The sequence below is a fragment of the Massilia sp. Masssp93 genome (genome assembly GCF_059491295.1).
Genome location: NZ_CP168502.1, coordinates 454,900 through 512,570 on the forward strand (window position 1 = coordinate 454,900; position 57,671 = coordinate 512,570).

The following is a 57,671-nucleotide window of genomic DNA, read 5'->3' on the forward strand; positions in this document are numbered from 1 at the left end:
GCGTCCTCGGCGGCAACCTGCACCTGCAGGACCTGCACACGCGCTACGACGCCGTGTTCCTCGGCCTGGGACTCGGTGCGAGCCGCCGGCTCGGTCTCACGGGCGAGGATGCGCCGGGCCTCGCGGCCGCCGTCGACTACATCGCCACGCTGCGCCAGGCGGCCGACCTCGCGGCGCTGCCGGTGCCGAAGCGCGCCATCGTGATCGGCGCCGGCAACACGGCCGTCGACATGGCGGTGCAGATCGGACGGCTCGGCGCGGAGGAGGTCACGCTCGTCTACCGCCGCGGCTTCGAAGCGATGAGCGCGACCGGCCACGAGATCGAGATCGCGAAGACGAACGGCGTGCGCATCCGCACGTGGGCGGCGCCGCTCGAGGTGCTGCTGGACGACGCGGGACGCGTGCGCGGCATGCGTTTCGAGGAGACGCGGATGATCGACGGCCGCCTGGCCGGCACGGGCGCCTTCGTCGACATCGCGGCCGACGCCGTGTTCAAGGCCATCGGCCAGCACATGGACGCGGACGCGTTGTCCGATCCGCTCGCGAGCGAACTTGAACGCAATGGCGACAAGATCCACGTCGACGCGCGATTCAGGACCAAGCTGCCGGGCGTGTACGCGGGCGGCGACTGCGTGGCGCCGGGGCAGGACCTGACGGTGCAGGCCGTCCAGCACGGCAAGCTGGCCGCGCTGGCGATCCATGACGACATCCTTTCCAAAGCGGAGGCATGATGGCCGACCTGAGCATCGATTTCTGCGGCATCAAGTCGCCGAACCCTTTCTGGCTGGCGTCCGCGCCGCCGACCGACAAGGCCTATAACGTCGTGCGCGCCTTCGAGGCCGGCTGGGGCGGCGTCGTGTGGAAGACGCTGGGCGAGGACCCGCCAGCCGTCAACGTGTCGTCGCGCTACTCGGCGCTGCACGGCAAGAACCGCGAGGTCATCGGCTTCAACAACATCGAGCTGATCACCGACCGCAGCCTGGAGATCAACCTGCGCGAGATCACGGCGGTCAAGAAGGCGTGGCCGGACCGCGCGCTGGTCGTGTCGATGATGCTGCCGTGCGAGGAAGCGCCGTGGCGCGAGATCCTGCCGCTCGTCGAGGCGACGGGCGCCGACGGCATCGAACTGAACTTCGGCTGCCCGCACGGCATGCCCGAGCGCGGCATGGGCGCGGCCGTGGGCCAGCAGCCCGACCTGATCGAGCAGGTCACGCGCTGGTGCAAGATGTACACGCGGCTGCCGGTGATCGTCAAGCTGACGCCCAACATCACCGACGTGCGCGCACCCGCCCGCGCGGCGCTGGCGGGCGGCGCGGATGCCGTCTCGCTGATCAACACGATCAATTCGATCACGCACCTGGACCTCGACCGCATGGTCGCGTTCCCGGCCGTCGGCAACGCCAGCACGCACGGCGGCTATTGCGGCGCGGCCGTCAAACCGATCGCGCTGAACATGGTGGCCGAGATCGCGCGCGACCCTGTCACGCGCGGCCTGCCGATCTCCGGCATCGGCGGCATCGGCAACTGGCGCGACGCGGCCGAATTCATCGCGCTGGGCGCCGGCTCGGTGCAGGTGTGCACCGCCGCGATGCTGCATGGCTTTCGCATCGTCGAGGAGATGAAGGACGGTTTATCCCGCTGGATGGACGGCAAGGGGTACGAGAACATCGCGGCGTTCTCGCGCAAGGCCGTGCCCAATACGACGGACTGGAAATACCTGGACATGAATTACCAGGTGATCGCGCGCATCGACCAGGACAAATGCATCCAGTGCGGCCGCTGCCACGTCGCGTGCGAGGACACGTCGCACCAGGCCGTCGCGCGCATCGTCGACGGGAATGCGCGGCGCTACGAGGTCATCGACCAGGAATGCGTGGGGTGCAACCTGTGCGAGATCACCTGTCCGGTCGAAGGGTGCATCACCATGGTGCCGCAAGAGACGGGCAAGCCCTACATGAACTGGACGCAGGACCCACGGAATCCGCGGGCGGAGGTAACATTGGACGACGCGTAGTTAATATTGCACCGCAACCGATGGAGACCGCCCCGATGAGCATCGACCCCGCAACGAACCAGGACCTGTGGAACGAAGACCTGGCGCCGACGAGCGCGGCGCAGCGCACGTGGCGCTGGTATCACTTCGCCGCCCTGTGGGTCGGCATGGTGATGTGCATCCCGGCCTACACGCTGTCGGCCAGCCTGATCGAGGCCGGCATGTCCGCCTACCAGGCCGTGTTCACCGTGTTCCTCGCGAACGCCATCGTGCTGCTGCCGATGCTGCTGATCGGCCACGCCGGCACCAAGTACGGCATCCCGTACGCCGTGCTGGCGCGCGCCGCGTTCGGCACGCGCGGGGCGCGGCTGCCGGCGCTGATGCGCGCCATCGTCGCCTGCGGCTGGTACGGCATCCAGACGTGGTTCGGCGGCAGCATGATCTACACGCTGCTGGGCGTGCTGGCCGGGCATGCGATCGGCGGCGACAAGCTCGCCGGCCTGGGCATCAACGGCGCGCAGCTGCTGTGCTTCATCGTGTTCTGGGCCATCCAGTTCTGGTTCATCGTGCACGGCATGGATTCGATCCGCAAGCTGGAGACGTACACTGCGCCGCTCAAGATCCTGATCTGCTTCGTGCTGCTCGGCTGGGTGTACCAGAAGGCCGGCGGCTTCGGCCCGCTGCTGGCCGCGCCCTCGCAATTCGTCGACGGCGGCAAGAAGGCGGGCCAGTTCTGGCCCACGTTCTGGCCGTCGCTGACGGCGATGGTCGGCTTCTGGGCCACGCTCGCGCTGAACATCCCCGACTTCACCCGCTTCGCGCGCACGCAGCGCGACCAGGTGCTGGGCCAGTCCATCGGCCTGCCGGTGCCGATGGGCCTGCTGGCCGCGCTCGCGGTCATCGTCACGTCGGCCACCGTCGTCCTGTACGGCAAGGCGCTGTGGGACCCGGTCGACCTGGCCAGCCGCATGACCGGGGCCGCCGTGCTGATCGCGCTGATCGTGCTGCTCGTGGACACCGTCAGCGTCAACCTGGCCGCGAACCTCGTCGGCCCGGCCTACGACTTTTCCGCGCTGGCGCCGCGCCACATCTCGTACCGCACGGGCGGCTACCTCACGGCCGGCATCGCGCTCGTGATGATGCCGTGGAAGATCCTCGAATCGACGCAGGGCTACATCTTCACGTGGCTGATCGGCTATTCCGCGCTGCTGGGGCCCATCGCCGGCGTGCTGATCGTCGACTACTACCTGATCCGCCGCACGGAACTCGCCGTCGACCAACTGTACAAGGACGACGGCATCTACGGTTATCGCAACGGCTGGAACCCGGCGGCCATCGTGGCGTTCGCCGCCGGCGTGCTGCCGAATATCCCGGGCTTCCTGAACGCGGCGTTTCCGGAATCGTTCCCGGACGTGGACGCCGGTTTCAAAACCCTGTACACCTATGCCTGGTTCGTCGGGATCGCGATTTCCGCGCTCGTGTACCGCCTCATGATGAAGGGCAGGGCGGCGCCGGCGCTGCATCCGGCCCGTTCGCTCGACTGAAGCATCCTTTTGCACAAGGGGACACCATGACCATCCTGATCCGTGGCGGCACCGTCGTCAACGCCGACCGCGCCTTCCGCGCCGATGTCCTCACCGAGGGCGGCAAGATCATCGCCGTCGGCGCGAACCTGGAAGCGCCCGCGCACGCGACCGTCGTCGACGCCGGCGGCCAGTACGTGATGCCGGGCGGGATCGACCCGCACACGCACATGCAGCTGCCGTTCATGGGCACCGTCACCGCCGACGATTTCTATACCGGCACGGCGGCGGGCCTCGCCGGCGGCACGACGACGATCATCGACTTCGTCATCCCCGATCCGAAGCAGCGGTTGATGGACGCGTTCCACACGTGGCGCAGCTGGGCCGAAAAGGCGGCGGCCGACTACACGTTCCACGTGGCCGTCACGTGGTGGGACGACTCGGTGCACGAAGACATGGGCACGCTCGTCAAGGAGCACGGCGTGAACAGCTTCAAGCACTTCATGGCGTACAAGAACGCCATCATGGCCGACGACGAGACGCTGGTGAACAGCTTCCGCCGCGCGCTCGAACTGGGCGCGATCCCGACCGTGCACGCGGAGAACGGTGAGCTCGTGTACCAGTTGCAGCGCGAACTGCTGGCGAAGGGCATCCGCGGGCCGGAAGCGCATCCGCTGTCGCGCCCGCCCGCGGTGGAAGCCGAGGCGGCGAACCGCGCGATCGCCATCGCCGGCGTCCTCGGCACGCCGGTGTACATCGTGCACGTGTCCTGCGCCGAATCGCTGGACGCCATCGCCCGCGCCCGCGCGCGCGGCCAGCGCGTGTACGGCGAGGCCCTGGCGGGCCACCTCGTCATCGACGACAGCGTCTACCGCCATGCCGACCCCGAAGTCGCGCGCGCCTACGTGATGAGCCCTCCGTTCCGTTCCAGCCACCACCAGGCCGCGCTGTGGCAGGGCCTGCAGGGCGGGAACCTGCACACGACGGCGACCGACCACTGCACCTTCTGCGCCGGCCAGAAGGGGATGGGTGCGGACGATTTCACGCGCATCCCGAACGGCTGCGGCGGCGTGGAAGAACGCATGGCCGTCGTGTGGGACGCCGGCGTGAACACGGGGCGCTTGAGCCCATCCGAATTCGTGAAGATCACGTCGACGAACGCGGCGCAGATCTTCAACATCTACCCGCGCAAGGGCTCCGTGTCCGTGGGCGCGGATGCGGACCTCGTCGTGTGGGACCCGCAAGGCACGCGCACGCTGTCGGCGAAGACGCAGCATTCGAAGGGCGACTTCAACGTGTTCGAAGGCCGCACGGTGCGCGGCATCCCGACGCACACGGTGGCGGCGGGGAAGCTCGTGTATGCGGATGGGGATCTGCGTGCGGAGCGGGGCGCAGGGCGATATGTTGAACGGCCCGCATTCACCAGCAGCATATGAACGTCGTCCCCGGACTGGCCGTCCGCCTTGGCGGGGACCCAAGTTTTGCATGCGTTCACGCGATGCGAACAAAATTGGGTTCCCGCCTTCGCGGGAACGACGTGGCTTATTCAACCGGAGAGCAAACCATGAACGACCTGCGCATCAACGGCACCCGCCTGTGGGCCTCCCTGATGGAACTCGCGCAAATCGGCGCCACCGACAAGGGCGGCGTCAAGCGCCTCGCGCTGACTGACCTCGACCGCCAGGGCCGCGACCTCGTCGTACGGTGGGCGCAGGCCGAGGGCCTCGCCGTCACCGTCGATGCGATCGGCAACGTGTTCATGCGCCGCGAGGGCGCGAATCCGGCCCTGCCGCCGGTCGTCACGGGCAGCCATATCGACACCCAGCCGACCGGCGGCAAGTTCGACGGCAACTACGGCGTGCTGGCCGGGCTGGAAGTCGTGCGCACGCTGAACGAGCGCGGCATCCGCACGGAAGCGCCGATCGAAGTCGCGTTCTGGACCAACGAGGAAGGCTCGCGCTTCGTGCCCGTGATGATGGGGTCCGGCGTGTTCTGCGGCGCGTTCAGCCTGGAGACGGCGTACGCCGCCCGCGACGTCGACGGCAAGTCGGTCGGCGAGGAACTGGAACGGATCGGCTACCGCGGCGCCCAAGCGCCGGGCATGCACCCCATCGGCGCCTATTTCGAAACGCACATCGAGCAGGGGCCCGTGCTCGAGGATGCGGACAAGGTGATCGGCGTGGTGCCCGCCGTCATGGGCCTGTCGTGGTACGACTGCACGGTGACCGGCATGGAGGCGCACGCCGGCCCCACGCCGATGCACCTGCGCCGCGACGCGCTGCAGGTGGCCACGATCATCATGCAGGAAGTGGTAGCGATCGCGAACCGCTATCCGCCGTACGGCCGCGGCACCGTGGGCATGGTGCAGGTCTTCCCGAACAGCCGCAACGTGATTCCCGGCCGGGTCAAGTTCAGCATCGACCTGCGCAACGTGACGGATGACCTGCTGAACACGATGCACGGCGAGATCGAAGCGTTCATCGAGCGCACGCGGCGCGCGACGGGCCTGGGCATCGACCTGGAGCGCGTGTCCTACTACCCGCCTTGCCCGTTCCACCCGGACTGCGTGGACGCCGTGCGCGCCGCCACGGACAAGCTGGGGTACTCGACGATGGACGTCGTGTCCGGCGCCGGCCACGATGCCATCTATGTCGCGCGGCTCGCGCCCGCCGGCATGATCTTCGTGCCGTGCAAGGATGGCATCAGCCACAACGAGATCGAAGACGCCCAGCCGGCGCACCTGGAAGCCGGCTGCAACGTATTGCTGCACGCGATGCTGGAGCGGGCCGGCGTCGCCGCCGGCGCCTGACCCGTGTCGGCTGGAATTGTTGCGCACCGGTAACAAAATGCGATTTCCTGTTACTATTCTGGCCGAAGACGGGCGGCGGTAGCATACTGTGTGGCCAAAGCCCTCGGGGCCGCAAGGATCGTCATGTCCTTGCGTTTTGCCACTCATGCGCGTCGACGATGCTGACCGGATATTATGAAACCCCGCTGGTCCTGACTTCCATCCTCGTCGCGATCGTCGCGTCCTATTCCGCGCTCAGCCTGGCTGGCCGGGTGACGGAAGCCGCCGGACGCACCAAGTTCGCCTGGATCCTGGGCGGCGCGATCGCGATGGGGTCCGGGATCTGGGCCATGCACTTCGTTGGAATGCTGGCGTTCCGCCTGCCGATTCCGATCGCCTACGACGTTCCCATCACCCTCGTCTCCCTGGTGCTGCCGATCGGCGCGTCCGGACTCGCGCTGTGGCAGGTCAGCCGCGCGAACCTCGGGCCCGTGCGCCTGGGCGTCAGCAGCCTGATCATGGGCATCGGCATCAACGCGATGCATTACACGGGTATGGCCGCCATGCGCATGGAGCCGGGCATCGTGTACGACCCGCTGCTGTTCGCGCTGTCGGTGCTGATCGCCGTCGGCGCGTCGGCGCTGGCGTTGTGGATCGCCTTCCGGCTGCGCCGCAGCACGCCGGACGTGTGGGTGCCGCGCATCGGCGCCGCCGTCGTGATGGGCTGCGCCATCGTCGGCATGCACTACACGGGCATGGCGGCCGCGAACTTCCCGGACGACAGCGTGTGCATGGCGGCGCGCGTCGGCGTGCACCGCGACAGCCTCGCCACGCTCGTCGTGCTGGCCACGTTCTGCGTGCTCGGCCTCGCCCTCATCGCGTCCGTGTTCGAAGCCCGGCTGGAAGCGAACGCGCGCATCCTCGCGATGTCGCAGGCGACGGCGGCCGAACGCCAGCAACTGCTCGAACGCGAGCGCATCGCGCGCGACCAGGCCGAGCGCCTGTCCGCGCTGAAGGACGAATTCCTGGCCACGCTGTCGCACGAGCTGCGCACGCCGCTCAACGCGATCCTCGGCTGGGCCGGCATGCTGCAGCGGGGCGTGAAGGACGAAGCGACCCTCCGGCGCGGGCTCGAGACCATCGAACGCAACGCGCGCGCCCAGGGCCAGCTGATCGACGACCTGCTCGACATGAGCCGCATCATTTCCGGCACCGTGCGCCTGGACGTGCAGGCGGTCGATCCGGCCCGGATCATCGAGGCCGCGCTGGGCACCGTGCATCCGGCCGCGGCGGCCAAGATGATTGCCCTGCGCGCCGACCTGGGACGCGGGGTGGGGGCCTTGCCGCTCGAGGTGAGCGCCGATCCGGGGCGGCTGCAGCAGGTGCTGTGGAATTTGCTGGCCAACGCGGTCAAGTTCACGCCGTCGGGCGGCAGCGTGCAGGTGCTGCTGGGACGCGACGGCTTTGAGGCCGTGATCCGCGTGATCGATTCCGGCATCGGCATCGCGGCCGATTTCCTGCCTTACGTGTTCGACCGCTTCCGCCAGCAGGACGCGTCGATCTCGCGCCAGCACGGCGGCCTCGGACTGGGGCTGTCGATCGCCAAGCAGCTCGTCGAACTGCACGGCGGCACCATCGCCGTGGACAGCGCGGGGCCCCAGGCGGGGACGACCTTCACCGTGCGCCTGCCGCTCGCGCGCCAGCCGGCGGCCGTGGTGCCGGTGGCGGGGACGCGGCCCGTCGCGCCGGCGGCCAGGGGCGACCTGGCCGACTTGTCCGGCGTACGGGTGCTGGTGGTCGACGACGCGCCCGATACGCTCGACGTGCTGGAACAGATCCTGGCGTACAGCGGCGCCGCCACGATGACGGCGCCGAGCGCCGGCGCGGCGCTGGCCCTGCTGGAGCACGAGGTGCCGGACGTGATCGTCAGCGACGTGGGCATGCCCGAAGTCGACGGCTTCGAGATGATGCGGCGCATCCGCCGCCGCGCCGCGACGGCCGGCATTCCCGCCATCGCGCTGACGGCGTTCACGCGCCAGGACGACCGCGCCAAGGCGCTGCAGGCCGGCTTCACGGATTACCTGGCGAAGCCGGTGGAGCCGGCCGCGCTGGCGGCGGCCATCATGCGCGCCGTGGCCCGCGGCGGCGGCGAAGGCAAGGACGCGGCCGCGCGCGAGGCTTGACGCGCGGGGCTTACTGGAACGTGGTCTCGCGTTCCGGCGTGGCGCTGATGCGGTGGATGGCCAGGTCGGCGCCGTCGAATTCCTCCTCGGCGTCGAGGCGCAGCCCGACGGTGGCCTTGAGCAGTCCGTAGACGATCACGCCGCCGATGCCGGCGATGGCGACGCCCAGCAGGGTGCCGATCAGCTGCGACGCCAGCGACACGCCACCGAGCCCGCCCAACGCCCGGCTGCCGAAGATGCCGGCCGCGATGCCGCCCCACGCGCCGCACAGGCCGTGCAGGGGCCACACGCCCAGCACGTCGTCGATCTTCCAGCGGTTCTGCGCCAGGGTGAACATCACGACGAAGATCGCGCCCGCGATCGCGCCCGTCACGAGGGCGCCCATCGGATGCATCAGGTCGGAGCCGGCGCACACGGCGACGAGGCCGGCCAGCGGACCGTTGTAGACGAAGCCCGGGTCGTTCTTGCCCATCACGAATGCGACCAGGGTGCCGCCGACGAGGGCCATCAGCGAGTTCACGGCGACCAGGCCGTTCATCTTGTCCAGCGTCTGGGCGCTCATCACGTTGAAGCCGAACCAGCCGACGGTGAGGATCCAGGCGCCCAGCGCGAGGAACGGGATGTTCGACGGCGGGTGCGCCGAGATGCGGCCATCCTTGGTGTAGCGGCCGCGGCGCGCGCCCAGCAGCAGCACGGCCGGCAGCGCGGCCCAGCCGCCGACGGCGTGCACGACGACGGAACCCGCGAAGTCGTGGAAAGCCGCGCCGAACGTGGCGGTGAGCCAGTCCTGGACGCCGAAGCGGTTGTTCCAGGCGATGCCTTCGAACAGCGGATACACGAGGCCGACGAGCAGGGCGGTGGCGGCCATCTGCGGATGGAACTTGGCGCGTTCGGCGATGCCGCCCGAGATGATGGCGGGGATCGCGGCGGCGAACGTCAGCAGGAAGAAGAACTTCACGAGCTCGTAGCCGTTCTTGGCGACGAGCGTGCTCGTGGCGCCCATGAAGTGGATGCCGTAGGCGATGCCGTAGCCCACGAAGAAATAGGCGATGGTGGAGACCGCGAAGTCGATCAGGATCTTGACCAGCGCGTTGACCTGGTTCTTGCGGCGCACCGTGCCCAGTTCGAGGAAGGCGAAGCCGGCGTGCATCGCCAGGATCATGATGCCGCCGAGCAAGATGAAGAGCGCGTCGGCTCCGCTTTTGTATGCATCCATGCGTACTACTCCAAAAAAGTGCAAGTTGGTCGAATAAGCACTTCTGGGTAGCAATAAACGTTCCAATTTGGTGAAATGGTGCACTCCGGGCGAGCATGTCATATGGATTGCCCCGTAATCGTGCACAAGCACCGTGGCGGTGCGGTCATGCGCCAAAATGGGGATGCGCGGCGCAGTCCGGTGCACCGCCATGGCGATGGTCGGGATGACAAGTCGTAGTATGCTTTCGGGAAATAACCTCACAAAGGAGATCCATGAACCGCACCCTGAACGCCGCCATCCTCGCGGCCCTGCTGTCGGCCGGCGCACCTATCCTGTCCGCCCACGCCGCCGCAACCGCCGCGACCCCGGCGGCATCCGCCGCCGAGCGCCAGCTGGACAGCCTTTCGGCCCGCTTCTACGATGCGCGCGCCCGCTTCGACCCGCTGCTGTACGCGACGGCCAACGGCGACAGCCGCTACGACGACCAGATCGGCATGGCGATCGCCCCGAAAGTGCGCGCGGCCTACTTCGCCGCGAACCACGGGCTGCTCGACGACCTGCACAAGATCGACCGCGCGCGGCTGGGCGACAAGGCGCGGCTGAACTACGACATCCTCGCCTTCGAGATCCAGAGCCAGCTCGACCTCGAACGCTTCCCCGAGCACCTGCTGCCGCTGAACCACTTCGACAACATCCCGAGCACGCTGGCGAACTACGCGGGCGGCACGGGTTCGCAGCCGCTGGCGACGCCGGCCCAGTACCGCGCCTATCTGTCCCGGCTGGACCAGCTGCCGGCCTGGATCGACCAGGCCATCGCCAACATGAAGGAAGGCATGCGCACGGGCGTGGTGCAGCCGAAGGCGATCACCGCGAAGATGCTGCCGCAGTTCCGCCAGTTGGCCGCGAGCGATGCGGAAGCCAGTATTTTTTACACGCCCATCAAACGCTTGCCGGCCGGCTTCGCGGACGCGGACAAGAAGACGCTCACGGCCGGCTACCGCCAGGCCGCCCAACGGATCGACGCCGCGCTCGCGCGCCTGAACGCGTTTCTCGAAAAAGACTACCTGCCCGCCGGCCGCGCGACGGCCGGCTACGGCGCGCTGCCGGACGGCGCCGCGTGGTACCGCGCGCGCATCCGCAACAACACGAACCTCGACCTGACGCCCGCCGAGATCCATGCGCTGGGCGAAAAGGAAGTGGCGCGCATCCAGCAGGAGATGGCGGCGTTGGCGCCGAAGCTGGGGTATGACGGCCCGCTGAAGACATTCCCGCAATGGGTCGCCGCCCAGCCGCGCTTCAAGCCGTTCAAGACCGACCGCGAAGTGCTGGACCGCTACCGCGCGATCTACGCCGCCGTCGAGGCGAAGCTGCCGCGGTATTTCACCTTGCTGCCCAAGGCGAAGCTGGACATCCAGCTGGAACCGGAACTGACGCGCGCCACGGCGTCCGACCACTACACGCCGGTCGCGGCGGACGGGTCGCATCCGGGCGTGTTCTGGGCCGTCGTCAACGACCCGAGGGATTACAGCGTGGTCGGCATGACGACCCTGCTCCTGCACGAAGGCGTGCCGGGCCACCACCTGCACGCGGCGCTGCTGAAGGAACTGCCGCTGCCGGACTTCCGCAAGTTCTTCACGGAGCACCCGAGCGCCGCCGCCTACACCGAAGGCTGGGCGCTGTACTGCGAGACGCTGGGCCGCGAATTCGGCCTGTACGACGATCCGGCCGCGTACTACGGCCACCTGAACGACGAACTGCTGCGCGCCGTGCGCCTCGTCGTCGACACCGGCATGCACGCGCAGGGCTGGTCGCGCGAGAAGGCGATCGCGTACATGATGGACAACCTCGGCTACAGCGAGGAGCGTGCCGCCAACCAGGTCGAGCGCTACATGGTGTGGCCGGGCCAGGCGCTGGCCTACAAGGTCGGCGCGCTCAAGATCCTCGGCCTGCGCGCGCAGGCGCGGAAGGCGCTGGGCCCGAAGTTCAGCTACGCGAAGTTCCACCAGGTGGTGCTGGGCGACGGCACGCTGCCGCTGCCGATCCTGCAGGCGCAGGTGGAGAAGTGGATCGCGGCGGAGAAATAACGGCCGTTACTGCAAAACATGCCGTCGCCCCCGCGCAGGCGGGGGCCCAATTTTGCAGGCTGGCGGTACGCTAAAAACTTGGGTCCCCGCCTCCGCGGGGACGACGTGGGGAGCATTAGGGGAGCATTACGGCCCCTGCACTGTGTGCGCAGGCGTACATATCGCCTGCGCACATGCGTGCATGATGGGCTTCATGAACGATGAAGACACCAAGGATGCCGACGGGACGATCGCGCCGCCGTCGCCGCAAGCCTCGACCTGGCTGTCGAAGCTGGGGCCGGGCCTGATCACCGGCGCGGCCGACGACGACCCGAGCGGCATCGCCACGTATTCGCAGGGCGGCGCCCAGTTCGGGTTCAACCTGCTGTGGACGCTGCTGCTGACGTATCCGCTGATGGCCGCCATCCAGGTCATCAGCGCCCACATCGGCCGTGTGACGGGGCGCGGACTCGCCACCAACCTCCAGCGTTTCGCGCCGCGCCACGTGGTGTGGGGCATCGTCGGCCTGCTGCTCATTGCGAACGTCATCAACATCGCGGCCGACGTCGCGGCGATGGGCGAGGCGATGGCGCTCATCCTGCCTGGACGGCCGCTCTGGTACGCCGTCGGTTTCGGCGTGCTGTCCGTGCTGCTGCAGGTGTTCATCCCGTACCAGCGCTACGTCAACCTGCTGAAATGGCTGACGCTCGTGCTGCTCGCGTACGTGGCCACCGTGTTCGTCGTCCACGTGCCGTGGGGCGAGGTACTCAAGTCGACCGTGTGGCCGCGGATCGCGTGGAACAAGGAATACCTGACCACCATCGTCGCCGTGTTCGGCACGACGATCAGTCCCTACCTGTTCTTCTGGCAGGCGTCGCAGGAAGTCGAGGAGCTGCGCGCGGACGACGATGCGCGGCCGCTGCGCCACGCGCCCGAGCAGGTGCAGCGCCAGTTCAGCCGCATCCGCTTCGACACGCTGGTCGGCATGGCCGTATCGAACGCCGTCGCGTTCTTCATCATGCTGACGACCGCCGCGACCCTGCACGCGCAGGGCGTGCGCGACCTGACGTCGGCGGCGCAGGCGGCATCGGCGCTGAAGCCCGTCGCGGGCGAACTCGCGTTCGCCCTGTTCGCGCTGGGCATCGTCGGCACGGGCCTGCTGGCGATCCCCGTGCTGGCCGGGTCCGCCGCGTACGCGATGGCCGGCACGTTCCACTGGAAGAGCAGCCTGGGCTCCGAATTCTCGGCGGCGCGCAAGTTCTACGCCATCATCATCGTCGCGACGCTGGCCGGCGTCGGCGTCAACTTCATGCCGCTCGATCCCATCAAGGCGCTGTACTGGAGCGCGGTGCTGAACGGCGTCATCGCCGTGCCCGTGATGACGATCATGATGCTGGTCGCGTCGAGCAGCCGCATCATGGGCGAGCTGACGATCGCGCCGCGCCTGCGCGTCCTGGGCTGGCTGTGCACCGGCGTGATGGCGGCGGCGACGATCGCCATGTTCGCATCGTTCCTCGCGCGCTGACGCCTACTGCATGTCGATGCGGCCGTAGATGCCGTGCGCCTCGTCGCCGGGGCCGGCCGTGTAGAACAGCGTGTTCGCCGGCTGGTTGTTCACGCCGTTGCCGAAGGCGATGCCCCACAGGCCGTCGATGACGATGGGCGTGTGGTCGGCCCGGGACAACGTGCCGATGAAGGCGCCGGTGGACGGGTTGTAGGCGTTGATCCTGCCGTCGCCGAAGTTCCCGACCAGCAGGGCATTGCTGAAGTCCCCGAAGTTCGCCGGCGCCAGCGCGATGCCCCACGGCGCGTTCAGCGCGCCGCCCGCCGCCAGCCGGTGCAGGAACGTGCCCCCCATGTCGTACACGTCGACGACGCCGAGCCCCGCGCCCTTGACCTCGTCGTTCCCGCCCGTTTCGCGCTGCGCATACGCGACGTAGATGCGGTCGCCGACGGCCTGGATGCCGAACGGCCCGTAGCCGGCCGGCAGGTTCGGATCGGCGAACCCGCCGGGCAGCGTGGCCTTTTGAAAGCCGGCGTCGTAGACGTCGATGCGGTTGTTGCGGAAGTCGGCCGCGTACAGGTAGTTCGCGCCCGCGAACGTGCCGATCGCCAGGCCCTTGTAGACGGCGCTGCCGCCCGTGTCGACGGCCGTCACGGCATTCGTGCGGTTGACGCCGGGCGACCAGCCCGACACTGTGCCCGCCTCGCCCACGAAGATGAACGGGCTCGCGCCCGTCACGCCGTTCTGCGTGACCTTGAAGTCGGTGCTGCCGTTGTAGACGATGCCGGTCGGGCTGGCCGCGCCGGACGTGCCGGCCGGGATGGCGACGACCAGCGTCTGCGGCACGCCGTTGCCGTCGTACAGCGTCGACGTCGACGTGCCGTTGTTGGCGACCCAGACGAAGGCCGTCGGATTGAACGCGAGACCCCAGGCGTTGACGAGGTGCGTGTCGGTATGCGCCGCGCCGCTGGACTGGTCGGTGACGAGGGCCGTGGTCGCGAAGGCGCTCGTGATCGCCGGCGGCATGACGACGGGCGTCGTCATCGGGTGGTCGTCGCCACCGCCGCCGCACGACGCGACGGCTGCGCCGAGGACGATGCCGCACAGGCCGGCCTTGACGAGGCGGACGGCCGTTTTCGATTGCAGGTTCATGATTGCTCCTCTGTAGGACGCGTCGGGAAGGGACGACGTTAATGCCCCCGGCGGCGTGCAAGGTTCAATCGAATCGCGGGTGTTTTCAGAAGTGCAGGCTGGCGCCGGCCACGAGGGCGCGCGCACGCGGGAAGCTGCTGCCGGACCCGCGCACGAGGGTCTGCCAGCCTGCCTGCAGGCGCCAGTCGCCCGTGTCGTAGGCGAGCGTGGCGCGCAGGTCGGCGCGGTCGCGGTCGCGGTCGTCGCGGCGATAATCGCTGCCGAACGGATGCAGCGCGCCCGCATGCAGGGCCAGCGCCAGGCGCTCGCCCAGCGGGATGCCGCCGTTCAGGTCGAGGTAGATCGTGCGGCCCGCGCCGTAATAGGCGGGCGAATAGGACAGGCGCGCGTTGACGCGGTCGAGCGTCAGGCCGGCGTAGAACTCCTGGTAGTCGACGTGGTGGTCGCGCAGGTAGATCGTGCGGGTGACGCCGGCATCCCAGGACAACCGCGACGTCAGCGGCAGCGCGCGCCCGCCGTAGACGATCAGGAGGCCCTGGCTGCGGCCATACAGCTCGATGGGCGAGGCGAAGGCGCCGGCGTACCAGCCGGCATCGAAGTCGCGGTCCACGCGCAGCTGCAGGGCCGGGCGGGCGCCCAGCGAGAGGCCGCGCGCGGCGTATTCGGACACGAGGGTGAGGTCGCCGCTGGTCTGGGCCGAGGCGGCGGGCGCCAGGACCATGGCGGCAAGGAAGAATGCAAATGCGCCCGTCAATGCGGGCGCGGGGAGGGCAGGCTGGCGGTCGTGGTCGTCGATGGGCATAGGCAAACGCAGGCTCCGGCGGCGCGTGCAATGGCCGCGCAGGCGTCTATGCTACCAGCTTGTCCCGTACCCGATGCCAACGCGGCGGGAAAGACGCGCGCGCCGCCGTCGAGGTCCGCCCGCAGCCGGGCCGGCGCCGTGCCGGGACGCAGTTCGAGGATCAGCGCCGCCAGGCCCGCCACGTGGGCCGCCGCATACGACGAGCCGGACACCATGCCCCAGCGCGCGCCCGGCAGCGCGGTGGGAACGTCCGTTCCCGGTGCGCGCAGCGATCCGGGCGGCGGCGCGCGCTGCGTGTCGGACGCCACCGCGATCACGCCCGGGTGCGACGCGGGAAAGCCGCCGTCGGGCTGCGCCGGATCGGCCGCGCCGACGAGCGTCACGCCGCGCGCGAGGGCCGCGTCGAGCAGAGCCTCCAGCAGCCGGTCGCGCGGTCCGCCCAGGCTCATGTTGATGACGCCCGCATCGTTCATCAGCGCGAAATTGATGGCCTTGCCGAGCGTGAAGCTGTTGCAGCGGGCGGGCGGTCCCGCCGTCTCCCAGCACGCGCGCAGCGCCAGCAGTTTTGCACCCGGCGCGATGCCCGCGATGCCTTGTCCGTTGCCTTCGCGCGCGGCGATGATGCCGGCGACGGCCGTGCCGTGGGCCTCGGGCCCGTCCGGATACGCGTCGACGAAGTTGCGGCGCAGCTTGACCTGGCCCGCGAGGTCGGGGTGGTTCGCGTCGACGCCGCTGTCGACGACGGCCACCGTCACGCCGCGTCCCGTGCTCGCGCGGTGCAGCGTCGTCAGCTGCCACACCTGCGCGGCCGGCTGCACGGGCAGCAGCGGGTCGCCGCCGCCGAGGCTGCGGTATTCCTGGATGGCCTGGGCCCACGCGACGCGGGGATCGTGCGCCAGCGTGTCGAGCAGGCGGTCGACGGGACCGGTGCCCGTGTCTTCCATCACGAAGCAGTCGATGCCGATCGCGGGCATCGGCCAGTTGTCGACGACGCGCAGGCCGTAGGCGGCGGCGAGGTCGCGCGCGACGCGGCGGCGCGCGGCGCGGGTGCCGTCGTCCGTGTAGCCGCCGCCGTACGCGCCGTCGGGACGGAAGTGCGGCGACGGCATGCGCAGCATCACGAGCACCTGGTGCGCGGCGGGCGCCGACGCCGCGTGCGGGGTGGGCGGGTCCGCGTTCGCGCGCGGCACCACGCATGCGAGCGCGCACAGGGCTGTGCACAGCGCCAGGAGGCGGGCGAGTACCTGTTTCACGGCTGGCCGTCCGTGGACAACGGTTCGGCCAGCGTCACGGCCGGTTCCGCGCGCAGCCGGGCCAGCACGGGACCGAGGCGGCCGTCCGCGCCGGCCAGCCAGGCATCCGTGACGGTCGGCCCGCCGACGATGCGCGCACCGCTGGCGCGCACAATGCGGCGCAGCTCGCGCTCCGGCGTGTCGGGCCGGAAGGTCACGACGAGCCGCGCCGCCCCGTTCGCGCCGGCCGCGCCGAGGACGCGGTAGTCGCCGGGCGCGTCAGGATGCACGGCCGGACGCGCCAGCAGCGCGGCCAGCACCGCGATCGCGCAGAATTGCGCGGCGACGGCGGCGCGCAGCCAGGCGCCGTCGTTGGCGGCGCGGCGGTCGCGCCAGCGCTGCAGCAGGCCCGGCGTCGCCGACCCCGGCAGCGCCGCCGTCGCCGCCACGGTCTCCGTCTCCGGCAGCGTCTCCGCCTGCGGCAGCGCGCACGGCACGGGGACGTCGTCCTCCACGGGAGTCGCGTCCAGCCGCGGCATCAGGCGCGCCAGCGCGCGGTCGGGGTCGAAGCCGAGGTCCGGACCCGGCCCGGCCGCGCGCACCGTGCGCAGCAGCGCGAGGTCGGCGCGGCAGTCGGCGCAGGTGGCCACGTGGGCCTGCACGCGTTCCAGTTCCGCCCCGGCGAGGGTCCCGTTGGCGAGCCAGGGCAGGGCATCCTGGGCTTCGGGATGGCTGTACGGGTTCATGACCGGATCTCCAGCTGATCTTCCAGCAGCGTTGCCAGGCGGCGGCGCGCGTGGAACAGGCGCGTTTTGACGGTGTTGACGGGACATTCCATGATTTCTGCGATTTCTGCGTAACCCATGTCGTGATAGAAGGTCAGCTGGAACGCGGCCCGCTGCGCCAGCGGCAGCGCGGCGACGGCCACGTCGACGGCATGCGCGAGACGCTGCTGTTCGAAGCGCCAGTCGGGCCGGCCGGCATCGTCGCCCACGCACTCGTCGGCGGCGTCGCCCGCCGGCTCGTCGAGCGCGTGCAGCGCCTTGCAGGCCTTGCGGTACGCGATCGCGAAGACCCAGGTCGAGACCTTGCAGCTGCCGTCGAACGTGGCGGCCTTCTGCCAGACGACGAGCAGCGTATCGTTGACGATTTCCTCGATCAGCGGCACGCTGCGCGTCATCCGTTGCAGGAAGCGCGCCAGGCGCGGGAAATACACGCGGTACAGCATTTCGAAGGCGCGCCGGTCCCCGGCCGCGACACGGCCGACCAGGCTGGCCTCGCTCTCGGCCGTTCCAGCCGCCGAAGCCGTTTCTTCGATTCTCCTATCCACGCATGCGCTCTCTACTGTTTAGCGGTGAATACCCGTTGACCGCGCCAAGGTTCATGCGCGGCGAAAATTTTTTGACCGCCCCCGATTCTCACACGGAACGGTGCCAAAGGGGCGGGCGCGAATCGTGTTGCCGGGATGACCCCGGCATGTCACGATGTCGCCATGTCAACCAGATACGACCTCATGAAACGATTCGCCATCCCCCTCGCCGCCGCGCTGACCCTGGCCGGCGCCGCCCACGCGCAGGCGCAGAGCGCCGACGCACCCCGTCCGCTCGGCTATACCCGCGTCGCCGACGCGCTGTCCGCCCTGCAGAAAGCGCCGGACGCCAAGGTCACCCATCCGGACGGCTGGACCGTCATCACCGTCCCGAAGCCGGAACTGGCCGTCTGGTCGTTCGTGCCCAAGGAGCACGACGCCTACCCGGCCGTCGTCCGGCGCCTGATCCGCAAGACCGACAAGGGGACGTTCGTCGAGATGAAAGTGCTGTGTGAAGCAAAGCAGGAACCGTGCCGGAAACTGGCGCTGCAGTTCCAGCAGATGACGGCGCAGATGCAGCAGGCGCTCGCCAGGTAGGGCGGGCGGCCTCCGCCCACGCGCAACGTTCGCGACGTGTCGGCGTAACGCGTGGGCACGGGGTGCCCACCCTACCGGTTGACGACCACCTTGGCCGCGGCCGTCACCTGGTCGCGCAGGAGATGACGGCGCAGATGCCGCAGATGGTGCAGGTCAAGTAGGGTGGGCGGCCTCCGCCCACGCGCGACGTTGGCGATGTGCCGGCGTAACGCGTGGGCACGGGTGCCTACCCTACCGGTTGACGACCACCTTGGCCGCGGCCGTCACCTGGTCGCGCAGCCATTTGTGCTCGGGCGACTGGTGCACGCGCTGGTGCCACAGCTGATAGAAGCGCATCGGCGGGAACTTGATCGGGACCGTGAAGTTTTTCAGCGGCAGCGTGTTTTCGTAGAAGCGGATGAACTGGCGGCCCGTCGTCAGCACGAGGTCGGTCTGCGTGAGCATGTACGGGATCAGGCCGAAATACGGGCATTCCACGGCCACCTTGCGGTGCAGGCCCTGGCGTTCGAGGAAGGCGTCGATGACGCCGTGGTAGCCGGGCAGCATGGCCGTCGGCGCGACGTGGGGCAGGGTCAGGTAGTCCTCGACCGTCATCGCGTCGGCCGCCGTGCGCTTGGCGTAGGCGCTGTCGGCGCGCATCGTGCAGATGATCGGGTCCTCGAACAGCTTGGAGATGTGCAGGTGCGAAGGCGGCTCGTCCCAGTTGGCGATCACGAGGTCCATCTCGCCGTCGGACAGCATGCGCAGGTAGTCCGTGCCCGGCCCCAGGTGGTGGATCGTCACCCGGCTGTTCGGGGCGCCGCGCCGGATCGACGCGACGACCCCCGGCAGGAATTGGGTGTCGAGGTAGTCGGGCGCGGCGATGTGGAACGTGCGGTCGGCCTGTTCCGGCACGAACGGCGTCTTGCGGACGAACAGGTTCTCGGTCTCGTCGAGGATGCGCTTGGCCGGCTTGAGCAGGCTTTCGCCGTGCTGGGTCGGCACCATGCCGCGCGCGCCGCGCACGAGCAGCGGGTCGCCCGTCAGTTCGCGCAGCTTGCGCAGCGAGGCCGAGATCGACGGCTGCGGCTGGTTCAGCTTGAGCGCGACGCGCGACACGTTCTTTTCCACCAGCAGCAGGTAGAGGATGCGGATCAGGTGCAGGTCGAGGTGCTGGGGCAGGGAGGACATGGGCGGGTCAGGTTATATACGAAGTCTGATTTTAAATATACGTTATTTTTCATGTTGAATAAAATAAATCGCAGGCACTGTCGCCTGCCGGTCACGCTCTGAAGGAGTCGTCATGGAAGCGGTTGGATACCTGGTCCCGTATGTCCTCGAATGGATGAACATGCTGGTGCGCTGGCTGCACGTCATCACCGGCATCGCCTGGATCGGCGCCTCGTTCTACTTCGTCTGGCTGGACAATTCGCTGCGGCCGCCGGTGCCCGGCTCCGACCTCGCGCGCAAGGGCGTGGCCGGCGAGTTGTGGGCCGTGCACGGCGGCGGCTTCTACAACCCGCAGAAATACCTCGTCGCGCCGGCCGAATTGCCGGCCGAGCTGCACTGGTTCAAATGGGAAGCCTATGCGACGTGGCTGTCGGGCTTTGCGCTGCTCCTCGTCGTCTACTGGTTCAATGCGCAGGCCATGATGGTCGACCGCAGTGTGGCCGACCTGTCGGCCTGGCAGGCCATCGGCCTCGGCGCCGGGAGCCTCGTCGCCGGCTGGGTCGCGTACGACCTGCTGTGCCGCTCGCCGCTCGGGCGCCACGATCTCGCGTTCGGCGCCGTGATGTTTGCGCTGCTGGTCGGTGCGGCCTGGGTGCTCACGCATTTCCTCAGCGGCCGCGCGGCCTATATCCACGTGGGGGCGATGATCGGCACGATCATGGTCGCGAACGTGGCGATGGTGATCATTCCGGGCCAGCGCAAGATGGTCGAGGCGATGCGCGCGGGCGCCACGCCGGACCCCGTCCACGGCATCCGCGGCAAGCAGCGCAGCGTCCACAATAATTACTTCACCTTGCCGGTGCTGTTCATCATGATCAGCAACCACTTCGCGATGACCTATCGCCATCCGCACGCGTGGGCCGTGCTGGGCACGATCATGGCGGCGGGCGTGTTCATCCGCCACTTCTTCAACCTGCGCCACAAGGGACGCGTGGAGTGGATTTATCCGGCGATCGGCGCCGCGCTGTTGCTGGGACTCGCGGTCGTGCTGGCGCCGCCGCGGCCGGGTGCGCCGCAAGGCAAGGCCGATTTTGCGCAGGTCGAGGCGATCGTGCGCCAGCGCTGCGTGTCATGCCACGCGGCGCACCCGACGCAGCCCGGTTTCGCGAGCGCGCCGGCCGGCGTGATGCTGGACGACGCCGAAGGCATTGCCCGGAACGCGCCGCGCATCTACCAGCAGGCCGTGCAGCTGAAGGCGATGCCGCTCGCGAACATGACCCATATGACGGATGCCGAGCGCGCGCAGATCGGCGCGTGGTTCGAAGTAGGAGCAAGAACGCCGTAGGGTGGGCTCCCCGAGCCCACGCGAACGCCGGCCAGACGCAAACGCCGGCGCGACGCAAACGCCGGCACGACGCAAACCCCGGCGCGACGCAAACGTCACGCGTGGGCACAGGGTGCCCACCCTACGGTTGTTTCAACGTTCTTTCAAACAGCCGTAGGGTGGGCTCCCCGAGCCCACGCGAACGCCGGCCAGACGCGAACGCCGCCCAGACGCGAACGCCGGCACGACGACGTTTATTTCAGCGTTCTTTCGAACAGCTGATAGATGCGCCGGTACTCGTCATACCAGCTTTCCGGCTGCACGAACGAATGCCGCTCCAGCGGATACGGCGCCAGTTCCCAGTGGTCCTTCTTCAATTCGATCAGCCGCTCCGCCATGCGCACGGAGTCCTGGAAGAACACATTGTCGTCGACCATCCCGTGCGCGATCAGCAGGTGGCCCTTGAGGTTCTGCGCGTACTCGATCGGCGACGACGTCTTATACGCCTCCGGATCGACGTCCGGCGTATTCAGGATGTTGGCCGTGTACTCGTGGTTGTACGTGCTCCAGTCGGACACGGGGCGCAGCGCGGCGCCGGCCTTGAACACGTCGGGCGCACGGAACATGCCCATCAACGTCATGAAGCCGCCGTAGCTGCCGCCGTAGATGCCCACGCGGGCCGCGTCGCCCTGTTCGTTGGCGACCATCCAGTTCACGCCGTCCAGGTAGTCGTCGAGCTCCGGGTGGCCCATCTGGCGGTAGATCGCTGTGCGCCATTTGACGCCGTAGCCCTTCGACGCGCGGTAGTCCATGTCGAGGACGACGTAGCCGTTCTGCACGAGCAGGTTGTGGAACATCTGCTCGCGGAAGTACGGCGTGTAGCGCTGGGTGACGTTCTGCAGGTAGCCCGCGCCGTGCACGAACATCACGACCGGATATTTTTTGCCCGGCTCGAACTGCGCAGGGCGGTACAGCTTGGCCCAGATGGGCGCGGCCCCGTGGGTCGACGGGATCGTCACGAACTGCGGCTGGATCCAGTCGTGCGCCTTGAATTCCGGCGTGCGGGTGTCGGTCAGCCTGACGGCCTCGCCGCCGTGCGCGGGCACGGTCGCGATCTGCGCCGGCAGGTAAGGGCCGGAATAGTGCACGAGCAGCCTGTTCTGGTCCGGCGACAGGCGGAAATCCTGCACGCCGGCCAGGCTGCTCACCTCGCGCGTGGCGCCGTCCGCGACGTTCACGGCGCACACTTCGTACGTGCCCGGCGTCTTGCGGTTGCACAGCAGCCAGGCGGTCCGGCCGTCGGCCGACCAGGCCACGTCGGACGCTTCCCACGGTCCTTGCGTGAGCGCGCGCGTGCGGCCGGCCGCGTCGCGGACGTACAGGTGCGAATAGCCCGTTTCCTCCGACAGATACCACAGCGTCGTGCTGTCCGGCAGCCAGCCGAATTCATTGTTGTCGTAGTTGACCCAGGCCTCGTCCGTCAGGCGATGCACGGGCTTCAACGTCGCGTGCGGCAGGTCGACGGTGGCGATCCAGCGGTCCTTGTTGTCGACCGCGCGGAACATGACGGCCGCGTTGGCGCCATCCAGGCTCCACGTGATCGCCTCGCCGTCGAAGCCGATCATCACGGGGCGGTTGCCCTTCAGCGGATCGAGCTTGTGCGCCGCGCGCAGCTGCGCCAGCGGGTCGGCCGCGATGCCGGGCAGGACGTCGAACGCCAGGTCCTTCACCTCGTGCGTGGCGAGATTCACGAGCTTCAGGCCGTGGCCGTGCGGCGTGTTGCGGCCGACGCGCGTGCGCTCTTCCGAGAATTCCTCGTAGCCGCTTTCCGTCACGTAGCGGGGCATCTTGCCGGCGCGGCCCTTGTCCGCGGTCTTCGGACCCGTCACGACGAGCAGCCAGCGGCCGTCCGGCGACAGCGCGCTGTTCAGGATCGCGACCTTGTCGCCCAAATAGATCGGGGCCGGCGCGCGGGTGGGATCGGCGCGGCGCTGTTCCTCGGCCTGGGCGCGGGTGGCGTCGCGCTCGTCCTTCTGGCGCTTCAATATCGTCGACAGGCGCAGCTGCATGTCGCGCAGGGCGTCGGGTTCCGCCGCGTTCGGGTCCTTGGCGGCGCGCGGTAAAGCGATGGGGCCGAGCACGCGCTCGCGGCGATCCCAGCCGAACCAGTCGTCGCCGATACGGAATTGCACGCTGCGCTCGTCGGCCGAATATTGCACGGCCTGGACCGCCGCGCCGTTGCTGCGCGTGATCTGCACGAGGGCGCCGCTCTTGAGGTCGCGCTCGAACAGGTCGCCGTTGCGCACGACGATGGCGCGCGTGCGGGCGCGGTCGAACAGCATTTCCGGGCTGTCCAGCCTGGCGAGTTCGGCATCCGCCACCTGTGCCGCATGGCCCGCGCGGGCCGCGTTGACGCGCCACGTGTCGCGCAGCGGCGAGCCGGTGCGCTTCTGTTTATACAAGACCTGCTTGCCGTCCCAGTTCCACCACGCCGCTTCCACGGGGGGGCCGATCCAGTCGGGGTTGGCCATGGCCTGGTCGAGGGTCACGGGCGTCGAGGCGGCGGCGGGCAGCGCCAGCAGCGCGGCGAGAACGGCGAAAGTGGGAAGTCGCATCATCAGTCGGGTGGATAAATGAAGAACAAGAATGCTTTTCTTGGTGAGAAATTGCAAAAAAGCATTCTAGCTCAGCCGACAACGATGCTGTGCGGATTCGCTTGCGGAAGTGGCGCGCGTGCGTAAGTACAAAAAACAACGCCCGGCCAATGCCGGGCGTGTGGAGACGTTTTACGACCGGGTGGCTTTACGCGGCCGCTTTCGGTTGCGCGTATTCGGCCATCCACAGTTCGGTCGGCGCGTCGGCCAGCCACAGTTCGGTCGGGGCGGTGACGGTCGGGTTACGCACGAACATCACGATGCGGGTAACGATGGCGGCGGCCGAGATGCCGACGGTGAGGTATTCGACTGGGGTCATGATCTTTATCCTTGGCTTTGCTTAGTTGTTCGGGGTGTCGCGGACGGCGTCCGGGGCCAGCGCGGCTGCGCAGAACGGACCCAGGATGATGATGCCGGCGTGGCGCTGCATCTTGCTGCGGGCGAACGCGCCGCTGGCCGGCTGGGCGACGTCGGGCACGATCCAGCCGCCGTGCGCGGTGTACAGTTCGATCGCAAAGTCGCGGATCTTGCCGAAGGTGTCGGCGATATGGTGGCGCAGACCCTTGTCCTGCGCCTTGGTGATCGTTGCGGTGGTCATTGTCATCTCCGGTGGAAATCTGTCGTGTTGCGATGCAGTATAGGGACAACCCAGTCATAAATGAACTTTCGATTTATGATGCAGCCCATCTGTTTTGTGAATATTTTCTGAGCGACAACTAAAGCGGATTCGCAGTCATGTCATGCGGCTGCTGAATATCTGGGCGTCTGGCCCGAAACTTGCATGCCTCATGGGCATGAAATCGCCTCCCGTGGTCCAGCGCACCTTGCGCATCGTCGTCGTCAACACCGTGCCGGATCACGCCACGGACGAGGCCGCGCTCGCCGCGCAGGCCCGGCGCAACACGGCGCTGCGCATCGGGCTGCTGGAATCCGGCTATGACATCGTCGCCTCGCTGCCGGCCGACATCTTTTTGCCCGAGCGGATCGCGCAGATCCAGCCGGACATGATCATCATCGACAGCGAATCGGACGCGCGCGACGTCCTCGAGCACATCGTGATCGCCACGCGCGACGAGCCGCGGCCCATCGTCCTGTTCACGGACGACCAGACGCCATCGAGCATGGATGCCGCGATCGAGGCGGGGGTGACCGCGTACATCGTGGACGGGCTGCAGGCCGAGCGCGTGAAACCCGTGCTGGACGTGGCCCTGAAGCGCTTCACGCGCGAGCAGAAGCTGCTGGACGAACTGTCGGACACGCGCCGCCAGCTGGCCGACCGCAAGCTGATCGAGCGCGCCAAGGGCCTGCTGATGGCGCGCAACAAGCTGACGGAAGAGCAGGCCTACCAGCGATTGCGCACGATGGCGATGAACAAGAAACTCAGGCTGGCCGAAGTGGCCCAGCGCATCCTGGACGTCGAGGATCTCCTCGGGTAAGACAAAGGAAAAGCATGGCACACGCATTCGTGGCCGGATCGGATCGTCCGGAAAAGACCGTGATCAGGGCCGGCTTCATGCCCCTGACGGATTGCGCGTCCCTCGTGATGGCGTCCGTGCTGGGGCTGGACGAGAAATACGGCATCAAGCTGGAACTGTGCCGCCAGCACTCGTGGTCGGGCATGCGCGACCGCCTGCTGCAGGGCGAGATCGACGTGGCGCACGCGCTGTACGGCATGCTGTACGGTGTGGAGAACGGCATCGGCGGCCAGCCCACGCGCATGGCCGTGCTGATGAACCTGTCGCGCAACGGCCAGTCGATCACGCTGGCGCGCGCGCTCGCGCGCCAGCGCATCGCCGACCTCCCGCAGCTGGCCGCCGCCATCCGCACGGGCACGCGCCGTTTCGCGTTCGCGCACACGTTCCCGACCGGGAACCACGCGATGTTCCTCTATTACTGGCTGGCCGCCGGCGGCATCGATCCGCTGCGCGACGTGCAGGTCGTCACCGTACCGCCCAGCCAGATGGCCGTGAACCTCGCGGCCGGGCACATGGACGGCTTTTGCGCGGGCGAGCCCTGGAGCACCCGCGCGCTGCTGGACGGCAGCGGTTTCACGGCCGCGACGAGCCAGGACATCTGGCCGGACCACCCCGGCAAGGCGCTGGGTGCGACGGCGGCGTTCGTCGACGCCAATCCGCACGCGTGCCGCTCGCTGGTCGCGGCGGTGCTGGAAGCGGGGCGCTGGCTCGACGAATCGGGCGAGCACCGCGACGCGGCGGCCGAGGTGCTGTCCAGCCCCGGCTACGTGAACGCCGACCGCCACACGATCGCCGCGCGCCTGCACGGCGAGTACGACAACGGCCTGGGGCGGCGCTGGGTCGATCCCGATCCCGTGCGCTTCCATGCCGACGGCGCCGCCAACTTCCCCTACCTGTCCGACGGCATGTGGTTCATGACCCAGCACCGGCGCTGGGGCCTGCTGCGCGACGACGTCGACTACGCGGCCGTGGCCGCCCGCGTCAACCGCGTGGGCCTGTACCGCGAGGCGGCCGTGCTGGCCGGCGTGCCGGCGCCGTCCGGCCTGATGCGCCGCTCCGTGCTGATGGACGGCAAGGCCTGGGATGGCAGCAGCCCTGCGGCCTATGTTTCGTCCTTCCCGATCCGCCGCGCCGCCCTGGCCGGCGCGTGATCCGCAAACCGTCCTTCCCGCGCCGGCCGGACCGCATGACGTCGAGCGGACGCGGACTATATCACCGTCGTTTCCGCGCAGGCGGGCACCCAATGGCGTTGCGTAGACGCGGACTATATCAACGTCATTCCCGCGCAGGCGGGAACCTAATTTCGTTGCGTCGACGCGGACCACCTTGGGCCCCCGCCTTCGCGGGGGCGACGGTTCCAGGGTTCAGGTCGCGCTCGATACCAATCACAGCGTCGCCCTTGCCTTGGCGAGAAACGACGTCCCTGGCCCGAGATGCTTCATTTGCGTGCGTCATTTACGTGCATGGTGCACTGCAATGAAGCGAATCGGGCCCGGTACATACGGTCTGCCCCCGGAAAACCATCTGGCACGAGTCTTGCAAATACGGAGGTAACGGGGTCAACGGCGATCCCTGAGTAAAAGCGCCGGCCCAACGAGGGGACGGCAAACAGGACAACGGCGTCCGCTGCACCGCAAACGCGAGTTTCATTCGCGCCGGCGGTACGCAGCGGGCGCCTTTTCGTTTTCAAGAAGGGAACAAAAAATGGCCGGCAAAGCAAACAGCATCAAGCTATTCTCCTTTGATACGCCGCAGATGCGCGCGTTCCACCTGACCTGGGTGGCCTTCTTCGTCTGTTTCTATGCCTGGTTCGCTTGCGCACCGCTGATGCCGGTGATCAAGGGCGAGTTCCACCTGTCGGTCAGCCAGATCGCCGACATCAACATCGCGGCCGTCGCCATCACCATCCTCATGCGCCTGATCGTCGGCCCGCTGTGCGACCGCTTCGGCCCGCGCAAGACCTATACCGGCCTGCTGGCGCTGGGCGCGATCCCCGTGCTGGGCGTGGCGATGGCCCAGAGCTACGAAAGCTTCCTGCTGTTCCGCCTCGGCATCGGCGCCGTCGGCGCCAGCTTCGTGATCACGCAGTACCACACCTCCGTCATGTTCGGCCCGAAGGTCGTCGGCACCGCCAACGCGGCCTCGGCCGGCTGGGGCAATAGCGGCGCCGGTGTCGCGCAGGCCACGATGCCGCTGCTGCTGGGCGCCGTCGTCATGCTGGGCGTGACCGAAACGATGGGTTGGCGCGTCGCGCTGCTGGTGCCGGGCGTGCTGATGCTGATCATGGCCGTCGTCTACTACAAATTCACGCAGGACTGCCCGGAAGGCAACTTCGCAGAGCTGCGCGCGGCCGGCGTGCCGTTCGAAAGCGGCGGCAAGGGCGGCTGGGCGAGCTTCTTCGAAGCCTGCCGCAACTACCGCGCCTGGCTGCTGTTCGTGACGTACGGCGCCTGCTTCGGCATCGAACTGTTCATCCACAACGTGGCCGCGACCTATTATGTCGACCACTTCGGCCTGTCCCTGAAAGGCGCCGGCATGGCGGCCGGCAGCTTCGGCCTGCTGGCCCTGTTCGCCCGCGCCCTCGGCGGCTGGATCTCGGACAAGGTTGCCGCCCGCGGCGACCTGAATTCCCGCGTGAACCTGCTGTTCATCCTGATGATCGGCGAGGGCCTGGGCCTGCTGTGGTTCTCGCAGACCACCAGCGTGACCATGGCCATCGTCGCCATGCTGGCCTTCGGCCTGTGCACCCACATGGCGTGCGGTTCGACCTATGCGCTGGTCCCGTTCGTGAGCCGCAAGGCGCTGGGCGGCGTGGCCGGCATCGTCGGCGCGGGCGGCAACGTCGGCGCCGTGCTGGCCGGCTTCCTGATGAAGGCGACCGGCGACGTGCGCCAGACCCTCCTGATCCTGGGCGGTGCCGTCCTCGTCGCGGCGCTGTGCGCCATCGGCGTGCGCTTCTCGCTCACCGTCCCCGAAACGCCGGCGCCCGCCGCCGCCTGAACAAGTTATCGCTGTATAGGAGTCGCAACATGAAACTGATCGTCATCGGCCACGGCATGGTCGGCCACAAATTCCTCGAAACCCTGTTCGCGGACGCCGCCCAATCGGCAAACTTCCACGTCACCGTGCTGTGCGAGGAACCGCGTCCGGCCTACGACCGCGTGCACCTGTCCGCGTTCTTCTCGGGCACGACGGCCGAGCAGCTGTCGCTCGTCGCGCCGGGCTTCTTCGAGAAGCACGCCGCCAACGTCGACCTCAAGCTGAACGCGAAGGCCGTCGCCGTCGACCGCGCGGCGAAGACCGTCACCCTGGCCGATGGCGACGTGCTGGCCTACGACAAGCTCGTGTTCGCGACGGGTTCGTATCCGTTCGTGCCGCCCGTCCCGGGCAAGGAGCGCGACGACATCTTCGTGTACCGCACCATCGAAGACCTGGAGAAGATGACGGAATGCGGCGCCCGTTCGAAAACCGGCGTCGTCGTCGGCGGCGGCCTGCTGGGCCTCGAATGCGCCAAGGCCCTGCGCGACATGAACCTCGACACGCACGTCGTCGAATTCGCGCCGCGCCTGATGGCCGTGCAGGTCGATGACCTGGGCGGCCGCGTCCTGCGTAACAAGATCGCGGCGCTGGGCGTTTCGGTCCACACGCAAAAGAACACGCTGCAGATCGTCGACGGCGAGTCCGCGACGCACCGCATGGAATTCGCCGACGGCAGCCACCTGGAAGCCGACATGATCGTGTTCTCGGCCGGCATCCGCCCGCGCGACGAACTGGCCAAGGCTTGCGGCCTGGCGCTCGGTCCGCGCGGCGGCGTCGCCATCGACGACGCCTGCCTCGCGTCGGACCCGCACATCTACGCGATCGGCGAGTGCGCCGCGTGGGGCGGCCAGACGTTCGGCCTGGTCGCACCGGGCTATGAAATGGCGCGCATCGTCGCGCGCGCGCTGCTCGGCCAGGAAGCCGCCTTCGCCGGCGCCGACATGAGCACGAAACTGAAACTGATGGGCGTGGACGTCGCGTCGATCGGCGACGCCCACGGCAACACGCCGGGCGCGCGCAGCTTCCAGTTCACGGACGAGCGCAAGCAGGTCTACAAAAAGATCGTTGTCTCCGACGACGGCAAGCGCCTGCTGGGCGCCGTGCTGATCGGCGATGCCGCCGAATACGGCAGCCTGCTGCAGATGATGCTCAACGATATGGAGCTGCCGGAAGCGCCGGAATTCCTGATCCTGCCGCAGGCCGAGGGCGGCGCCCGTCCGGCGCTGGGCATCGACGCGCTGCCGGCGGCCGCGCAGGTCTGCTCCTGCAACGCCGTCAGCAAGGGCGCCATCTGCGACGCGGTGCTAGGGGGCGCCTGCGACATCGGCGCGATCAAATCGTGCACGAACGCGGGCACGTCGTGCGGCGGCTGCGTGCCGCTCGTCACCCAGATCATGAAGGCCGAGATGGCGAAGGCCGGCATGGCCGTCACCAACCACGTGTGCGAACACTTCCCGTACTCGCGCCAGGAACTGCACCACCTGATCCGCGTGGGCGGCATCAAGAGCTTCGCCGAACTGCTGGACAAGCATGGCAAGGGCCTGGGCTGCGACATCTGCAAGCCGGTCGCCGCCAACATCCTCGCATCGACCTGGAACGACTTCGTGCTGAAGCCGGAACACGCGAGCCTGCAGGATTCGAACGACTACTTCCTCGGCAACATCCAGAAGGACGGCACCTATTCCGTCGTGCCGCGCATGCCGGGCGGCGAAGTGACGCCGGACGGCCTGATCGCCGTCGCCCAGGTCGCGAAGAAATACAACCTGTACACCAAGATCACGGGCGGCCAGCGCGTCGACCTGTTCGGCGCCCGCGTCGACCAGCTGCCGGCGATCTGGGAAGAGCTGATCGCGGCCGGCTTCGAATCCGGCCACGCCTACGGCAAGTCGCTGCGCACGGTGAAATCGTGCGTCGGCTCGACGTGGTGCCGCTACGGCGTGGGCGATTCGGTCGGCTTCGCCATCGCGCTGGAAAACCGCTACAAGGGCCTGCGCGCGCCGCACAAGATCAAGTTCGGCGTCTCCGGCTGCACCCGCGAATGCGCCGAGGCGCAGGGCAAGGACGTCGGCCTGATCGCGACGGACAAGGGCTGGAACCTGTACGTGTGCGGCAACGGCGGCATGAAACCGCGCCACGCCGAGCTGATCGCGTCGAACCTGGACGAAGACACCGTCGTGAAGCTCGTCGACCGTTTCCTGATGTTCTACGTGCGCACGGCCGACCGCCTGCAGCGCACCAGCACGTGGCGCGAGAACCTGGAAGGTGGCCTCGACTACCTGAAGCAGGTCGTCGTCGACGACAAGCTGGGGATCGCGGCCGAACTGGAAGCGGACATGCAGCGCGTGGTCGACACGTATGCCGACGAGTGGAAGAACGCCGTCGAGGACCCGGCCGTGCGCCAGCGCTTCCGCAGCTTCGTCAACAGCGAGAACACGGACGATAACGTCGTGTTCATGCCGGAGCGTGGCCAGATCCGGCCGGCCACGCCGGACGAACGCCGCCGCGTCATCCCGATCGCCGCCGCTTGAGTCATTGAGTCATTGAGTCATCCACCGAGTTTATTTGACTGGAACAAGGAGAACACCATGCATCGCGATATCCAACTGAATCAGTGGAACGCCATCTGCTCGCTCGACCAGATCGTCCCCGACACCGGCGTGGCCGCACTGCTCGGCGGCCGCCAGGTGGCCGTGTTCCGCGTGGGCGGCGCGTCCCCGCGCGTGTTCGCCATCGATAACTACGATCCGAATTCGGAAGCGTCCGTGCTGTCGCGCGGCCTGGTCGGCAGCATCGGCGAACGCATCGTCGTCGCCTCGCCGATCTACAAGCAGCACTTCGACCTGCAGACCGGCGAATGCCTGGAAGCGCCGCATCACTCGGTGGCCAGCTATCCGGTGCGCGTCGAGGACGGCAAGGTCTGGGTAGGGGCATAACAATGAACGCCCCACATGCGCATGACAAACATCCGCGGCTGGTCGTCATCGGCAACGGCATGGCGGGCATGCGCACGGTCGAAGAGCTGCTGAAGCTCGCGCCCGGCATGTACCGCATCACCGTGTTCGGCGCCGAGCCCCACGGGAATTACAACCGCATCCTGTTGTCGCCCGTGCTCGCGGGCGAGAAGACGGTCGACGACATCATGCTCAACACGCGCGAGTGGTACGACGCCAACGGCGTCACGCTGCACGCGGGCGACCCGGTCGTGCGCATCGACCGCAAGAAGCGCGTCGTGTACGCCGCCTCCGGCCTCGCCGTGCCGTACGACCGCCTCCTGATCGCCACCGGTTCGAAGCCGTTCATCGTGCCGGTGCCGGGCCACCAGCTGCCGGGCGTGATCGGATTCCGCGACCTGAGCGACGTCGACACGATGCTTTCCGCCGCGCGCGCGGGCGGGAAGGCCGTCGTCATCGGCGGCGGCCTGCTCGGCCTGGAAGCGGCCAACGGCCTGCTGCGCCAGGGGATGGAAGTCGCGGTCGTGCACGTGACGGGCAGCCTGATGAACCAGCAGCTCGACCCGCCCGCCGCCGAACTGCTGCGCGCGAGCCTGGAGCTGCGCGGCCTGCGCATCCTGCTGAACCGCCAGACCGTCGCCATCGAGGGCGAGGACCGCGTGCGTGCGGTGCGCTTCGACGATGGCGAGACGGTCGACGCCGACCTCGTCGTGATGGCCGCCGGCGTGCGTCCGAACGTCGAGCTGGCAAAGGACGCGGGCCTGCACTGCGAGCGCGCCATCGTCGTCGACGACACCTTGCAGACCTACGATCCGCGCGTGTACGCCGTCGGCGAGTGCGTGCAGCACCGCCGCGCCACGTTCGGCCTCGTCGCGCCGATCTGGGACCAGGCGCGCGTCGCCGCCGCCCACCTCGCGGGCGCCGGCCATCGCCGCTACGTGCAGCAGGCCACCGCGACGAAGCTGAAGGTCACGGGCGTCGACCTGTACTCGGCCGGCGACATCGTCGGCGGCGACGGCAGCGAAGACCTCGTGCTGCGCGACCGCCGCGGCGGCGTCTACAAACGGCTCGTCGTCGCGGGCAACCGCCTGACGGGCGCCGTGCTGTACGGGGACGTCGCGGACGGCCCGTGGTACTTCGACCTGATTCAAAAGCGGACGGACATCTCGTCCATCCGCGACCAGTTGCTGTTCGGCCGCGCGCACCACGACGACGTCGCTGCGCAGGCGGCTTGACGAGGAGTTTTCATGAAGTTGTCTTCGATTCCCACCACTGTCCGTACGACCTGCCCCTATTGCGGCGTCGGCTGCGGCGTCAATGCCCAGGTCGGGCAGGACGGCGCGATCGCGATCGCGGGCGACGCCGCGCACCCGGCCAGCCAGGGCCGCTTGTGCGTGAAGGGTTCCGCGCTGGGCGAAACGCTGGGCAACCGCGGCCGGTTGCTGGCGCCGATGCTGAGGGAAGAGGGCGTGTTGCGCGAAGCCTCCTGGGACGACGCGCTGGACAAGGTCGCGCAAGGATTCGCGCGCGTCATCGCGGAGCATGGGCCGGATGCCGTCGCGCTGTACGTCTCCGGCCAGCTGCTGACCGAGGATTACTACGTCGCCAACAAGTTCATGAAGGGCTATGTCGGCAGCGCGAACATCGACACCAATTCGCGCCTGTGCATGTCGTCGGCCGTGGCCGGCCACAAGCGCGCGTTCGGCGAGGACGTCGTGCCGGGCTGCTACGAGGATTTCGAACTGGCCGACCTGATCGTGCTGGTCGGCTCGAACGCCGCCTGGTGCCACCCGACGCTGTACCAGCGCATCGCGCGCGCCAAGCAGGAGCGCCCGGAACTCAAGGTCGTCGTCATCGACCCGCGCCGCACGGCGACGTGCGACATCGCCGACCTGCACCTGCCCGTCAAGCCGGGCACGGACGTGTGGCTGTTCGGCGGCCTGTTCGGCCACCTGGCCGTGCACGCGGCCGACGAGGGTTTCGTGGCCGGCCACACGACGGGCCTCGCGGACGCGCTGGACGCCGCCGCCAAGGCCGGCACGTTGGCCGACGTGGCCAGGGCCTGCCGCGTCGATCCGCGCGACCTGGAACGTTTTTACGACATGTTCGCGAATACGGAGAAGGTCGTCACGGCGTTCACGATGGGCGTGAACCAGTCGACGAGCGGCGCCGACAAGGTCAATGCGATCATCAACTGCCACCTCATCACGGGCCGCATCGGCCGTCCCGGCATGGGGCCGTTCTCGCTGACCGGCCAGCCGAACGCGATGGGCGGGCGCGAAGTGGGCGGCCTCGCGAACATGCTGGCCGCGCACATGGACCTGGACGATGCCGCCCAGCGCGCCGCGCTGCAGGACTTCTGGGGCTCGCCGCACGTAGCAAGCAAGCCGGGCCTGAAAGCCGTCGACCTGTTCCGCGCCATCGAAGAGGGCAAGGTGAAAGCCGTGTGGATCATGGCGACGAACCCGCTCGTGAGCCTGCCGGATGCCGACCAGGCCAGGCGCGCGCTCGAGAAATGCGAGCTGGTGGTGGCTAGCGACATCGTCCTCGGCACCGACACGAACGACGCGGCCCACGTGCTGCTGCCGGCGCTCGGCTGGGGCGAGAAGGATGGCACGGTCACCAATTCCGAGCGCTGCATCTCGCGCCAGCGCGCCTTCCTGACCGCGCCGGGCAGTGCCCGCGCCGACTGGGACATCGTGTGCGACGTCGCGCGCCGCATGGGTTTCGGCGGTTTCGACTTCTCGTCGCCACACCAGATCTTCGACGAGCATGCACATTTGTCGGCCTGGAAGAACGGGATCGACGGCCAGCGCCGCCGCGTGTTCGACATCGGAGGGCTGACCGGCATGACGCGCGCCGACTACGACGCGCTCGATCCGGTGCAGTGGCCGGTGCGCACGCCGCAGGAACGGACCGCGCGCCTGTTCGGCGACGGCCGCTTCGCGCATGGCGACGGCCGTGCGCGCTTCGTGCCGACGGTGCCGCGCGCGCCCGCGCACCTGCCCGGGGGCGAGTATCCGCTCGTGCTGAACACGGGCCGCGTGCGCGACCAGTGGCACACGATGACGCGCACGGGCCGCTCGCAGAAGCTGGCCGAGCACATCCCGGAACCGTTCATCGACATGCACCCGCAGGATGCGCTGCTGTGCGGCGTGAAGGCGGGCGAGCTCGCGCGCGTGACGAGCGACTGGGGCGCCGTCGTGGCGCGCGTGCAGCATGGCGGCGGCATCGCGCGCGGCAGCGTGTTCATGCCGATCCACTGGAGCGGCCAGACGGCATCGGACGCGCGCGTGGGCACCGTCGTCAACCCGGCCGTCGATCCGGTGTCGGGCGAGCCGGAATTCAAGCACACGCCGGTGCGCATCGAACCGTTCGGCGTCACGTGGTACGGCTTCATCCTGTCGCGCACGGAACTGCCGCTGCGCGAGGCCGTCAACTGGACGCGCATCCAGGGCAAGGACTTCATCCGCTACGAACTGGCCGGCCGCAAGCCGTTCGCCGACGCGGCCACGTGGGCGCGGCGCCTGCTGGATGTGCACGACGACGACGCCGACTGGATCGAAGTCGAGGACAAGAACGGCGGCGTGCATCGCGCCGCGCACCTCGTCGACGGCCGCATCGAGGCTTGCCTGTTCGTGGCGCAGCGCGCCGACCTGCCGGCCCGCGCCTGGCTCGCCAGCATGTTCGACAAGGACCGCCTGGCGCCGGCCGACCGCATCGGCCTGCTGTCCGGCCGCGCCCGCGAGAAGGGCTTCGACGCGGGACCGACGGTGTGCTCGTGCTTCGGTGTGGGCCGCAAGACCATCGAGATCGCGATCCGCCAGAACAATCTGTGCGACGCGGCCGCCGTCACGGCGTGCACGAAGGCAGGGGGCAACTGCGGCTCGTGCATCCCCGAGATCCGCGCGCTGCTGGCCGAGGCGCAGGCGGCCGAGGTATGAATTCGGCGTTCCCGACCTGGCCGGTCGGGGACGGCGTTTCGGGCAGCGGCCCGATGAGCGGCCTGACGGTCAGCCAAACCGAAACGCGGTGCCGCCGCAGTGAATCTTTCTGGAGTTAACATTCTGTGGCCGCCGCCCGGCGCTGCGTGGGGCTTTGTCTATCGCGAGAAAAATAAATTTCTCATGAAAAACAATGCGTTCCCCGTCGAACGCATTTCTCGCAGCGGCGTTAAAAAGTGAAGCTAATGAAACAATCTGTGAGAAAAACGTTACAGATTTTCATTATGATTGCCAGGTTCCGGTCCCCCCAGCTCCTGCCATGTCCTTCATCAGCGCTTCGTTCAACCTGACCGATGCCAACCGCCCCATCCGCCTGCGCATGTCCACCGCGGGCGGCGTGCGCGACGACCAACTGCTCGTCAAGCACGTCAGCGGCGTCGAGAGCCTGTGCGGCGGCATCGAGTACTCGCTGCTGTGCGTTTCCACGCAAGCCGGCCTGGAACTCAAGCAGTTCATCGCGAGCCCGGTGGAACTGCAGTTCGTCACCGACAGCGGCGGCCTGCGCGCCGTGTGCGGCATCGTCGCCGCGGCGGCCGAGGGGCAGGGTGACGGCGGGCTGGCCACTTACCAGCTGGTCGTGCGCGATGCCTTTGCCCTGCTCGACAAGACCAGCAACACGCGCGTGTTCCGCAACGCCAGTGAAGTCGACATCACCGATATCGTGCTCAAGGAGTTTCGCCAGGCGAATCCCGTGGCGGCGCGCGCGTTCGCCTACGATCTCGGCGGCCTGAAGTCGTACCCGCAACGCGAATTCACGATGCAGTACAACGAGTCGACGGGCGCGTTCCTGCGCCGCCTGTGGAAGCGGCGCGGCATTTCCTGGTTCATCCAGCCCGGGGCCGCGAGTGAACGGGGCAGCGATGAGACGCCGCTGCATACCCTGGTGCTGTTCGACGACGCAATGGCGCTCAAACGGAACGCCGGCGGCGCGGTGCGCTTCCATCGCGACGATGCGACCGAAGCGCGCGACGTCATCACGGCCTGGCACGCGGTGCGCACGCTGACGCCGGGGAAGATCGGCCGCCAGAGCTGGGACTACGCGAGTTCCGGTCCGACGATTACGCTGGAAAGCGGAATGAACGACCAGGGCGACCTTGGCAACCGCTTCGCCGCGAGCCTGGACGACTACCTCGTCGACGCGCCCCACGTCGGCGACAACGACGCCGACTACCGCAGCCTCGGCGTGGCGCGCATCCAGCGCCACGAGTACGAAGCGAAGTCGTTCCAGGGCGAAGGCAGCGAGCGCAATATGTGCGTCGGCCAATGGAACACCATCGTCGGTCACCCGGAACTGGACGAGCATCCCGAGGCCGAGCGCGACTTCGTCGTCACCGAGCTGCGCGTGGAGGCCGAGAACAACCTGCCCAAGACGCTCGACGACCAGGCGCGGCGCCTGTTCTCGCTGAACCGCTGGCGCGACGACAGCGCGGCGCTGGCGCAGGCCAGTCTCGAGCGCGGGGTGCGCTACACCAACCGCTTCAGCTGCGTGCGGCGCGGCGTGCCGATCGTGCCGGCATACGACCCGCGCGCGGACCTGCCGCGCACGGCGCTGCAATACGTGACCGTGGTCGGTCCGGTCAATGAAGAGATCCACTGCGACCATCTCGGCCGCGTCAAGGTGCGCTTTCCCGGCTGCCGCGAGGACGACCACGCGCACGCACAGGGCGCGGGCGCGTCCGGCAGCGACCGCGATTCGGCCTGGGTCCAGGTGGCGAATCCGTGGGCCGGCGACCAGTACGGCACGATCTCGCTGCCGCGCGTCGGCCACCAGGTGCTGTGCGCCTTCGTCGGCGGCGATCCGGACAAGCCCCTGATCATTGGCCGCGCGCACGGCGGCAGGACGCCGCCGCCGTCGTTCAGCCGCACGAGCCGCCTGCCGGGCGACCGCTACCTGTCGGGCATCGTCAGCCGCGAAGGCAAGTCGCAGCGCTACAACCAGCTGCGCCTGGACGACACGCCGGGCGAAATCAGCGCCCAGCTGGAAAGCGTCCATGGCCGCAGCCAGCTGAACCTCGGCTACCTGACGCACCCGCGCCAGGACGGCCAGGCCGACCCGCGCGGGCAAGGCTTCGAACTGCGGACGGACGACAGCGGCGCGATCCGCACGGCCAAGTCGTTGCTGATCTCGGCCTGGAAACGGCTGGACGCCGCAGGCACGCAACTCGGCAGCAGCGAGCACCTGGCCCTGATGCAGGATTGCCTCGACCTGTTCAAGACGCTGGGCGACTACGCCGCGCAGCACCAGGGCCTGCCGGTCGACCCGGCGCCGCAGGATGCGCTCAAGGCCGACCTCGAGGCGGGACCGGGCGCGCGCAGCGCCGACCTGGCGGGCGCCGCCAAGCCGACCGTGAGCCTGACCGGCCCGGCCGGCATCGCGTTCAGCACGCCGCAGACCATCGTCAGCTACGCCGGCGTCAACCTGGACACGGTCGCGCAGCAGCACATGCAGCTCGCCAGCGGCAAGCGCTTCAACGTCAACGCCGGCAAGGGCATCTCGCTGTTCGCGCACAGCGACGGCATCACGCAGGTGGCGCACAACGGCGACTTCACGATGCAGAGCCAGCACGACGACATGAAGGTCGTCTCCGCCAAGGACGTCAAGATCACCGCCGCCAAGCGCGTGATCGGCATGGCGCAGGACGAAATGACCTTCATGGTCAGCGGCGGCGCCTATTTGAAGCTGAAAGGCGGCGACATCGAGATCGGCGGGCCGGGCAACCTCACCGTCAAGACCGCGGAACACCACTGGAACGGGCCGGCCAGCGCGAAGACCGATATGCCGTCGTTCGACGCGGGTACGTTCGAGCGCACGCCGCGGCTGGTCCGCGCGACCGACGGCAAGCCCGTCGAGGGCATGCAGGTGCACATCGAGCGCGACGGCGCCGAGCCGCTCACCGGGCAGACCAATGCGGCCGGTGAAGGTCCGAAGATCACGGGCGACCGGCTGGAGCAGCTCAAGGTGACGTTCAAAAAACTGTTGACGTAAGCGGGAGCAGGATGGAAGGCATGACAATGGACGACCCGACCGTGATCACGGTGGGCGACGGCGGCGGCAGCACGCTGCTGAACAAAAGCTACCTGGACGTGGTGATGCAGTTGCCGCTGCCGGGTATCGTGATCTTCGTGCATGGGGTGAATTCGGATGGCGAGTGGTTCCAGGCGGCGGAGGAGGGCTTGTGCAAGGGCCTGAACACGCGCATGGCGCGCAACGACTGCCAGATTCAGCATTGCACCATCGAAGGCGGCAAGATGACGCCGGTGAGTTATTTGCCGGATCTGACGGCGGATGGGTACCTGAATCCGAAGAAGACATCAAAAAAATTTATCGACGGCGATGGCCATTTCTCGCCGGTGATTCACTTCCGCTGGGGCTACAAGGCTGACGGTGCGGACATGCAGACCTACGGCGACGGGCTGTATCTGAACGAAAAGGATTACTGGGGCGGCGGCCCGTTCGCCAACGGCTGCACGTCGATCCCCGACCTGTGGGAAGGCGGCTTGAGTGATCAGTTATTCCTGTGGTTGCACGCGCAGCACCTGAACCCGACCAACGACCGTATGGTGTATGCCTGTCCGCATCGGGCATATTACGTCGTGGCGGCACTGCGCCTGGCGAAGTTGATCGGAGAAATCCGCAAGAAGCAGGCCGACGTGCCGGTGACCATCGTCTGCCATAGTCAGGGAAATATGGTGTCGATCGCGGCCGCATTTCTCGGGGACCGGCTGGACCCAGTGACCGACGGTGCGGGAAAAACCGGCAACTGCGTGGCCAATACCTATGTGCTGTGCAATCCGCCGTATAGCCTGTTGAAAGACAATAAGACGGAAAGCTGGACGCAGCTGACGACGGGCAGTTGGAAAACCGGCCATGGCCGCCAGACCTACGAAGCGCGGATCGGGACATTGAAGAATTTTTTCGAGATTATCAAACAGCAGGCAAAGGCCCAGCCTGCGGAAGTCATCGACAAGCTCTGCGCCAATGAACCGTACGGATTTACGGCGGAGAAGGACAAGGTGAAATGCGGCTACGGTCCCGGCAAGGCCAACTATGGCCGAGTCTCTCTGTATTTCAGTCCGCATGATCAGGTCATATCGTCGACGACCATCCAGGGGATCGGCTGGCGTGGCATGAGCGCTAGCGAAATCGATGCCGCGAACGGACATGACGTATTCTGCCAGCGCGTGTTTGCCCAAGGATTCTGCGTCGGCGCGAACACGCCGCACTACGATTTCTGGAACGACCATCACGTGAAGGACAATGATGGCAATAATTTGAAGCCCGGAAGCAATCAGTTCTGGTATCCGGAATCGCTACGCGTCCAATATTCGGTCGCGAAGGGAAAGGACGCCAACCGCAATGGGATCGCCACGATCATGACGGCGGCGACGGCCCCGATTTTTCACCTGATCTTCAAAATCATCGACGTGCGCATTAACGCTCTGCCGGACAAAGGCTGGAGGACGCCGTTGACGGCGCCACCGCTGGGCGAAAAAGGATTTCAGCCACGATCGTATCGCTTTGGACAATACTCCGACCGTTTTGACGAGGGCCTGGACGCGCCCGGATTCAGCCGCAATGCGCAGCGCCAGCGAGATGCGGATGATCCTTACGGCGGCAACCGGGAGCTGCCGAAAGACCCGCGTGACGCCGAGGATGCGCCAACCACCGACGCGGCAAGGGGCAATGAGGCGACCGAGGCGAGCCTGATGTATGAGCATCACGCGTTTCTGCGGATGCGCGCAAGGCGTGATGGGAAATATGGCAAGAAGGATGCGGTCACCGAGGAAGATGACGTGACGACTGCCAGCGATGACTACAAAGCCTGGCGTGCCGAGAAGATCAAGAAATTGTTGGTCGAAAACGTCGGGACGCCGGCGACTGATCACTCGTCCATCCTGACGAATCCGGATCATTCGGAGAAGGCGCTGGCTTATGACATTCCGGTTGGGGTGTGTCACATTGCCAAGGAGGACTTGACGCGTCTACGCAAAATGGCGGACTGGCGATTCTTGGATGGCTTGGACGAGATCAATCCAATTTCCGCCTTTGCCAAGTATTTCGACAATGGCAAGATGCATGATCAAGAAGTTTCACAATGGGCCACAGACGATAGCGGCGCCACACTTCCACGCAAAGTCGTCAACCACCGCTCGATATTCTAATTTAAGGAAAGCACAACATGCGAATCCTCGCAGGTTTAAGACCGCGCCAGTTTGTCTACAGCGTGCTGGCGTTCGTCATCGCTATGGCTGTTTCGGCATGGATGATTACACGCGTTAACACGGATGGGGCGCAATCGGTCACTGACGGACAACTGTTCACTCGGCTCGTCGCCATTCCCGCAGCCTTTGCCACGCTGACACTCGGTGTCACGATGGCCATCGCGTCCCGTCCCGTCCATGCCGAACCAGTCTTAGACCCAAAGCAGGATGCCGCGCCGGCGCGGCCGTACATGGCCCAGGTCGTAGGCATCCAGTGGCTCAATCCATTGGAGCGCATGGATTACCCGACCGAGTGGCAACTGCTCTGGACCCTTGGGCTGGTTAAACCAAATCCAGACGATGACATGGTAAGGACAGAGCCGCAGACGTTTACCAAGCTCCAAACCATCGCGGCCATCGTCGACCCTGATGATGGCAGAGTTACCTTCGAAGGCTTTCACAAGAAATATGTCAATAAGTTGATGAACCTGTACAGGGACATCTACTTCATGGATTCCCGCTACTTCTATAACGCACACGACGTTAAGAACAAGTCGACCTGGCGAGAACTGGCCGGCATCCGCGTCGAGTACGCAATCCCGGCGGGCAGGCTCGATCCGGTTCGTGCGGCGAACACCACGAGGGACGTCATCATTGACAACTTCGACATCGGCCAAGCTGGCTTTCCCAACTCCTGGACCCGCAGCACCCCACCCGACGTCCGCGTGACCCCTGGCGGCGCCAACGCCGGATTCAGTTCGTTATCGGCCGCACTCGACTACCTGCAGGCACACCCGAAGGAAACCGTCTGGGTCATGAACTGGGACGCGCCGAGCTATCCGCCGAAGGACGAGCAAATCAACGAAAACATGGTCCTCCTGATCCTGGCCGGCCCGGACTTCAAGACGGAGCGCGCCCCGCTGGCCTGGCTTGGCTATCCTGCCAGCGCGAAGGTCGCCGACTTCGACAGTGGCAAGGACAAGCCGCCGCGCGTCATCCAGGCATGGAAGGCCGCCGTCGAAAAAGCGGCGCACAACGCCGGCAAGCAGACGACCGACGTCGGCTACGTCATCCACGATGCCAATAACGCCGCCAGCAACAACGCCGCCACCGCATCCGACCGCATCGCCGCGCTGGCGCGTACCGTGACCGAGGAGATGCCGGAACTGGACTTCATGAAGCAGGCGTTCAACACACCGGCGCTGCTCGGCGAGATGGGCGCAGGGACGGCGCTGACGAATGTCGCGCTGGGCATCGCGTACGCCAACCACCTCGGCAAGAATGTGCTGGTGGCCGGTACGACGGACGAGGCGCAGCCGGTGGCCACGCTCGTGGTGCCGCCTGCGGTGGTGCGGCCGATCCAGTACGACAAGCCGTGGTTCCGTGCCCGCGGCGGCAATACCGCCTACTTGCCATGGTGGGGCATCCGCCACGATGCCGCGCCGCGGTCGCAGGGCTTTTCCCGCTGAAGAGGCACCGCATGCGCAACGTCATCCGCCTGAACGACCCGACCTCGCACGGCGGCAAGGTCATCACGGCATCTCCCAACAGCAAGGTGCTCGGCGTCGCCGTTGCGCGGAAGGGCGACCGCTGCCTGTGCCCGATCCGCGGCCACGACATTTGCGTTATCGCGGAGGGCGACCCGCAGGTGCTGATCGATGGTGTGCCGGTCGCGTTCGACGGCCATGCGACGAGTTGCGGCGCCAAGCTGATATCGACCGTGGGCAGGAGCGGCCGTGGTTAAGCACCGGCTCCTGTCCGTCATGGTCTTTGTCCCGGACGTCGCGCTGCGATGGTTCGCCGTGCCGGCCGCATTTGCTGTGCTGGCGTTTGGACTCGTGACTGTTTTTTTCACTCGTCCGGTGCGTGCTGAGGCATCACATAGGTCTGTGGTGGCGACACAGAAAACCGATCCATTTATGGTCCAGGTGGTGGGACTGCAATGGTTGAATCCCTTGCAGCGTCGGGATTATCCGACTGAATGGCAACTGCTATGGACGCTGGGCTTGGTCGGGCCGAACAAAAATGACGATATGGTTCGAGCAAAGCCCGAGAAATACGGCAAACTGCAGGCAATTGGCTCAATTGCAGTCGGCAACGATGGCGAGGAGACTTTTGATGGTTATCACGAGAAATACATCGAGAAGTTGATATACGCGTATCACGATATCTATTTTATGGATTCGAACTATTTTTACAATGCACATTCGAGAGAAGATAAATCGACATGGAGAGAGCTCGCTGGAATTCATATCGAATATTCTCTTCCCAAGGGCAAGCTCGACCCCGCCGAAGCAGGAAATTTTCTACGAGACATCATTATCAATACTTTTAGCATCGGTAGCGAATCGTTCCCGAATGCTTGGACCCGCAGCACTCCCCCCGACGTGCACATCACCATGGGCGGCGCCAACGCCGGTTTCACCTCGCTGTCCGCCGCACTGGACTACCTGCAAGCCCATCCGAGCGAAACGGTCTGGGTCATGAACTGGGATGCCCCGAGCCGTCCGAAAGACCGCCAGATCAACGAAAACATGGTGCAGTTGATCCTCGCCGGCCCCGACTACAAGACGGAACGCGCACCCTTGGCCTGGCTCGGCTATCCAGCCAGCGCGAAGGTGGCCGACTTCGACAGCGCCACCGACAAGCCGCCGCGTGCCGTCCAGGCATGGAAGGCCGCGGTCGAACAGGCAACGCATAACGCAGGCAAGCAGACGACCGACGTCGGCTACGTCATCCACGATGCCAACAACAACGCCGCCACCGCATCCGACCGCATCGCCGCATTGGCACGTACCGTGACCGAGGAGATGCCGGAACTGGACTTCATGAAGCAGGCGTTCAACACGCCGGCGTTGCTCGGCGAGATGGGCGCAGGGACGGCGCTGACGAATGTCGCGCTGGGCATCGCGTATGCCAACCACCTCGGCAAGAATGTGCTGGTGGCCGGTACGACGGACGAGGCGCAGCCAGTGGCCACGTTCGTGGTGCCGCCTGCGGTGGTGCGGCCGATCCAGTACGACAAGCCGTGGTTCCGTGCCCGCGGCGGCAATACCGCCTACTTGCCATGGTGGGGCATCCGCCACGATGCCGCGCCGAGGTCGCAGGGCTTTTCCCGCTGAAGAGGCACCGCATGCGCAACGCGATTCGTCCATCGGGCGAATCGTCCCGGACACCACGCCGGATCATGCGTCGCCGGGACGAATCACCGCCCCGGCGGCGCGACGATGCCGAACGCCTGCGGCACCGCGACGCGCATGATGTCGATGAAGCGGCGCAGCCGCGCCGGATAAAAGCGCGCAGGCGGGTAGATCAGCCAGATCGGCAGCGGCGCCGCCTGCCATTCCGGCACGAGCTGCACGAGCCGGCCCGCGTCCAGTTCCTCGCGCAACGCCCAGCGCGACCCGATCGCCATGCCCACGCCCAGCACGACGGCGTTGCGCATCGCGTACAGGTTGTCCGTGTACAGGCGCGGGCGGATGTCCACGCGCACGGTCTCGCCGTGCTGCGCGTGGGTCAGCGTCACCTCGTCGCGGTAAAAATTGCTGACGGCGATCCACGGCAGGCGCGCCAGCTCGTCCGGGTGCGCCGGCACTGCACGGCCGTCGAGGAGGGCGGGCGACCCGACGACGATGCGCGGCACGTCGCCCAGCCGGATCGCCACGACGGACGGATCCGGGATGTCGCCCACGCGGATCGCGCAATCGATGCCCTCGCCGATGAAGTCCGGCGTGCGGTCGTGCAGGGTCCAGTCCACCGTCATGCGCGGATAGCGCGCCAGGTATTCGGCCAGCGGGGTCACCAGCTGCTGCTGGCCGAACGCATGCGGCGCGACGACGCGCAGCATCCCGACCGGCTCGTCCACGGCGCCCCGGATCTCGCTTTCGAATTCCTGCCATCCCGCGATCAATTCCTTTGCCCGGTCATAGCAGCGCATGCCATCGTCCGTCAGTTTCATCGCGTGCGTGGAGCGCTGCAGCAGGCGCACGCCCAGCGATTTTTCCAGGGCTTTCAGGCGGCGGCTGATCGTCGGCTGGGTCGTCGCGAGCGCCCGCGCGGCGGCGGACAGGCTGCCGGCATCGACGATGCGCACGAAGGTTTCGACCAGCATCATACGGTCGGCAGAGGGATTGATACTCGAAAAGTCTTTGCTCATACGCCTATCGTATAACAGTTTGACGCTCGCCGCTGCTACACGGCCATGCCGCGGATCTTCATAATGCGCTGCAACATCACTCAACGGAGTCAACAACCATGAGCATCGCACACACCGCCGCGACTGCCGTACCGGTCCAAACGAGGCTGACCTCGCCTCTGATCTTCCTGCTGGCCGCGAGCACCGGCCTGTCCGTCGCCGCCCTCTACTATAGCCAGCCGACACTGGGGATACTCGCCACCGACCTGCACGCCAGCAACCGGGCCGTTGGCTGGATCCCGACCTTGACGCAATTCGGCTACGCCCTCGGCCTGCTGTTCCTGGCGCCGCTGGGCGACCGTTTCGACCGCCGCACCATCATCGTCGTGAAGTCGCTGCTGCTGGCCGGGGCGCTGCTGGCGATTGCCGCCGCGCCGGACCTGGCCGTGCTGCTGGGCGCGAGCCTCGCCGTCGGCCTGCTGGCCACCGTCGCCCAGGACATCGTCCCGGCCGCCGCCACCTTGGCGCCGGCCGAGCATCGGGGCCGCATCGTCGGCACCGTCATGACCGGGCTGCTGCTGGGCATCCTGCTGTCGCGCGTCGTCGGCGGCGTCGTCGCCGAAGCCTTCGGCTGGCGCGCCGTGTTCGGCGGTGCCGCCGCCGTCGCCGGCCTGACGACCGCGATCCTGGCCCGCTGGCTGCCGAGCTTCAAGCCGACGAGCACGGTCGCCTATCCGGCCCTGCTGGCGTCGCTGGCCGCGCTGTGGAAGCAGCACCGCGCCCTGCGCCTCGCCGCGACGGCGCAGGGACTGCTGGCGATCGGCTTCTCCGCGTTCTGGTCCACGCTGGCCGTGATGCTGCATGGCGCCCCGTTCCACCTCGGTTCGGCCGCCGCCGGTTCGTTCGGCCTGGCCGGTGCCGTCGGCGCGCTGGCCGCCCCGTTCGCCGGCCGCCTGGCCGACCGCCGCGGTCCGCAATGGGTGACCCGTCTCGGCGCCACCCTGAGTGTCGCCTCGTTCGCCGCCATGTTCGCCATGCCGCACCTGTCGACGCAGGCGCAACTGGTGCTGCTGGCGCTGGCCACCGTCGGCTTCGACCTGGGCGTGCAAGCCACGCTGATCGCCCACCAGACGATCGTCTACGGCATCGCACCGGAAGCCCGCAGCCGCCTGAACGCGATCCTGATGACGACGATGTTCGTCGGCATGGCCGCAGGCGGTGCCCTCGGCGCCCAGGCGCTGGCCGCATGGGGCTGGAACGGCATCGTGGCCCTGGCCGTCGGCTCGAGCCTGGCGGCGCTGGCGGTGCGCATGCGGGCGTCGTCGGGGAAATCGTCGGGCAAATAAGGAACGCAGCAAGGTTGACCAGCGCCAGGCCACGGCAACGCGGCCTGGCGCTGTGCTTTCGTGCTAGGCCGCGATGCGTGGGCGACGGCCGGCCACGGCGTCCATCGCGCTGGCGCCCGCGCGCACGGCGAGCACCGTCATGCCCACGCAGGCGGCGACGAGGATGACGAATTCGCCGTAGCGTGCGGCCGCCGGCTGCTGCATGAGTGGCTGGCCGAGGAATGTCGACGCGACCGCGACGAGCAGCATCATCACGGGGAAGTGGAAGAAGAAGGTGAATGCCGCGGCTTGTGGCGCCGCGTGGTCGCCCGTCACGTCGTGCCGCGGGTGGGGCGGATACAGGGCCCAGGCAACGGCGGCGAAGCCGAAGCCGACGAACAGGTATTTCCACTCGATGAGCCAGGCGCCGAACGGGGACGGCAGCAAATGCGCGTCGGCGCCGATGAATCTGGACAGCAGCAGTGCGCCGGCGAAGCCGGCAATGGCGACGGGCGCCGGCGGCCTCGCGGCGTGCGTCGCGCCAGCGTACACGACCGCGATGCCAGCCAGCCAGATGGCGGCCCAGGCCAGGAATGACGCCGGCGCGAGCGCGACCACGACCGCCAGCAGCACGATCCGCCTGGGCCATGCCGCGCGCGCGCACAGGGCGAGCAGGATGAGCGACCAGAACAGATAGGACAGCAGGTACAACATGCCGTTGCTGCCGAACGTGGGAACGACGAAGGGCTGCAGCATCAACAGGTTTCCCAGCAGCGGCGCAGAGCCGAGCGTGAGCGTGCTGAATGCCGGGTAGGCAGTGTACAGGCCGGACCCGTTGAAGAATCGCGCGCCGGCGGCGTCGAAGGCGGCGCCGAGGACCAGGCCGGGCAGGAGGAGCCGGTACAGCGCGCCCACGCGCCGTGCGACGGCCGCGCCGGGCGGACGGCGCAGCAGTACGCGTCCCGTCACGATGCCGTCGAGGACGAAGAAGACGGCGAACGATTCATGGCCGAGCCCGGTCAGGAAGTAGAACGCCGCCGACAGCGCCGTTTTCGCGTGCACGTCCTCGTAGTCGACGAACAGCAGGAAGCGCACGTGGTACATCAGCGTCACGATGACGCTGGTCCAGCGTGCCAGCTGCAGGAACGAGACGAAGCGGTTGGGCATGGGGAATTACACAAGCATTGATTTACAAGCAATTTCTCCGGTGACAATGCTGCAAGACATTGTCCAGGTTCATCAAGCAAGTTGCCGTTCCATGGTAAGGAACGGGCGGCCGGCAGGGCTTGAGGCTACGCAGGCTGGATACGTGGCTCGACGTGATCGTGATGGACAGTCGGCGGGATTGTCGCGGGCCGGCCACACAGCTCGCTGCGGCGCGGCGGTACGTCGCCGGCGGACCTGTGGCGGCATGTCTCATGCGCATTGCATGATGTCGCACAGTTGCCAAAAGTAACAACAATTTCTTGTAATATCGGTAGAATGTTGCTTTTCACAATGTTACATCAGGGAAACATGGTTGTGACGGCGCCAGTCCCGGCCTGATTCTCTGTTTTCTTTGGACTTGTATGGCCAGCCAACCGTTCCGGCTCCTCGACAACCGGCAGCAAAACAGGATTTTGCGTCTGTCGTTTCCCAATAATGATGGACCCGAGACACAATTTCTGGTGAACGCACTGGATGCGACCGAGCACGTGTCACGCGATTTCGACGTCACCGTCGAACTCTTGTCCGACGATCCCGACGTGCCGCTCAAGGCCATGCAGGGCAAGCTGCTCACCATCGAGCTGGTACGTGCCGACGGCAGCCTGCGCTATTTCAGCGGCCATGTCTTCGGTTTTCGCCACAAAGGGTCCGACGGCGCCATCAGTTTCTACGAAGCACGCCTGGGACCGTGGCTCCGCTTTCTGGCACTGCGCAAGGACAACTATCTGTTCCATGGGCTTAACCTGCGCGATCAGACCGCGTCCATCCTGGGCGACTATGCGTTGCAGGCGAACTGGGACTGGCGCGTTACTGGCGAGGATCCGGCGTGGACGGACGCCTGCCAGTTCGACGAGACCGACTACAACTACCTGAGCCGGCGCTGGGAAGAGGCCGGCTACATGTATTGGTACGAACACACGGCGGCAGGCCACCAACTGGTGGTAACGGACGATTCGACGCTCGCGCCCCCCATCGACGGCGGCGGCGATGTCCGGTTCCAGCGCCATGGCGGCATCGAAGAAGAGGATGCGATCCACCGATGGTCCGGCGCGCGCCGCATCGTGCCGGCGTCGGTGGCGCTGACCGGTTTCAATTTCAAGGATCCGGGCGATGCCGAGGTGAGCGTGCCGACGCTGGCCCGCCAGGGCGCCGTCCCGGCGATCGAATCCTGCGAATACACGGGCGCATACGGCTTCGACAATTACCGGGACGGCGACCGAATGGCGCGCCTGCGCATGGAAGAATTCGAGGGCGGCGGCAAATACTACGATGCCGAAGGCAACAGCCGTTTCTGCATGCCGGGCCGCAGCCTGCGCCTGACCGACCACTTCCGCCACTCCGGCTCCGGGGCGGACAGTCGGGAAAAGGACGGCCGCTTCCTGATCCTCGCCGTACGGCATACGGCGACGAACAATTATCTCAAGGCCGAGGAACCGGCTTATTACCGCAACCGGCTGACCTGCACGCGCCGCGACGTGCCGTGGCGCCCTGGGCGGGGCTTCAACAGCACCGCCACGCGGATCCTGGCGCCCCAGACCGCGACCGTGGTCGGGCCGGCGGGACCGGACAGCATTCATACGGATGAATACGGCCGCGTACGCGTCCAGTTCCATTGGGACCGCGTCGGTAATCGCGATGAGCGCAGCTCTGCCTGGATCCGCGTGGCCGGGCTGTGGGCGGGTGCGGAACTGGGCAGTGCGGCGATTCCGCGGGTCGGGTCGGAAGTCGTAGTCCAGTGGCTCGACGGTAATCCGGACCGGCCCATCATCACGGGCAGCGTGCACAACGCGCGCCACATGCCGCCTTGGGAACTGGCGACGCAGCAGGCCTTGACGGGTCTGCGCAGCCGCGAGCTGGCGCCGGACGGCGGCAATACCGCGGGCGGGCGGAGCAATCACCTGATCCTCGACGACACGCATGCCGGCATCCAGGCCCAGCTCAAGAGCGACCATGCGTGCAGCCAGCTGTCGTTGGGTCACATCACGCGTATCGAGGATGTGCGTGGGCGCCGCGAGGCGCGCGGCGAAGGCTGGGAACTCGCGACCGATGCCTGGGGCGTCGCGCGCGCCGGCAGGGGCATGCTGATCACGACCGAGGCGCGCGCCAACGCCGCGGGCGCGGCCAAGGACATGACGGAAACAACGGCCCGCCTGGACGCAGCGCGCGAGGCCCAGGCCGATCTGGCCGGGATGGCCGAGCAGTACGGCGCGCAGGACAAGGCCGCCCGCCAGGCCGACGTCGCGGCGGCACTCAAGGCGCAGAATGACGGCGTCAAAGGCGCCGGCGCGGCAACAGCGGGCGGTTTCCCCGAATTGTCCGAGCCCAGCCTGGTACTGGCCGGCGCGGCCGGCATTGCGATGACCAGCGCCAGGTCGACGCACGTCGCGAGCGCCGAGCATACGGCGCTCACGGCCGGCAAGGATCTCGCCGTGGCCGCCGGCGGCAAGTTGTTCGCCAACATCCGCGAATCGCTGCGCCTGTTCGTGCAGCGCGCCGGCATGCGCCTGATCGCGGCGGCCGGCGACATCGACATCAAGGCGCTGAGCGACAGCATCAACGTGCTGGCCAAGCTGCAGATCACGCAGACGGCCGACAAGATCATCATCAGCGCGCGTGACGAGGTGCAGATCAGCGGCGGCGGCAGCTACGTCAAATTCAGCAAGGCGGGCATCGAGCATGGCACCGACGGCGCTTTCGCGGCACACGCCGCCACGCATTCGTTCGTGGGCCCGCGCAGCATCGACGCCGTCCAGCAGGCGGCGTTCGAACAGGCGGTGCCGCGCAAGTACAGCCAGCAGCTGATGGTCGACGCAGCGCTGTGGAAGTTGCCGGACGGCGTGCGCGCCGTGCGTTACAGATTCCTGTCCGAGGCCAATACCGTGCTCGGCTCAGGCAATCTGGACGCCCAGGGCCGGTCGGCCCGCCTGTTTACCGAGGCGTCCCAGCCGGCCGCCGTCGAACTCGACGTCAACGCCGGCAAGTGGGAGCAGATCGTCACCGAGCGCGTCGACGAGATCAGCAGCCCGGCCGGCGGTCCCGTCCTCGTGTTCGACTACGCCGATCACGAGGACGCGCCGATCGTCCCGGGCGACGACGACGCCGACGATCCCGATCTGAGCCGATACGACATCACCGCCTGAACCCCGCGGCACCGCCGCTTTCCGGAACCGAATCATGAAACCGTCCTTCCTGTTTTTTCCCTTGCTCGCACTGAACGTCTGCTCCCCGGTGCTGGCCGCCCCCGTCGTGCTGAGCAAGCCGCATATGTCCACCTTCGTCGCGCAGGCGCGCCAGGGCGCCGGCGGCAATGTTTGCATCGTGGGGCAGACGATGGATCCGGATGGCGACCTGCGCACGCGTGGCCTCGTGGCCATGTACAGCCCCGCCGACAACAGGATCGTGTGGCAGCAGACGGTCGATGCGCCGGACGATGATGCGTCCGTCCGCTTCATGGCCTGCCGCGTATCCGGCAAGGACGTGTACGTCGCCGCGAACGTCGACACGCATGCCGAGCAGTCGCTGAACCAGGGGCTGGCCTGGGTCTACCGTTTCGGCGAGAACGGCAAGCTCATCGCGCGCAAGGAGCTCGCCACCAGCGTGCGCAACGCGTTCGTGTACGACATCGACGCGGACGCCGGCGGCGTGACGGTGGCGGGACGGACCGCAGAAGTGACGGCGAATGCCCAGGCCAACGCGATCTTCTTCGCAAAGCTCGACCCGGCCCTGCAAGCGGCATCGTTCAGCAATCTGGCGACGGGCGCGTACCTGGGCGGTTCGGTGGTCAGGCTGAACGGCCACACGGCCTACCTGGGCGGGAATTTCGCGCCGGCCCACGCAGCGGCGGACGCCCTGGCCGACGATTACGCCGTGTCGAAGATCGTGGCCGGCAAATACCAGTTCAGCGTCAGGCCGCAGAAAGGCAAGGCGGACGACATCGCCACCGCCGTCACGCCGGCGGGCGAGATCGTCTCGCTCGGCTACGCCGGCAAGACGACGCACCTGACGGTCGTCGGCCCGGACGGCAAGGTGAGGGAAGACTTGCAGGCCGCCGGCGCCTGGTGCCAGACCGGTTCTGCCAGCGCCGACGCGGCCGCCGTGTACGCGGTCCGTTCGGCCTGCGGCAGGTCGCAGGATCCGTCCGCCCTCGTGGCCGTGAATCGCAAGACCGGTGCGCAGACGGTCGTCAAAGGCGTCGCCGGCGAGCCCGCCTACGTGCTGGCCCTGGAGGACAAGCTGGTCGTGATTGCACGCAAGGGCAACGGCAGCCTGCTGGTGCAGGCGGTCGCGAAAGGGCAGTAGCATGACGAAGGAAACCTATACCTACGAGCAGAAGCTTGCCTTCATCCGGCAGTTGTATTGCCCGGCGCGCGCCGTGGCCGCCGAAACGGGCTGTTCCTGGGAACTGATCCTGGCGCAGGCGGCGCAGGAGACCGGTTGGGGCGAGAAGGTTTTGCCCGGCACCAATAACATCTTCAACATCAAGGCGAGCGCCGGCTGGGACGGCGAATCGAAGGTATTCCACGTCTGGGAAAAAGTGGGCGGGAAAAAAATCTGGGTCGATGCGCCGTTCCGCGTCTATCCGACGGTGCTTGCCAGTCTCAAGGACCGCACGAAATTCTTGAAGAGCAATCCGATCTATACGAAGGCCGGCCTGTTCGACAAGGACACCGTGGGCGACTTCGCCAAGGAGGCGGCGGCCCTCAAGAAGGCCGGCTATGCGACCGACGAAAACTATGTGCAGGCATTGAAGGACGTGTGGAATGGCCGCACGATGCGGCGCGCGGTGGCCGCGGCGCAAAAGCAGGGCTGCGGCGCGCAACTTCCTGTCGCCGAGATTCTGTTGAAGGATGGCGCCAAGGCCGCCCTCGCCAACACGAAGGTCAGCGTGGCGGTGGGCCCGCGCAGCACCGAGACCGTGACCGATGCGCAGGGCGCCATCGCCGTCCGGATCGCACCGGGAACGACCGACAACATCGTGTTGAAGGTATTCGACGCGATCCGCAAGGAATGGGCAGAACTTGAACCGGTCGTGATCCCCGATCCCCTCAAGTCGCTCACGGTCACGCTGCTGGCGCCGACCGTTCTGGTGCCGACCAGCACGCGGGTCCACGACAAGCCGCCCGCGTCCGGTCCGGCCAGGCCTGCGGTCGCACCGGCCGTACCGGCGCCCGGCACGGTGAAGACGACCACCCACACGATCGCCAAGGGCGAGACGCTGTCGTCGATCGCGGCGCATTACAAGGTGCGCTACAAGACAATCGCCGACCTGAACGGCATCCGGTCGCCGTACGTCATCCGGCCGGATCAGGTCTTGCGCATTCCGGTCGTGGATGGCCACGACGCCGCGCCGGCAACGGCCGCCGCCGGAAGCGGATTCGACGATTTCCTGAGTGCCCTGCACGTTGCCTATTTTCGCGACGAGGCCGACAAGCCCAGAACCGAGGTGATGGCGTCGGTAAAGGCGCCGTGGATGAAGGTGGCGGAAGAGGAATTCAAGGCCAAGGTGAAGCGAGTTCCCGGCAGGGCCGTCAATCCGCATATCATCGAGTACTTCAAGGAAACCAGCCTGAACAAGAAGGACGCCAGTACGGACGAAACCGCGTGGTGCGCGGCGTTCTGCAACTGGTGCCTCGTCAAGGCGGGCTATCAGGGGACGCACGACGCGCTGGCCGCGTCATTTCGGAACTGGGGGCGCGCGACCCGCGGCAACAAGCCCGCGCTCGGCGCGGTGGCCCTGATCCGCTTTCCGGACGGCCGTCACCACGTGACCTTTGTGGCGGGACGGGACAAGGCGGGCGTGCGCCTCGCGACGCTGGGTGGCAACCAGGGCAACAACAGCGCCGTGACGCACAGCCACGTGCCGACAGCCTGGGTCGTCTGCTATCGCTATCCGGGCAATTACCCGGATTATGACGACGATTACATTCTCCACGACGTCAAGGCGGACGGCGCGCCGCTGACGGCGGCAACCACACACTGAGACCGCATGACACATCACATTCGCAACCATCTGCTTTTCTTGTTCGCGCTGCCCCTGGCAACTGCCGCGCGAGGCTTCACCGGGACGGTCGACCTGAGCGCCAGGGACGCGGCCGCGACCCGTCATCTGACGATCAGCCATTGGCGTGTCGACAAGCGGGGCGTCCCGTCCTTCGATTACCGCTACACCCAGGACGGCCCCGGTTGCACGTACCGGCGGGAGGGCCACGCCGTGGCCGGCTACGACGACAACGGCGACAGCGTCGAACTGGAGGTCTACAACCCGCAAGGCGCCGACGGCAAGGAAGGCGCACCGGTGGGCGCCTTCTACGACGAGCCCAACGGCGTGGTCTTCGGCATGCCGGTGCGCGGCAAGGGCGCCGAGTTCTGGGTCTCGTTCGACGATCCGCGCATGAAGAAGACCTTGCCGGCGACGTGCGGCTTCACCGCGCACGGCGCCGCCGTGATGCTCAGGAAGTGACGATGTCCATGAAAATCATTGTGGTCGGCGACAGGACCGACCACGGCGGCACGGTGCTCGGCGGTTCGCCGACGCACGACGTAGGGGGCAAGCCTGTTGCGCGGCGCGGCGACAAGGTCGACTGCCCGCGACATGGCGAGAACAGGATCGTGACCGCGCACGCGACGCTGTCCGTCGATGGCATCGCGGTGGCGGTGGAGGGATGCGAGACCGAATGCGGCAGCAAGCTCATCGGTAGCGGCAACGCCAGCGTCGCCGGCTGACGGAGCGAAAGCCAGACTGCCGAATTGCGCCCTTGTGTGTCATGGATAACATGACGCAACTAAAACAGGGAGGAAGAGGGGAGGTGGTCGGGGTGAGAGGATTCGAACCTCCGGCCTCTACGTCCCGAATAATGAGGATTTTGAAATACAGCCCGTAGGTAAATGGTTTCTGGCTTTTGTACTACAGTGAGTACTACACCGCTGGGTAATCGAAAACAAAAGAATTTCGTTTGGTCGACAATGTAATGTCGGTCGAATAATTGACATATTCACAACACGTCGCTTGGCAATGATTTAATCATCGGTCGGAAGACCCCGTCGAGTTTCTTTAAGGCCTGTGCCTGCCACTGGATATATTCGGGCCAGCGGGTTTCATCTTCGATATCGCAGTCATGGCGAATCAAACCAATGCCAATCCCTTTCTTCTCAGGCATGTCTGCCCATTCAAGCGCGTGGCCCATTGCGGCCTCAATCTCGTCTTTGCGTTTGTGAAAATACCGAAAAATAGCTTTTGGACTTGGAGAATTGCATACGACATAGAGCCGAACTGACATTCTTCCTTCCCACGAAACGATAGTTTCGAAGGAGAAGCCCGTTCGGCCAGCGCTGAACGTCAGCCATTGCTGCGGAAATGGTTTTGGTGCCTTGATCGATGGGTTTTGTTCTTTTTGATATTGGTGAAACGCTTGCCAATAGCGCAAATAGACTGCCTGTCGCGGTCCGTGAACTTTGTTCGAAGAAGCAGCCTCCTTAACGCTTCGGCTCCACTCATTCGGACTCGAAATTACGTTGAATTTAGGGGCAGGGGCAGAATCACCAATCCGCCAAAGCTCAATCTCCAGGCCGAAAAACTCATGCTCTTCATTCGTTATCTCATTTAGCCAGTCGAGCGCTGCGCGATGTTCATCAGTAAAACGAGATGCCACCCATATCACGGTCTTCGCTTCGATCCCGGCGGCATATGTTAGGATTTGCCCGAGATGAAGATGGTCGGTCTTTTCAAGCTGATTCTCTACGAGGACAGTCTGACCGCTAAGGCGATCTTTACAAATGATGTCGGCGCGGTAAGGACCGATAAATTCTTCTTGGCTGACTAGCTCCAGGTCAAGCCCAACGGCATCACTCATTATTGCGAGATTGGAGGGACTTGCAAGCCAGGGAGTGAAATCTGTAGCTTCATGCGTCCAAACATTGCGCAGATTTACACGAGAGAGTGACCCTAATTGCATCTTCGACCTTTGAACACCGCTGACAGAGTTGGCATGATGCATCAAAATTTCGCGTATGCCAAGTTTTCGTTACAGCCAGCGGCTTCGGTTGTGGGTCAATATTGACCAAGCGCGGCAGCAGGTAGCGTGCCTGGGTGACGTTCCCATGATTGATTCAAGCCATGCCTTCAACTTGAAGCAAGCCATGAGTATTCTAGTAACGTTGCGGCTGTGCTAGGTTAATGTCGCTCGAACCGACACTTACGGGGTAAGGCCACTAGCGCATGGTGAGAACAGCAACGCTACGATAAAAACCGAACTCAGTCACCAAAACCTGACCGCTCACTTTTCTACGGCAAGGTTGTGACTTGCCCATTGCTCCTTTCCTTGGAAAAGTGGCCACCCGGAACCCACGATCCAGCATTTTGAGACTCGGAGCGTGCGTGCTTGGCTGGCATCGACTTTAGCAGTCGAGATATTGGAAGTATAGTCATCGTGTCCCAATTATAGATGGAAGGAGACTTTTCATGAGATTGAGCTTTATCGAAACGATCCGGCAGAAACCAAAATCGATACCTAATCCCACAGGGTACGGGTTTGATAAGAATGTGTGGCAACAGGCATATGAGGCGCAACGCGACGGTAGTCCCGACGATCATAATGTTTATCTACTAGGGCTCATGCTCGCTCATCAAACTGGGCGAGTTCATGCAAGCGTTGAGAGACTTTCCGAAAACCTTCACTTCCGAACGATTGAAGATTTAAGCCAGTTTTTCTCGGAGCGAATAAACCAGGTTCAACTTCAAGTATTCCAGAGTCTTGAAAAGGCAATGGAAGGGGTTAAGCTTATTGCTAGCGAACGTGTTAGAGAAATGCGATGCTTCACTGACGCAGCGGGAAATTCCCACGCAATTCAACCACCAATGGAGGCTGTCGTAGATGCCATCGGTACCGCGTTGAAGCTACTCGGACGTGCTGGCGGACTCGGAAAACTGGAAAGCGCGCAGCGCGCTGGGATGACTATCGAAGACGTGCTCGGCAATCTCATGGATCTAGCTCAGCACAGTTTGTCGATTAAACGTGTATGGGACTCGGTAATTTGGTGGCGAACTGCCGTCGTGGTCGCCCATGACTGTCGTAGCTACTTCGTTGATGAACTCGCAAGCGACTTGGCGGTACGCGCAACCGTTGATTTAGCGAGACGGCCTGCTTTGATGGCAAGGTCGATCGATAGCTTTCAGAGGGAGAATCCCGAGACATTCGATAACAACGTTTTTGTTCCTTACGTGCGACTGCTTGAAGGGCGTCTGCTCGTCCAACCACTGCCGGCTTTTCTCGTGCCTGAGGAGGAACGAAAATTAGTGCTTGAAACACGCTACTCCCACGGCATATTGCAGGATGCGTCGCTGGGGACCTTTATACGCGAAATGCATCCTCAAGTGGGACTTCATATCAGAGAAATCATGGTCATCTGGGGCGAGTTGTCCACGATGGCGGCCCAAATTTATCAGTTAGCACGGCCCCTCGATATTGTGAAAGATAAGAATGAGCTATCAGTTCTTGTCGAGAGCCGATTGTCGCGCGATCAGATAATCGCAACTATTAAACAGTGTGTTGCATTGTCCGCAGATAGGGTAAAAGAGTGTCTTGATTTTCTTAGTTTCACACCATCTAAGTCTGCTGCACTATGGGACAATCCCTTGCTGCCTGCAGGGGACGATGTGCTGTTGCTCTGGTGGCCGTTGCAAGGCGCACATCAAGCTCGTCTGTTGAATGCTTGGTCAAAAAGTCATGAAGTGCTTACGGTTGCATTTAAGAAAAAAGGTCCTGCTAACGAAAGCTTACTGGCTGAGGCAATACGTGATGCCATCGCAAAGAGCCCCCATCGGGATCGCATGAAATTCATAGGAACAAGTTTGCATCCGCGCCAAAAGCCTGACGAGGAAATAGACTTGTTGGTTGTAATCGATGATACGGCATTTGTCATCGAGACTGCTTCCCTTCCTTCGCCAGCCGAAGCTTACGAGTTTTTCGATATAGAAGATCGGCTCCAGAAAAAGTCAAAGCAATGCCGCAAGCAATGCGCTGCCCTAAAACAAGATTTGAGTCAAATTGCTGAGTGGGCTGACGATGATTCTTTGCGAGAGAGGGTAACTAAGGTCTTTGGTCTGGTTGTTACAAACTCCTACTTGCGCGAAGGTTTATATGACGACGATATATGCTACTGTCACAGGGATACATTATATAACGTTATTTCGGGTGGGATCCATTTTGGAGTGACGCGCGGGCTCGAAGAGTACACTTTAAAAATGCCGATCCAGGTAGGCCCGGAAGGCTCGGTAGTCGACGGAATAATCAGCACGCTGAGAAAGTCGCCCAAGGCAGAGCTCTTTGCACGGTGTATAGTTCCGGTCGATTTCCGCGTTACGGGCTTCGACGATACTGACGTAGAAGGTTACTACAGAGCTGTGGAAATAGATATTCCTGAGCATGACATGTTAGAAAACCGCTTGCGGGAGTGCAGTTTTGCGGCATTACTGGAAGAATCGTCCGATCCTCGCTTTGAATAACTCGGCTAGTGTCGCGCTAAGCGACACTGCCAGGAACACTTTATTGTCGCGAGAACCGCCACTGATGGGCAAACGTTAGCTCGTCTGCTAACGCTTTGGCAGTAGCCGAACGCGGCCATCAGGCCCTTCGGCACCGTGGCGACCACGCGGAATTGCTACGACTCTGCCGTCTCGACCCTCCCGCGACGTTGCTCCCTTTGGTACAGCCACAACGCGTCCGTCGCTGCCCTCGCGAGAAGTCGCGCCGCGCGGAACTGCTACCACTCGACCATCCCGACCTTCGCGCGATGTCCCACCGGGCGGCACTGCGACGACACGACCATCACGACCTTGCCGCGATGTGTAGCCGTGTGGAATTTTTA

The 57,671-nt window shown here is 66.0% G+C and carries 42 protein-coding genes (1 of these 42 running past the window's edge); 29 read left to right on the forward strand and 13 right to left on the reverse strand.

Going from position 1 to position 57,671, the window contains the following annotated elements; genetic code table 11:
- The 6 genes from ACEN9Q_RS02105 to ACEN9Q_RS02130 all read left to right on the forward strand — a co-directional run.
- Positions 1–731, forward strand: the 3' portion of a protein-coding gene (locus ACEN9Q_RS02105; protein ID WP_495627201.1) for an NAD(P)-dependent oxidoreductase. Its footprint begins 634 nt before the window's first position; 731 of the gene's 1,365 nt are visible here — the last part of the coding sequence; its start codon lies beyond the left edge, outside the window; it ends in the stop codon at positions 729–731.
- A complete protein-coding gene (preA, locus tag ACEN9Q_RS02110) occupies positions 731–2,014 on the forward strand; it encodes an NAD-dependent dihydropyrimidine dehydrogenase subunit PreA (protein WP_495627202.1) in 1,284 nt (427 codons plus the stop codon). Before ACEN9Q_RS02105 ends, preA begins: the two co-directional genes overlap by 1 nt.
- Before the next feature lie 35 nt (positions 2,015–2,049).
- Positions 2,050–3,537: an NCS1 family nucleobase:cation symporter-1 gene (locus ACEN9Q_RS02115; RefSeq protein ID WP_495627203.1), complete on the forward strand. Its 1,488-nt coding sequence runs from the start codon at positions 2,050–2,052 to the stop codon at positions 3,535–3,537.
- A gap of 26 nt (positions 3,538–3,563) precedes the next feature.
- Complete coding sequence (hydA, locus tag ACEN9Q_RS02120) at positions 3,564–4,952, forward strand: dihydropyrimidinase (protein ID WP_495627204.1); 1,389 nt, start codon at positions 3,564–3,566, stop codon at positions 4,950–4,952.
- Between the two features lie 128 nt (positions 4,953–5,080).
- A complete protein-coding gene (locus tag ACEN9Q_RS02125; RefSeq protein ID WP_495627205.1) occupies positions 5,081–6,325 on the forward strand; it encodes a Zn-dependent hydrolase in 1,245 nt (414 codons plus the stop codon).
- Positions 6,326–6,483: 158 nt separating this feature from the next.
- On the forward strand, positions 6,484–8,487 hold the full coding sequence (locus ACEN9Q_RS02130; protein ID WP_495627206.1) for an MHYT domain-containing protein: 2,004 nt from the start codon (positions 6,484–6,486) through the stop codon (positions 8,485–8,487).
- Positions 8,488–8,497: 10 nt separating this feature from the next.
- Here ACEN9Q_RS02130 and ACEN9Q_RS02135 read toward each other — a convergent pair whose 3' ends face one another.
- Positions 8,498–9,703 carry an ammonium transporter gene (locus ACEN9Q_RS02135; RefSeq protein ID WP_495627207.1) on the reverse strand — a complete coding sequence of 402 codons (1,206 nt, stop codon included), beginning with the start codon at positions 9,701–9,703 and terminating at the stop codon, positions 8,498–8,500.
- Between the two features lie 254 nt (positions 9,704–9,957).
- Between ACEN9Q_RS02135 and ACEN9Q_RS02140 the strand changes: the two genes are divergently transcribed.
- The gene (locus ACEN9Q_RS02140) at positions 9,958–11,769 is read left to right on the forward strand and encodes a DUF885 domain-containing protein (RefSeq protein WP_495627208.1); all 1,812 of its coding nucleotides are present in this window, start codon (positions 9,958–9,960) and stop codon (positions 11,767–11,769) included.
- Positions 11,770–11,962: 193 nt separating this feature from the next.
- Positions 11,963–13,273 (forward strand): Nramp family divalent metal transporter, encoded by a 1,311-nt coding sequence (locus ACEN9Q_RS02145; protein ID WP_495627209.1) that lies wholly within the window; start codon positions 11,963–11,965, stop codon positions 13,271–13,273.
- A 3-nt stretch (positions 13,274–13,276) separates the two neighbouring features.
- Here ACEN9Q_RS02145 and ACEN9Q_RS02150 read toward each other — a convergent pair whose 3' ends face one another.
- From ACEN9Q_RS02150 to ACEN9Q_RS02170, 5 genes are all read right to left on the reverse strand, one after another.
- The gene (locus ACEN9Q_RS02150) at positions 13,277–14,404 is read right to left on the reverse strand and encodes a TIGR03118 family protein (RefSeq protein ID WP_495627210.1); all 1,128 of its coding nucleotides are present in this window, start codon (positions 14,402–14,404) and stop codon (positions 13,277–13,279) included.
- An 85-nt stretch (positions 14,405–14,489) separates the two neighbouring features.
- On the reverse strand, positions 14,490–15,206 hold the full coding sequence (locus ACEN9Q_RS02155; RefSeq protein ID WP_495627211.1) for a TorF family putative porin: 717 nt from the start codon (positions 15,204–15,206) through the stop codon (positions 14,490–14,492).
- Positions 15,155–16,459, reverse strand: a complete 1,305-nt coding sequence (locus ACEN9Q_RS02160) for a S8 family peptidase (protein WP_495627212.1) — start codon at positions 16,457–16,459, stop codon at positions 15,155–15,157. The genes ACEN9Q_RS02155 and ACEN9Q_RS02160 overlap by 52 nt, the downstream gene beginning before the upstream one ends.
- The gene (locus ACEN9Q_RS02165; RefSeq protein ID WP_495627213.1) at positions 16,456–17,184 is read right to left on the reverse strand and encodes a zf-HC2 domain-containing protein; all 729 of its coding nucleotides are present in this window, start codon (positions 17,182–17,184) and stop codon (positions 16,456–16,458) included. Before ACEN9Q_RS02165 ends, ACEN9Q_RS02160 begins: the two co-directional genes overlap by 4 nt.
- Entirely contained in the window at positions 17,181–17,768 is a 588-nt protein-coding gene (locus ACEN9Q_RS02170) for an RNA polymerase sigma factor (RefSeq protein ID WP_495627214.1), read from the reverse strand. Before ACEN9Q_RS02170 ends, ACEN9Q_RS02165 begins: the two co-directional genes overlap by 4 nt.
- Positions 17,769–17,951: 183 nt before the next feature.
- On the opposite strand from ACEN9Q_RS02170, the gene ACEN9Q_RS02175 reads away from it, so the two are divergent.
- Positions 17,952–18,344: a hypothetical protein gene (locus tag ACEN9Q_RS02175; protein WP_056438740.1), complete on the forward strand. Its 393-nt coding sequence runs from the start codon at positions 17,952–17,954 to the stop codon at positions 18,342–18,344.
- Positions 18,345–18,575: 231 nt separating this feature from the next.
- Here the strand turns inward: ACEN9Q_RS02175 and ACEN9Q_RS02180 are convergent, their stop codons facing one another.
- Entirely contained in the window at positions 18,576–19,514 is a 939-nt protein-coding gene (locus tag ACEN9Q_RS02180; protein WP_322402751.1) for a LysR substrate-binding domain-containing protein, read from the reverse strand.
- A 112-nt stretch (positions 19,515–19,626) separates the two neighbouring features.
- Here ACEN9Q_RS02180 and ACEN9Q_RS02185 point away from each other — a divergent pair, with 112 nt between their 5' ends.
- Positions 19,627–20,838 carry a urate hydroxylase PuuD gene (locus ACEN9Q_RS02185; RefSeq protein ID WP_495627215.1) on the forward strand — a complete coding sequence of 404 codons (1,212 nt, stop codon included), beginning with the start codon at positions 19,627–19,629 and terminating at the stop codon, positions 20,836–20,838.
- A 233-nt stretch (positions 20,839–21,071) separates the two neighbouring features.
- On the opposite strand, the gene ACEN9Q_RS02190 is transcribed toward ACEN9Q_RS02185, so the two are convergent.
- The 3 genes from ACEN9Q_RS02190 to ACEN9Q_RS02200 form a co-directional block, all read right to left on the reverse strand.
- Positions 21,072–23,432, reverse strand: coding sequence for a S9 family peptidase (locus ACEN9Q_RS02190; protein WP_495627216.1), 2,361 nt, complete (start codon positions 23,430–23,432; stop codon positions 21,072–21,074).
- Positions 23,433–23,619: 187 nt separating this feature from the next.
- A complete protein-coding gene (locus tag ACEN9Q_RS02195) occupies positions 23,620–23,790 on the reverse strand; it encodes a hypothetical protein (protein ID WP_157201760.1) in 171 nt (56 codons plus the stop codon).
- 21 nt (positions 23,791–23,811) lie between these two features.
- The gene (locus tag ACEN9Q_RS02200; RefSeq protein ID WP_056438750.1) at positions 23,812–24,069 is read right to left on the reverse strand and encodes a hypothetical protein; all 258 of its coding nucleotides are present in this window, start codon (positions 24,067–24,069) and stop codon (positions 23,812–23,814) included.
- Positions 24,070–24,265: 196 nt separating this feature from the next.
- Between ACEN9Q_RS02200 and ACEN9Q_RS02205 the strand changes: the two genes are divergently transcribed.
- From ACEN9Q_RS02205 to ACEN9Q_RS02260, 12 genes are all read left to right on the forward strand, one after another.
- Positions 24,266–24,907 carry an ANTAR domain-containing response regulator gene (locus tag ACEN9Q_RS02205; RefSeq protein WP_495627217.1) on the forward strand — a complete coding sequence of 214 codons (642 nt, stop codon included), beginning with the start codon at positions 24,266–24,268 and terminating at the stop codon, positions 24,905–24,907.
- A 14-nt stretch (positions 24,908–24,921) separates the two neighbouring features.
- Complete coding sequence (locus ACEN9Q_RS02210; RefSeq protein WP_495627218.1) at positions 24,922–26,097, forward strand: CmpA/NrtA family ABC transporter substrate-binding protein; 1,176 nt, start codon at positions 24,922–24,924, stop codon at positions 26,095–26,097.
- Between the two features lie 553 nt (positions 26,098–26,650).
- Positions 26,651–27,946, forward strand: coding sequence for an MFS transporter (locus ACEN9Q_RS02215; protein ID WP_056438758.1), 1,296 nt, complete (start codon positions 26,651–26,653; stop codon positions 27,944–27,946).
- A 29-nt stretch (positions 27,947–27,975) separates the two neighbouring features.
- Complete coding sequence (gene nirB, locus ACEN9Q_RS02220) at positions 27,976–30,513, forward strand: nitrite reductase large subunit NirB (protein WP_495627219.1); 2,538 nt, start codon at positions 27,976–27,978, stop codon at positions 30,511–30,513.
- 57 nt (positions 30,514–30,570) lie between these two features.
- A complete protein-coding gene (nirD, locus tag ACEN9Q_RS02225) occupies positions 30,571–30,918 on the forward strand; it encodes a nitrite reductase small subunit NirD (RefSeq protein ID WP_056438765.1) in 348 nt (115 codons plus the stop codon).
- A 2-nt stretch (positions 30,919–30,920) separates the two neighbouring features.
- Positions 30,921–32,171, forward strand: a complete 1,251-nt coding sequence (locus ACEN9Q_RS02230) for an NAD(P)/FAD-dependent oxidoreductase (RefSeq protein ID WP_495627220.1) — start codon at positions 30,921–30,923, stop codon at positions 32,169–32,171.
- Between the two features lie 12 nt (positions 32,172–32,183).
- Positions 32,184–34,880, forward strand: coding sequence for a molybdopterin-dependent oxidoreductase (locus ACEN9Q_RS02235; RefSeq protein ID WP_495627221.1), 2,697 nt, complete (start codon positions 32,184–32,186; stop codon positions 34,878–34,880).
- 319 nt (positions 34,881–35,199) lie between these two features.
- Entirely contained in the window at positions 35,200–37,926 is a 2,727-nt protein-coding gene (locus tag ACEN9Q_RS02240) for a type VI secretion system Vgr family protein (RefSeq protein WP_495627222.1), read from the forward strand.
- A gap of 20 nt (positions 37,927–37,946) precedes the next feature.
- Positions 37,947–40,103, forward strand: coding sequence for a T6SS effector phospholipase Tle3 domain-containing protein (locus tag ACEN9Q_RS02245; RefSeq protein ID WP_495627223.1), 2,157 nt, complete (start codon positions 37,947–37,949; stop codon positions 40,101–40,103).
- 17 nt (positions 40,104–40,120) lie between these two features.
- Complete coding sequence (locus tag ACEN9Q_RS02250; protein ID WP_495627224.1) at positions 40,121–41,611, forward strand: virulence factor; 1,491 nt, start codon at positions 40,121–40,123, stop codon at positions 41,609–41,611.
- A gap of 11 nt (positions 41,612–41,622) precedes the next feature.
- Complete coding sequence (locus tag ACEN9Q_RS02255; protein WP_495627225.1) at positions 41,623–41,886, forward strand: PAAR domain-containing protein; 264 nt, start codon at positions 41,623–41,625, stop codon at positions 41,884–41,886.
- Positions 41,879–43,264 (forward strand): hypothetical protein, encoded by a 1,386-nt coding sequence (locus ACEN9Q_RS02260; RefSeq protein ID WP_495627226.1) that lies wholly within the window; start codon positions 41,879–41,881, stop codon positions 43,262–43,264. Before ACEN9Q_RS02255 ends, ACEN9Q_RS02260 begins: the two co-directional genes overlap by 8 nt.
- 83 nt (positions 43,265–43,347) lie before the next feature.
- Here ACEN9Q_RS02260 and ACEN9Q_RS02265 read toward each other — a convergent pair whose 3' ends face one another.
- Positions 43,348–44,298 (reverse strand): LysR family transcriptional regulator, encoded by a 951-nt coding sequence (locus ACEN9Q_RS02265; protein WP_495627227.1) that lies wholly within the window; start codon positions 44,296–44,298, stop codon positions 43,348–43,350.
- 98 nt (positions 44,299–44,396) lie between these two features.
- Between ACEN9Q_RS02265 and ACEN9Q_RS02270 the strand changes: the two genes are divergently transcribed.
- Positions 44,397–45,623, forward strand: a complete 1,227-nt coding sequence (locus ACEN9Q_RS02270; RefSeq protein WP_495627228.1) for an MFS transporter — start codon at positions 44,397–44,399, stop codon at positions 45,621–45,623.
- Positions 45,624–45,686: 63 nt separating this feature from the next.
- Here the strand turns inward: ACEN9Q_RS02270 and ACEN9Q_RS02275 are convergent, their stop codons facing one another.
- Positions 45,687–46,769, reverse strand: a complete 1,083-nt coding sequence (locus ACEN9Q_RS02275; protein WP_495627229.1) for a hypothetical protein — start codon at positions 46,767–46,769, stop codon at positions 45,687–45,689.
- Positions 46,770–47,170: 401 nt separating this feature from the next.
- Here ACEN9Q_RS02275 and ACEN9Q_RS02280 point away from each other — a divergent pair, with 401 nt between their 5' ends.
- From ACEN9Q_RS02280 to ACEN9Q_RS02300, 5 genes are read left to right on the forward strand one after another with little or no spacing between them, the layout of a single operon-like run.
- Positions 47,171–49,948, forward strand: coding sequence for a type VI secretion system Vgr family protein (locus ACEN9Q_RS02280; protein WP_495627230.1), 2,778 nt, complete (start codon positions 47,171–47,173; stop codon positions 49,946–49,948).
- Between the two features lie 34 nt (positions 49,949–49,982).
- On the forward strand, positions 49,983–51,107 hold the full coding sequence (locus ACEN9Q_RS02285) for a hypothetical protein (protein WP_495627231.1): 1,125 nt from the start codon (positions 49,983–49,985) through the stop codon (positions 51,105–51,107).
- Position 51,108: 1 nt separating this feature from the next.
- Complete coding sequence (locus tag ACEN9Q_RS02290; protein WP_495627232.1) at positions 51,109–52,788, forward strand: TIGR02594 family protein; 1,680 nt, start codon at positions 51,109–51,111, stop codon at positions 52,786–52,788.
- Positions 52,789–52,794: 6 nt separating this feature from the next.
- Positions 52,795–53,268 (forward strand): hypothetical protein, encoded by a 474-nt coding sequence (locus tag ACEN9Q_RS02295; RefSeq protein ID WP_495627233.1) that lies wholly within the window; start codon positions 52,795–52,797, stop codon positions 53,266–53,268.
- 2 nt (positions 53,269–53,270) lie between these two features.
- Entirely contained in the window at positions 53,271–53,531 is a 261-nt protein-coding gene (locus tag ACEN9Q_RS02300; protein ID WP_495627234.1) for a PAAR domain-containing protein, read from the forward strand.
- 269 nt (positions 53,532–53,800) lie between these two features.
- Here ACEN9Q_RS02300 and ACEN9Q_RS02305 read toward each other — a convergent pair whose 3' ends face one another.
- A complete protein-coding gene (locus tag ACEN9Q_RS02305) occupies positions 53,801–54,802 on the reverse strand; it encodes a DUF4268 domain-containing protein (RefSeq protein WP_082547802.1) in 1,002 nt (333 codons plus the stop codon).
- Positions 54,803–55,266: 464 nt separating this feature from the next.
- Here ACEN9Q_RS02305 and ACEN9Q_RS02310 point away from each other — a divergent pair, with 464 nt between their 5' ends.
- On the forward strand, positions 55,267–57,309 hold the full coding sequence (locus ACEN9Q_RS02310; protein WP_157201761.1) for a hypothetical protein: 2,043 nt from the start codon (positions 55,267–55,269) through the stop codon (positions 57,307–57,309).
- The last annotated feature ends 362 nt before the right edge of the window (positions 57,310–57,671 follow it).

What these genes read in the sequence shown, in the direction of transcription:
- preA (WP_495627202.1), top strand. Translation starts at nt 731, where the DNA reads ATGGCCGACCTGAGCATCGATTTCTGCGGCATCAAGTCGCCGAACCCT.
- ACEN9Q_RS02115 (WP_495627203.1), top strand. Translation starts at nt 2,050, where the DNA reads ATGAGCATCGACCCCGCAACGAACCAGGACCTGTGGAACGAAGACCTG.
- hydA (WP_495627204.1), top strand. Translation starts at nt 3,564, where the DNA reads ATGACCATCCTGATCCGTGGCGGCACCGTCGTCAACGCCGACCGCGCC.
- ACEN9Q_RS02125 (WP_495627205.1), top strand. Translation starts at nt 5,081, where the DNA reads ATGAACGACCTGCGCATCAACGGCACCCGCCTGTGGGCCTCCCTGATG.
- ACEN9Q_RS02130 (WP_495627206.1), top strand. Translation starts at nt 6,484, where the DNA reads ATGCTGACCGGATATTATGAAACCCCGCTGGTCCTGACTTCCATCCTC.
- ACEN9Q_RS02135 (WP_495627207.1), bottom strand. Translation starts at nt 9,703, where the DNA reads ATGGATGCATACAAAAGCGGAGCCGACGCGCTCTTCATCTTGCTCGGC.
- ACEN9Q_RS02140 (WP_495627208.1), top strand. Translation starts at nt 9,958, where the DNA reads ATGAACCGCACCCTGAACGCCGCCATCCTCGCGGCCCTGCTGTCGGCC.
- ACEN9Q_RS02145 (WP_495627209.1), top strand. Translation starts at nt 11,963, where the DNA reads ATGAACGATGAAGACACCAAGGATGCCGACGGGACGATCGCGCCGCCG.
- ACEN9Q_RS02150 (WP_495627210.1), bottom strand. Translation starts at nt 14,404, where the DNA reads ATGAACCTGCAATCGAAAACGGCCGTCCGCCTCGTCAAGGCCGGCCTG.
- ACEN9Q_RS02155 (WP_495627211.1), bottom strand. Translation starts at nt 15,206, where the DNA reads ATGCCCATCGACGACCACGACCGCCAGCCTGCCCTCCCCGCGCCCGCA.
- ACEN9Q_RS02165 (WP_495627213.1), bottom strand. Translation starts at nt 17,184, where the DNA reads ATGAACCCGTACAGCCATCCCGAAGCCCAGGATGCCCTGCCCTGGCTC.
- ACEN9Q_RS02175 (WP_056438740.1), top strand. Translation starts at nt 17,952, where the DNA reads ATGAAACGATTCGCCATCCCCCTCGCCGCCGCGCTGACCCTGGCCGGC.
- ACEN9Q_RS02180 (WP_322402751.1), bottom strand. Translation starts at nt 19,514, where the DNA reads ATGTCCTCCCTGCCCCAGCACCTCGACCTGCACCTGATCCGCATCCTC.
- ACEN9Q_RS02185 (WP_495627215.1), top strand. Translation starts at nt 19,627, where the DNA reads ATGGAAGCGGTTGGATACCTGGTCCCGTATGTCCTCGAATGGATGAAC.
- ACEN9Q_RS02190 (WP_495627216.1), bottom strand. Translation starts at nt 23,432, where the DNA reads ATGCGACTTCCCACTTTCGCCGTTCTCGCCGCGCTGCTGGCGCTGCCC.
- ACEN9Q_RS02195 (WP_157201760.1), bottom strand. Translation starts at nt 23,790, where the DNA reads ATGACCCCAGTCGAATACCTCACCGTCGGCATCTCGGCCGCCGCCATC.
- ACEN9Q_RS02200 (WP_056438750.1), bottom strand. Translation starts at nt 24,069, where the DNA reads ATGACCACCGCAACGATCACCAAGGCGCAGGACAAGGGTCTGCGCCAC.
- ACEN9Q_RS02205 (WP_495627217.1), top strand. Translation starts at nt 24,266, where the DNA reads ATGAAATCGCCTCCCGTGGTCCAGCGCACCTTGCGCATCGTCGTCGTC.
- ACEN9Q_RS02210 (WP_495627218.1), top strand. Translation starts at nt 24,922, where the DNA reads ATGGCACACGCATTCGTGGCCGGATCGGATCGTCCGGAAAAGACCGTG.
- ACEN9Q_RS02215 (WP_056438758.1), top strand. Translation starts at nt 26,651, where the DNA reads ATGGCCGGCAAAGCAAACAGCATCAAGCTATTCTCCTTTGATACGCCG.
- nirB (WP_495627219.1), top strand. Translation starts at nt 27,976, where the DNA reads ATGAAACTGATCGTCATCGGCCACGGCATGGTCGGCCACAAATTCCTC.
- nirD (WP_056438765.1), top strand. Translation starts at nt 30,571, where the DNA reads ATGCATCGCGATATCCAACTGAATCAGTGGAACGCCATCTGCTCGCTC.
- ACEN9Q_RS02230 (WP_495627220.1), top strand. Translation starts at nt 30,921, where the DNA reads ATGAACGCCCCACATGCGCATGACAAACATCCGCGGCTGGTCGTCATC.
- ACEN9Q_RS02235 (WP_495627221.1), top strand. Translation starts at nt 32,184, where the DNA reads ATGAAGTTGTCTTCGATTCCCACCACTGTCCGTACGACCTGCCCCTAT.
- ACEN9Q_RS02240 (WP_495627222.1), top strand. Translation starts at nt 35,200, where the DNA reads ATGTCCTTCATCAGCGCTTCGTTCAACCTGACCGATGCCAACCGCCCC.
- ACEN9Q_RS02245 (WP_495627223.1), top strand. Translation starts at nt 37,947, where the DNA reads ATGACAATGGACGACCCGACCGTGATCACGGTGGGCGACGGCGGCGGC.
- ACEN9Q_RS02250 (WP_495627224.1), top strand. Translation starts at nt 40,121, where the DNA reads ATGCGAATCCTCGCAGGTTTAAGACCGCGCCAGTTTGTCTACAGCGTG.
- ACEN9Q_RS02255 (WP_495627225.1), top strand. Translation starts at nt 41,623, where the DNA reads ATGCGCAACGTCATCCGCCTGAACGACCCGACCTCGCACGGCGGCAAG.
- ACEN9Q_RS02265 (WP_495627227.1), bottom strand. Translation starts at nt 44,298, where the DNA reads ATGAGCAAAGACTTTTCGAGTATCAATCCCTCTGCCGACCGTATGATG.
- ACEN9Q_RS02270 (WP_495627228.1), top strand. Translation starts at nt 44,397, where the DNA reads ATGAGCATCGCACACACCGCCGCGACTGCCGTACCGGTCCAAACGAGG.
- ACEN9Q_RS02275 (WP_495627229.1), bottom strand. Translation starts at nt 46,769, where the DNA reads ATGCCCAACCGCTTCGTCTCGTTCCTGCAGCTGGCACGCTGGACCAGC.
- ACEN9Q_RS02280 (WP_495627230.1), top strand. Translation starts at nt 47,171, where the DNA reads ATGGCCAGCCAACCGTTCCGGCTCCTCGACAACCGGCAGCAAAACAGG.
- ACEN9Q_RS02285 (WP_495627231.1), top strand. Translation starts at nt 49,983, where the DNA reads ATGAAACCGTCCTTCCTGTTTTTTCCCTTGCTCGCACTGAACGTCTGC.
- ACEN9Q_RS02290 (WP_495627232.1), top strand. Translation starts at nt 51,109, where the DNA reads ATGACGAAGGAAACCTATACCTACGAGCAGAAGCTTGCCTTCATCCGG.
- ACEN9Q_RS02295 (WP_495627233.1), top strand. Translation starts at nt 52,795, where the DNA reads ATGACACATCACATTCGCAACCATCTGCTTTTCTTGTTCGCGCTGCCC.
- ACEN9Q_RS02300 (WP_495627234.1), top strand. Translation starts at nt 53,271, where the DNA reads ATGTCCATGAAAATCATTGTGGTCGGCGACAGGACCGACCACGGCGGC.
- ACEN9Q_RS02305 (WP_082547802.1), bottom strand. Translation starts at nt 54,802, where the DNA reads ATGCATCATGCCAACTCTGTCAGCGGTGTTCAAAGGTCGAAGATGCAA.
- ACEN9Q_RS02310 (WP_157201761.1), top strand. Translation starts at nt 55,267, where the DNA reads ATGAGATTGAGCTTTATCGAAACGATCCGGCAGAAACCAAAATCGATA.